The sequence below is a fragment of the Arthrobacter sp. NPDC080082 genome (assembly GCF_040686595.1).
GTDB lineage: Bacteria > Actinomycetota > Actinomycetes > Actinomycetales > Micrococcaceae > Arthrobacter.
The window spans coordinates 1-56943 of record NZ_JBFBKQ010000009.1 but is presented as its reverse complement, the minus strand read 5'-3'; the positions used below and the strand labels follow the sequence as shown (position 1 = coordinate 56943).

The window sequence follows — 56943 nt, the reverse complement described above, 5'->3', positions numbered from 1 at the left end:
CACGAGGTGGGCAACACCTCGGCCGTGTTCGACGGCGAGATCGACGACTTCATCGACGCCGGCATCCGCTGGCGGACCGACAACCGTAACGCGGAGAAGTAAACCCCCGGGAAGCGACGCCGCCCAACCGGCCCCGCGTCCGCCGCCGCCCCGCGCCCGCCGCCCAACCGGACCGGCGTCCGCCGCCCGCCCCGCCCCGGCAGGCCCAACCAGTCCAAATTCCCGCGACACGCCACCACCCTCCGGCCGGCGCGCCGGGGCCGGTGCGTATAGTCGGAGGGCCGGTGCCCTATTTCCCCCAAAAGAAAGCCCGCGCCCCGGCGGCAGAACTGGTCTGAAAGATGCCCGGCTCCTGCTGGGTACATAGGGTCATGATCCGCTTCGAAAATGTCACCAAGGTCTACGACCAGAAGGCGCGGCCGGCGCTGGATTCGATCAACCTTGAGATCGACCGGGGAGAGTTCGCCTTCCTCGTGGGGGCCTCCGGCTCCGGCAAGTCCACCTTCCTGCGCCTGGTCCTCAAGGAGGACCGGGCCTCCTCCGGCGCCGTCTACGTCGCCGGTCAGAACGTGGCCCGGATTTCCAGCTGGCGGGTGCCGCGGCTCCGGCGGGGGATCGGCGTCGTCTTCCAGGACTTCCGCCTGCTGCCGCAAAAAACCGTCTTCGCCAACGTCGCCTTTGCCATGCAGGTGATCGGCCGCAGCCGCAGCGTCATCCGCGAAACCGTTCCCGAGGTCCTCAAAACCGTTGGCCTCGAGGGCAAGGAAAACCGCCTCCCGCACGAGCTTTCCGGCGGAGAGCAGCAGCGCGTGGCAATCGCCCGCGCCGTCGTGAACCGTCCCGGCATCCTGCTGGCCGACGAACCCACCGGCAACCTGGACCCCACCACCTCCATGGGCATCATGGGTGTGCTGGACAAGATCAACCAGAACGGCACCACCGTGGTGATGGCCACCCACGACGACGACATCGTCAACGAGATGCGCAAGCGCGTCGTCGAACTCCGCAACGGCAAGGTCATCCGTGATGAGGCCCGCGCCCTCTACACCTCGATGATCCCCACGGTGGGCCAGGCCCGCCGGGCCCGCGACGCCGGCGGCCGGGAAGACAACGGCAGCAGGGACGACGCCGGAACGGCCGGCAACACCACAGCCAAGGCCGACGACGCCGGGGAGGTTCAGCTGTGAGGCTCGCCTTCATCCTCGGAGAAATCGGCAGCGGCCTGCGCCGCAACCTCTCCATGGTCGTCTCGGTCATCCTGGTCACCTTCGTCTCGCTGACTTTCGTCGGCGCGGCCGGCATGCTCCAGCTGCAGATCAACCAGATGAAGGGCTACTGGTACGACAAGGTCCAGGTGGCGATCTTCCTCTGCAGCGACGGCTCGACGGCGCCCGGTTGCGCCTCCGGTCCGGCCACCCAGGAGCAGCAGGACAACCTGCGCAAGCTCCTGCAGTCCCCGTCCGTGGCCCAGTACGTCAACGACTTCCAGTACGAATCCAAGGACGACGCGTACAAGCACTTCAAGGAGCAGTTCTCCAACTCGCCGATCGTCGACTCGGTAACCCCGGACCAGCTCCCGGCCTCCTTCCGGATCAACCTCAAGGATCCGGAGAAATACCAGGTCATCACCGAGAACTTTTCCTCCCAGGCCGGCGTGGAATCCGTCATCGACCAGCGCCAGCTGCTGGAACGGCTCTTCTCGGCCATGAACGCCGCTTCGCTCGTGGCCGTCAGCATCGCCGGCGTCATGATCATCTGCGCCATCCTGCTGATCGCCACCACCATCCGGCTCTCGGCCTTCAGCCGCCGCCGGGAAACTGGCATCATGCGGCTGGTCGGTGCCTCCAAAACCGTCATCCAGCTGCCCTTTATCCTCGAGGGCGTTATTGCCGCTGTGATCGGCGCGGCCCTGGCCTCCGGCACGCTCTGGGCCGTGGCGAACTTCTTCCTCAACGGTTTCCTGTCCAAGCAGTACCCGGACACCGCCTTCATATCTCCGGGCCAGACGCTGATCCTTGCCCCCGCCCTGATCGGTCTGGGCATCGTGCTCGCCGGAATATCATCGCTCCTTACCCTCCGCCGGTACCTTAGGGTCTAGCCGTGCGCAACGCAGAGGAACTGCCCATGACACCGAAGGCACGACGCACCGCAGCGGCCCGCAAGGCCCTCCGCCACAGCCGGCTGGTCAGCACCGCCGTCGTGCTGGCCCTCGCCGCCAGCCTCGGCGCGCCCGCGCCGCTGGCCGTGGCGGACAACCTCGAGGACCAGCAGGCCGCGCTGCGGGACCAGGCCGCCCGCGTCCAGGACTCGCTCGAATTCGTCGACGCGAAGATCTCCCAGGCCGCGGCCGACCTGGTGGTGTACCAGGGCCAGCTGCCCGGGGCCCAGCAGTCCCTCCTCGAGGCCCAGGGCCGGGTGGCCGGGGCGGTCAAGGAAGTTGACGCCCTCGCCGCGCGCGTGGACCTGGCCCAGCAGAACAAGGCCAAGATCACCCAGCAGCTCCAGAATGACCAGCAGAAGATCACCGAGACCAAGAAGCTGATCGGCCAGATCGCTACCCAGGCCTACAAGTCCGGCGGCGTCCCCTCCAACCTCTCGCTCTTCTTCGGTTCGAACCAGGGTGGAAGCCTCACGGACACCATCGACCTGGCCGACCAGGCCCTGCGCAGCCAGAACTCGGCGATGGACAAGCTCACCCAGCAGAACGCCACCAACGTGAACTCGCAGGCGCGCCTGCAGGCGGTGGAAGCCGAGATCAAGGACCTCAAGTCCAAGGCCGATGCCGCGCTGGAGCGGGAGAAGGCGGCCCGGGACGAGGCCGAGGCCAAGAAGGCCCAGGTGGACAAGCTCATCGCCGACACCACCCGTATCGACGCCGAACTCCAGGCCGCCAAGCCGGGCATCCAAAACCAGCTCGCCCAGGTCAAGGCCCAGCAGGACGCCGTGGCCGCCGAAATCGCCGAGCGGGACCGCAAGCTCCGCGAGGCGTGGCTGGCGGAGCAGCGCAGGATCGCCGAGGCCGCCGCGGCGGCAGCGGCCGCAGCGGCCAAGGCCCAGGGCCAGGCGCCGCCGCCCCAGGCACCCTACGTTCCGCCCGCACCGGGTCCCATCTCGGCGTTCGGGCTGCGGCACCCCTTCGCGGCCAACATCCCGATCACCTCCGGCTTCGGCTGGCGGGCGACGCCCCCGGGCACCATCGACTTCTACGGCCAGGGCGGCTACATGCACACCGGCATCGACTTCGGTGCCACCTGCGGCACCCCGGTCTACGCCGCGGCCGCGGGCACCGTGTTCTCCGCCGGGTGGGGCAACGACGGCGGCGGCAACCGGGTGAAAATCTCCCACGGCGTCATCCAGGGCAACTCACTGACCACCGTCTACTACCACAACACCTCCGTGGTGGTCTCCGTCGGCCAGCAGGTCAGCCAGGGACAGCTCATCGCCTACTCCGGCACCACCGGCAACTCCACCGGCTGCCACGCCCACTTCGAGACCTGGGTCAACGGCCAGGCGGTCGACCCCATGGGCCTGCTCTAAACTGGAGTGAATTGCACCATCGATTGAGGAGTTAGCACCGTGCCCAAAGAAAGTGGCCGGAAGGCAGTGGCCACCAACCGCAAGGCCCGGCACGACTACCACATCCTGGATACCTACGAGGCGGGCATCGCGCTCATGGGTACCGAGGTCAAGTCCCTGCGCGAGGGCCACGCGTCCATGGTGGACGGGTTCTGCACCTTCTACAACGGCGAGCTATGGATGGAAGCTATCCACATCCCCGAGTACCACCAGGGGAGCTGGACCAACCACGCCGCCCGCCGCCGTCGGAAGCTGCTCCTGCACCGCGAGGAACTGACCAAGATCGAGCACAAGGTCCGTGAGTCGGGCTTCACCATCGTGCCCCTGCAGCTCTACTTCGTGGACGGACGCGCCAAGGTGGAGATCGGCGTCGCGCGGGGCAAGAAGGAATACGACAAGCGCCAGACCCTGCGCGAACAGCAGGACAAGCGCGAGGCCCTGCGCGTCATGCGCGAACGCAACCGCCGCTGAGGCCGGGCGGCCACGCGCCGGCCGCGGGAATGATTCCGACTGCGGCTGCGTTATCATTGAGTGTCCGGGAGGGATCCACAGGATCCCGATCGGCGGGGTTATGGACGTTTGATAACTAAACACGGGGATGATCGGTTTCGACGATGTTAGTCGCGACAGGTGAAGCGGGCCGAGGATGCAGAATTATCTCGTAAACGCTGTCTGCAAACCAATAAGTGCCGAATCAAAACGCACTGACTTCGCTCTCGCTGCCTAAGCAGTAAGACAGTCCGTCAGCCCGAGGTTGCTATTGCCCCGGATCCTGGCGTCATTTAGATAGCCACTGCTGTTTACCCCCGTCATCGGGGTAAACGGGACTCTTAGATGACTGGGCCCGGATCAGCCACCTGTTTGCAGGATGGCTGGGGCCGAGAAAATCCGACGCAAACTGCGCCCGGAGAAGCCCTGACAACACGACATCGGACGGGGGTTCAATTCCCCCCATCTCCACCAACCCAGCGAAACGGCCGGAAGCTTCTGCTTCCGGCCGTTTCGTCGTTAACGCCGCTTGATGTGGGACACCTGGTCCGTGTGCTCATCGACGATGTGCTTGGCTTTTTTCTCGGCCCGTTTTTCCTTGATGGTCTTAACCGGCTTCTTGCTCTGGTGCCGATGCGGCGACTTATCAGGCATGGCGCACTCCCTCAACAGAAACGGGCCCGGGATGAACCCGTTCGTTTTAGGCTACGCCCCGGGTACGGCCACGTCCACGACGCCGACAAACCGGGTTCCGACGCCCTCGTACTCGCTCCGGACGTGGTTGGGAGCCAGCTCCGGCAGCTCGAAGGGGGAGTGCCGTTCGCAGCACACCCAGCTGAACTCGGGCCACCACTTCTTCGGCCGCGCGGCCTCCGAGTAGCCGCACACGGCGCAGGTGAGCTGGACCCACACCGGGCGCTTACCGGTCCGGTTGGCCTTGGACTGGCGCAGCCACGCCGGCGGGCTGTCCAGCAGTTCGGCGAGTTCGGCGTCGGAGAGCCGGGCGGGGATGCCGTGGCGGCTGGCCATTTCCAGCGGAATATCGAGGACCTGGGCTGCTTCGCGGCGGGTAATCATCCGTCAATTTTACGCGACGGCGGGAGAAGCGGCGCCGGCAGGCCCCGGCCGGCCGCCATGTGGAACGGCTGAAGGCCCCCGGAGGCACGCCCGGTGCTAGGCTCAGGGCACCGGATCAGGAAGGCACGAACCATGCCCGGCACCCCCGCCGCACCCATGACAAGCCTGCAGAAGCGCGTGCTCTACGTGGCGATCGTGGCCTCCTTCATCGCTTTCCTCGACGGTTCCGTGGTGAACCTGGCGCTGCCGGCCATCAGCCGCGAACTCGGCGGCGGTCTGGTGGTCCAGCAATGGGTGGTGGACGCGTACCTGCTGACCCTCGGCGCTTTGATCCTGGTGGCGGGATCCCTCTCCGACCAGTTCGGCCGCGTCCGGGTGCTGGAGTGGGGGCTGGCCGGGTTCACCGCCACGTCCATTCTCTGCGGCGTGGCGTGGAACGGCGAGTCGCTGATCATCTTCCGCGGTCTCCAGGGTGTGGCCGGTGCGCTGCTGGTGCCCAGCTCCCTGGCGCTGATCGTCACCGTCTTCAGCGGCCCGGCCCAGTCCGCCGCGATCGGCAAATGGTCCGCGTGGACCTCCGGCGCGATCGTCGCCGCCCCGCTGCTGGGCGGGATCTCCGTGGATGTCTTCACCTGGCGGGTGATCTTCTTCCTGAACATCGTTCCCGCCGCCGCCGTCTGGCCCGCGCTGCGCCGGCTGCGCGCCCAGGACCTGGAGCGGCCTCCCGGCAGCAGCATCGACGTCGCCGGCACGGTCCTCGCCGTCGTCGGGCTCGGTGGGATCGTCTATGCCTTCATCGAGCGCGGCAGCCAGGGCTGGGGCTCGCCGCAGGTGTGGCTGCCGCTGGCCGCGGGCATCGCCGGACTCGCCGCGTTCCTGGTGCACGAGGGCCGGACCCGCGCGCCGATGATGCCGCTGCGGCTCTACACGGTGCGGAACTTCGGCTGGGGCAACGCCGCCACCCTGGTGATCTACGGGGCGCTGAACCTGGGCTTCTTCGTCCTGGGCCTCTACCTCCAGCAGGTGGCCGGGCTCGGCGCCACCGCCGCGGGCCTGGCCCTGTTGCCCTCCACCCTGATCCTGTTGCTGCTCTCGTCCCGGATGGGGGCACTCTCCGGACGTTTTGGCCCCCGCTGGTTCATGACCGCCGGGCCGCTGCTCTGCGCGGCCGGCTTCCTGCTGATGCTCGGCATCGGCCTGCCCCTGGACTATGCGTGGCAGGTCCTTCCCGGCGTCGTAGTCTTCGGGATCGGTCTCGCCGTGACCGTGGCGCCGCTGACCTCGGCCATCCTCGGCGCGGTTCCGCCCGAGGAAGCCGGGATCGGCTCGGCCGTGAACAACGCCGTCGCCCGCATCGCCGGGCTGGTGACGATCGCCTTCGCCGGGCTGATCACCGGGCCGGTGATCACCACTGCGGGACTGCACGCGACGTCGCTGGTCACCGCCGCGCTGTTCGTCGCCGGCGCGCTGGCCTCCGCCGTCGGGATCCGGAATCCGCCAGCGCCCGCGGACGCGTCCGCCGGGCCTGCAGCAGAAGGCGGGGCTGGCGACGGCGGGGGAGCCCAAGGGGCTAGCGGAGACTAGCGGCGGGTGAGCTGCCGGGTTCTTCGTCGTCTGCTGACACAGGGTGCACCCAGAGGGCGTCGGCGACCCGGTCGGCAAGGTCGAGCTCCCGTGATCCGTCAGGTCCGGCGATCCGCACCACCAGGGGGCCGCCGAACGGCTTCCTGCCCAGCACCGCGACGGCGGCGTCCAACTCGATGCGTTCGGTCGCCAGATAGCGCAGCAGGTCCGGGTCCTCGTCGCTGATCCGCGTGATGCGGCCGCCCTGGCCGGCTGGCAATTCGCTCATCCGCACCGCCGGGGGCATCAGGACCGAGCCGTCCGCCGCGGGGATGGGATCGCCGTGCGGGTCGCGGACCGGGTGGCCCAGCTTGGCCGCCATCCGGTCGATGAAGGTGTCCGAGACCGCATGCTCCAGGGTCTCCGCCTCGTCGTGGACCTCGTCCCAGCGGTAGCCGAGCTCCTGGACCAGGAACGTCTCGATCAGCCGGTGCCGCCGGACCATGGACAGGGCCAGCCGCTCACCGTCCGCGGTCAGGGTGACGGCTCCGTAGGGCTTGTGGTCCACCAGGCCCTGCTCCTTGAGCTTGCGGACCATCTCCGAGACCGAGGAGTTCGCGACGCCGAGGCGCTGGGCCAGTTGCGTGGAGGTGATCGGCTTGTCCTGCCACTCCGTGAAGGTGTAGATGACCTTGACGTAGTCCTCGATCGAGGAAGAAGGCGGGCTGGTTTTCACAGCCCCTAGCCTACCGTCCGGCCGCACCCGTGAATGTGAACCACAGCAGCGCCAGGTTCAGGGCCACCACCAGCAGCACGCTGACCACGGACGCGATCCGCAGCGGCAACCGGTCGACGAAGCCGCCCATCAGCGGGGTGCTGCTCGTCAGCACGACCAGCGGGACCAGCACGAAGGGGATGCCGAAGCTCAGCACCACCTGGCTGAGCACCAGCGCCCAGGTCGGGTCGAAGCCGACGGCCAGCAGCACGACGGCGGGAACCAGGGTCAGGAGCCGGCGCAGCATCAGCGGGATCCTGATCTTCAGCAACCCCTCCATGATGGTTCCCCCGGCGTAGCAGCCCACGGACGTCGAGGCCAGCCCGGAGGCGAGCAGCCCGACGGCGAAGACCACGCCCACCACGGGTCCCAGGCTGGCGCTGATGGCGGCGTGGGCGCCCTCGATGCTGTCCGTGCCCTCCACCCCGCCCAGGGTTGACGCTGCCAGCAGCAGCATGCCGATGTTGACGATGCCGGCTACGGCCAGCGCCGCGATGACGTCCCAGCGGGTGGCGCGAACCAGCCGCTCCACCGCGTGCTGCGGAACGTGCCGGTGCCTGTCGGGGCGGTGCCGGTCGCGCGAGAGCGCCGAATGGACGTAGATGGCGTGCGGCATGACGGTGGCGCCCAGCATGCTGGCGGCCAGCAGCACGGTGTCCGGGCCGCGGAACCCGGGGACCAAGCCGGAGAGGACCCCTGACGGGTCCGGCGGGCTGATGAACAGCCCGGCCAGGAAGCCCACCGTGATGATGGCGAGCAGGCCCATGATCACCAGTTCGAAGGGCCGCTGCCGGTTCCGGCTTTGCATGGCCAGCAGCGCCATAGAGATGCCGCCGACGACGACGGCGCCCAGTGGGAGGGGGAGTCCGAAGAGCAGGTAGAGGGCCACGGCGCCGCCGACCACTTCGGCCAGGTCCGTGGCGGCCGCGACGATTTCGGCCTGGACCCAGAATGCGCGCCGCCAGCCGGGACGCAGGCGTTCCCCGAGCAGTTCCGGCAGGCTGCGACCGGTGACGATGCCCAGCTTGGCGGACTGGTACTGAACCAGGACGGCGACGACATTGGCCACCACCAGCACCCAGACCAGCAGGTAGCCGAACTCGGCGCCCGCGGTAAGGTTGGCCGCCACATTGCCGGGATCCACATAGGCGATAGCGGCGACGAAGGCCGGCCCCAGCAGCGCCAGCAGGGCCCGGCGGGGCCCCTTCCTGCCACGGACCGGGCTCCGGCCGCCGGCGGCGGGATCCTGTTCGGCGAGGTGCAACATTGCAGGCTCCTGCGGCTGGTGGGTCAAATGAGTTCCGTATGCCTGAACAAAAAAGTTAGGCATACCGAAATCATAGGCTCAGACCTTCATCGCGCGCCAGCTTTTGGTGAGGTAGGGCAGGGCCAGCGTCTCGCCGGGACCATGACTGAGGTGCTCGTACAGGTACCACTGGAGGTTGGCCAGCACCTTGGCCCGGGTGGCCTCGCCGGCCCGCAGGAAGTAGCTGCGGGACTTGGCTAGCTCCAGGATCTCCTCCGGCGTCACCGGGTCCTCCCACCGGGTCAGGTGGCTCTCCAGCCCGGTGAACTCCGGGCCGACCGGTGGGCGGAACGAGGGTTTGTGGACGTCCCCGGCGTGCATGATCCGGGAGAGGCGGTGCACCCACGGCACGGAGGTGTCCAGCTGGTTCCAGATTAGCCCGAGCACCCCGTGCGGACGCAGGATGCGGGCGGCCTCGGTGCTGGCCTGCAGCGGCTCGCACCAGTGCCAGGCCTGCGCCACCGTCACCAGGTCGAACGCAGACGCCGGGAGGCCTGTGTGTTCGGCGGTCCCCACCGTGGCCGGGACACCAGGGAGGGCGGCGCGCAGCTGGTCCAGCATGTCCGCCGACGGGTCGACGGCGGCCGTGGCCAGGCCGCGGGCCACGAGAAGGGCGGTGAACTTACCGGTCCCCGCCCCGACGTCGGCCGCGTCCCGGGCTCCGGCGGGAATGAGCCAGTCGGCGGAGTCGGCGGGATAGCCGGGCCGCACCCGGTCGTAGTGTTCCCCGCCGTCCTGGAAGCTCGCTCCGAGCTCCTTCCGCCGGTTCTGATGCAGTTTGGGGCCGCCGCCTGCCACGTGAACTCTCCTTCGGCAGCTCGGGAAGATACCCGTCGAATCTACCGTAAACCGGCTATTCGGGGCCGTCGAGGGTGCAGGGGGCCGCCCCGGCGGTGCCGGGGGTGTTGGGCGCCCAGTGCGGGTAGCTGCGGGTGTCGTTCGCCGGTACCCAGCGCCCGGCATCCACCAGGTAGTCCCAGCCCAGGCCGTCCCGCCGCAGCGTCCGCAGCGCGGCCAGCAGCCGCTCGGCGTCCTCGAGCCGGGAGCCCAGGCCGAAGCTGGCCCGCAGCGACCCGGCGGGCAGGCCCAGCCGCTTGAGCAGCGGATGCGCGCAGAACCTGCCGTCCCGCACACCGATCCCGTGCTCTGCGGACAGGTACGCGGCGACGAGACCGGCGTCGTACCCCGCGACCGAGAAGTTCACGACGCCGATGGTGCCGTGGCCCTCCCCGCGGTCGGTCTCCTCGAAGATGTGGTGCTCGCTCACGCCGTCGATCTCCCGCAGGCCGTCGGCAAGGAAGGACCGGATGGCATCCTCGTGGCCGTGCCAGGATGCTTCGTCCAGGGCCGCGACCGCCTGGGTGGCGCGGGCCAGGGCGGCCGCGCCGAGGACGTTGGGGGAGCCGCCCTCGTGCCGGGCAGGTCCGGTGGTCCAGCTGACGGCGTCCAGCCGGGCGTCGCGGACGGCGCCGCCGCCGGCCAGATGCGGCGTCCCGGCGTCGAGCCAGTCCGGCCGCCCCACCAGGACACCCGCGCCGAAGGGCGCGTAGAGCTTGTGCCCCGAGAAGGCGACGTAGTCGATGCCGTCGGCCGCGACGTCGATGCGGCGGTGCGGGGCCAGCTGCGCTGCGTCGACGACGATCCGCGCCCCGTGCTCGTGCGCCAGCGCAGCCAGCTCCCGGACGGGCAGGATCTCGCCGGTGACATTCGACGCGCCCGTGACCGCGAGGAGGCTGATGCCGCCGGTTGCCAGCTCGGCCCGGAGCCGCGCCAGCGTCCCGGCGAGGGTCGGCGAGGCGACGACGCTGCGGTGCGGAACCCCCTGCCAAGGCAGGAGGTTCGCGTGGTGTTCGATGTCCAGGTACAGGACCTCGCCCAGGTGCCGGCCGCCGGCGGTGGGCAGGCACCCGGCCAGGAGGTTCAGCGAATCGGTGGTGTTCCGGGTAAAGATGACCGCGTCGTCGGGCCGGCCGCCGACGAACTCCCGCACAATGGTCCGCGCGTTCTCATACACCGAGGTGCTCAGCTGGGAGGCGTAGCCGGCGCCGCGGTGGACGCTGGCGTAGTAGGGCAGGATCTCGTTGAGGTAGGCGGAAACCACGGACAGGGCGGGGGCCGAGGCGCCGTAGTCCAGATTGGCGTAGCGGACCTGGCCGCCCTGGATCAGCGGCGCCTGGATCTCGGCGCCGGTCACGGCGGCCAGCGGGGCGCGCGCGGCGGATACAGCCGTGGAGGTGGACGCTAGGGACGAAAAAATGGCAGTGGACATGGGACCTCGCTCGAAAAGGACCCCGCGTGCTGGGGATCCGCGCTTGCCGGGTCCGCTCCGGACCGGCCAGGTCGTCACCCGGGGCACCCCGCCGCGAAAGGAGGGTTGCCGGCCAGCAAACCGGGGTTTAGCGCTGGCACTCGTGACCTGGTTCGAGCCTAGGACACGAGTGCCGCGCCCCGGAAAGGGGCGCGGCAATGTGAAGCGCTGTGTTACGCGGAACCGGCCCTTAGGGAAGGCGCCGCTCTAGAGCAGGTCGTCGAGGTTCGGATTGAGCCGCTTGAGGACCTCGGAGTGCAGGATCGAGTTCGTGGCCAGGGCGTTGCCGCCAAACGGGCCGTCCTCGCCTTCAAGGGAGGTGAACCGGCCGCCGGCCTCGGTGACGATCGGGACCAGGGCGGCCATGTCGTAGAGGTTCAGCTCCGGCTCGCAGGCGATGTCGACGGCGCCCTCGGCCACCAGGCAGTAGGACCAGAAGTCGCCGTAGGCGCGGGTGCGCCAGACCTCCTCGGTCAGGCCTAGGAATTCGTCGAGGTTACCGCGCTGCTTCCAGCCGCCCAGGCTGGAGTAGGAGAGGGAGGCATCCGAGAGGTCCGAGACGTTCGAAACCCGCAGCCGGGTGGCGGCGGCCAGCGAGCGGCCCGTGTAGGCGCCGGCGCCCTTGGCGGCCCACCAGCGTTTGCCGAGGGCGGGGGCGCTGACGACGCCGACCACCGGCTCGCCCTCGTCCACCAGAGCGATCAGGGTGGCCCAGACCGGGACGCCGCGGACGAAGTTCTTGGTGCCGTCGATCGGGTCGATGATCCAGCGGCGGGAGCCGTGGCCCGAGCTGCCGAATTCCTCGCCCAGGACGGCGTCGCGGGGGCGGGAGCGGGAGAGCTGGCCGCGGATGGCCTCCTCGGCGGCCTTGTCGGCGTCGGTGACCGGCGTCAGGTCCGGCTTCGTCTCGATTTTGAGGTCAAGGGCCTTGAAGCGGCTCATGGTCTGGGAATCGACCGAGTCCGCCAGGACGTGGGCAAGGCGCAGGTCATCGTTGTAGCTCGACGCGGGTTGGCTCATGCTTCCAAACTACCGTCTAAACGCGCTCCGGCCGGGGAGGCCACGTCCCGGACGGCCGGATCGCCCGCGGGGCGAAGAGGCGACATACGGTCAGGAGACGGTGCCCAGTTCCTTGGTCTCCTGGGCCTCCTGCCGCGGGTCGGTGCCCAGCAGCCGGCGCAGCGAGGCCAGCCGGGCCGGGCCCGAGGGGCCCGCGTGGCCGGCCTGGACCCACGCGTCCACGCCGCAGTTGACGGCGGTGGCGTCGTGCTTGCAGCCGCGCTCGCAGTCCTCGGTGCCGGGGGCCAGGTCGGGGAAGGAACGCAGGATGCGGTCCGGGTCCACGTGGGCCAGCCCGAAGGACCTGATCCCGGGGGTGTCGATGATCCAGCTGCCGGCCGGGGCATCCGTGACCTTCAGCGCCAGGGCGGAGGAAGAGGTGTGGCGGCCGCGGCCCGTGACGGCGTTGACGCCACCGGTGGCCCGCTCCGCCCCCGTGAGGGCGTTGACCATGGTGGACTTGCCGACGCCGGAGTGGCCGAGCATGACGGTGACCCTGCCGTCCAGGTAGCCGTGCAGTTCGGCGACGGCCGGGCCGTCCAGCCGGGCGGAGAGGCCGTCGTCGGAGCGGGCGTCGATGCCGGAGGCGGAGGCGTCGGCGGTCTTGGAGATGATGACGGGCAGGTCGAGGTGGCGGTAGTTCGCCAGCAGCTCGGCCGGGTCCTTGATGTCGGCCTTGGTGATCAGCAGCAGTGGCTCGATCCCGGCGTCGTAGGCGGCCACCAGCGCGCGGTCGATGAAGCCGGTGCGGGGCTCCGGGTTGGCAGCGGCCACGACGACCACCAGCTGGTCCGCGTTGGCCACCACGGCCCGCTCGATCGGATCGGTGTCGTCGGCGCTGCGGCGCAGCAGGGTGCGCCGGTCCTGGATCTTCACCAGCCGGGCGAGGGTGTCCGGTTCGCCGCTGACGTTGCCGACGAGGGAGACGAAGTCGCCGGCCACCACCGGATTGCGGCGCAGTTCGCGGGCACGCGCGGCGATCACGGTGCGCTCTTCATCGGTGCCCTCGGCGACGACCGCGGTGTAGCGGCCGCGGTCCACCGTGATGATCCGGCCGGTCACGGCGTCGTCGTGGCTGGGCCGGTCCTTGGTGCGCGGCCGGGACCCCTTCTTGTTGGGGCGGATCCGGACGTCGGATTCGTCCCAGGAGTCAGTGCTGCGGGCCACCGGCGGCGTCCTTGTCTGCACGGGCCTCGTCTGAACTGGTGCCATCGGCCGGGGCCAACATGGCGGCCCAGAGCTGCGGGAAGTCCGGCATGGTCTTGGCCGTGGTGGCGATGTCCTCGACCTCGACGCCGGGGACGGCGAGGCCCAGGATGGCGCCGGCGGTGGCCATCCGGTGGTCTGCGTAGCTGCGGACCACCCCGCCGTGGAGCGGGGCGGGCCGGATGACGAGGCCGTCGGTGGTTTCCTCCGCGTCGCCGCCCAGCCGGTTGATCTCGGTGACGAGGGCGGCGAGCCGGTCCGTTTCGTGCCCGCGCAGGTGGGCGATGCCGGTCAGGGTGGAGGGGCCGTCGGCCAGGGCGCAGAGCGCGGCGACCGTGGGGGCGAGTTCGCTGGTGTCGGCGAAGGTGCCGCCGCTGATGGACCGGCCGCCGGTGACGGTCAGGGTGCCGCCCTCGAGGCTGACGGTCGCGCCCATCGCGGCGAGGATGCCTCGCCAGAGGTCGCCGACCTGCGTGGTGCCTTCCGGCCAGTCGGGGATGCGGACGGTTCCGCGGGTGGCGAGGGCCGCGGCGAGGAACGGTCCGGCGTTGGAGAGGTCCTGCTCGATCCTGCGGTCGAAGGCGCGGATGGGGCCGGGGGAGACGATCCAGTGGTTGGGGCGGGAGTCGTCGACGGTGACGCCGAGCTCCCGGAGCGTGGCGACGGTCATCGCGATGTGGTCGAGGCTTGGGACGGGCTGGCCGGGGTTGGCCGCGCTGCGGTGCTCCAGGTGCAGTCCCTCGGTGAAGCGGGCGCCGGCCAGCAGCAGGGCGGAGACGAACTGGGAGGAAGCGCTGGCATCGATGACCAGGTGGCCGCCCCGGACCTCACCGGTGCCCTCGACGGCGAAGGGGAGGGCCGTCGCGGGGCCGCCGTCGGGCGCGGCGACGTCGACGCCGAGGCCGGTGAGGGCCTCGATGATGGTGCCCATCGGCCGCAGCCGGGCGTGGGGATCGCCGTCGAACACCGTCCGGCCCTGCCGGAGGGCGGCTAGCGGCGGGACGAACCGCATCACGGTTCCTGCCAGGCCGCAGTCGATGTCTGCCGACCCCGTGGACGCCCCGGCGGCAGCCGGCAGCACCTCGAGGTCGGGGCCGAACGCGCCGTCGCCGGGGACCTCCGTGATGGTCGCCCCGAGACGGCGCAGTGCCGCGATCATCAGGGCCGAGTCCCGCGAATGCAGCGGGGCGCGGAGCCGGGACGGGCCGTCGGCCAGGGCGGCGAGCACCAGGTAGCGGTTGGTGAGCGACTTGGAGCCCGGGACCGTGACGGTGGCGTCGACCGGGTGGCCGGCACAGGGCGCGGGCCAGTGCGGGCCGCCCCCGGCGGGCACGGATTCAGCTGCGGCGGGGGCAGTACCAGACATTGACGCTCTAGGCTCCGACGGCGTTGTCGACGGCCTTGCGGACCGCCTTGTCGGCCTTCTTCAGCTTCTTGCCGGTGCTCTTGCGGGCGTCGGCGGCAAGGTGGGCGGTGGAGCGGCGGGCGTCGGCCGCGAGGTGCTCTGCGCGCCAGGCCAGGCTCGGCTTGCCGTTGGTGTCGACCGAGGCCAGGAGCACGCCGCCGGTCAGGGTGATGTTCTTGAGCAGTTGCTTGCGCCGGTTCTCGCGTCCTTCCTTGGACGAGATGTCTGCGGAGCGCCACTCGACGTAGGCGTTGAGGGCGGAGATGACGCCCAGGACCGTTGCGGAGAGGCGGGCGAACTTGCCGAGGGCGAAGCAGGCGCCGGCGCCCACCTGGGCGCCCCCGATCACGCGGGCCAGGGTCTTCTCGGAGGTCTGGAAGGGGAGCGCGTCGGCCGCGCGGCTCAACAGCGGGGAAAGCTGAGTGGCCGTGTCATCCGCGTTCCGCAGTTTGTCCATGCCTGCGAGCACGAAACTGGAGGCGAGCATGGGACGGGCGAAGAACCGGACAGGCGACATGAATTTCCTCCTGGAGGGATGAACCGCGGGTGTTCTGCGGGGAACCGGTTCTAGTCTTGCACTTTTGCGGAATATTTGCCCGCCGACGGCGGTTGTGCAGGTAGTGCCTCAATAAGCGAGGAGAGGTGGAAGTTTGACTCTGGTTCAGACCACGGAACGGACCGACACGGACGTCGCCAACCCCTGGGCCCGTGCCTTCGCGGGTCCGCCGGGAACCATCCCAACCGGTGGCAGGCCCGCGGTGACAGTAGACTTGAAGGCAATGAGCACCATGGATCCGGCCGTCGCGGCCAAGCACCAGGCAGCCGGGAACGATGCAGCCGCCACCCCGTCGGACCGGGACACCACCGCCGAGGACCTTGCGGCCGAGCGCGCCGCCAGCGAAACCGTCGCGGTGGACGGCAGCGGCACGCCGCTGGACACCGACGTCGAGAGCACGGAGGAGCGGCGCATCCGCTTCGAACGTGACGCCATGCAGTACGTCGACCAGCTGTATTCGGCGGCGATGCGGATGGCCCGGAACCCCGCGGATGCCGAGGATCTGGTGCAGGAGGCTTACACCAAAGCCTTCTCCGCCTTCCACCAGTACAAGCCGGGAACCAACCTCAAGGCCTGGCTGTACCGCATCCTGACGAACACGTACATCAACCTGTACCGCAAGCGTCAGCGCGAGCCGCTGCAGTCGAACTCGGACACCATCGAGGACTGGCAGCTGGCCCGCGCTGAATCGCACACCTCCACGGGGCTGCGGTCGGCGGAGGCGGAGGCGCTGGACCACCTGCCCGACTCCGACGTGAAGCGGGCGCTGCAGTCCATTCCCGAGGAGTTCCGGCTGGCGGTGTACTTCGCCGACGTCGAAGGCTTCGCGTACAAGGAAATTTCAGACATCATGAACACCCCGATCGGGACCGTCATGTCCCGGCTGCACCGCGGCCGGCGCATGTTGCGGGACATGCTGGCCGACTACGCGGCCGAGCGGGGATTCAGGGCCGCAGGCGAGACCGCCGCGGCCGAAGGCAACAATCAGGAGAACAGGAAATGAGCGACTGCCAGGGACTGGGCGACTGCGAAGAGACCCGGATGCAGCGCATCTACGAGTATCTCGACGGCGCCCTGACGCACGACGACATTGCAGAGATCAAGGATCACCTTGACGGGTGCCCGGAATGCCACGAGCAGTATGACCTGGAGTGCGTCATCCGGGTCATGGTGAAGCGCTCCTGCTCCGAGGCGGCCCCGGAGAACCTCAAGAACTCCATCCTCGACCGCATCCACTCGTACAAGCCGGCCGACGCCTGAGCTGGCCGCCGGCAACAACAGCCGGTCGAGACAGCAGAAGACCCCGGAACCAGATGGTTTCCGGGGTCTTCGGCTTTAAAGCTGTCTATCCAAGCCGTGGCTTAGGTGTTGGGGCGCTTACCGTGGTTCGCGCCGCCACGCTTACGGTCACGACGTTTACGTGCACGCTTGCTCATAGCTGGCCTCCTTAATTTTTGGTACTCAAAAGAGCTGCCCTCAAGTCTCCCACATTGGCGGGGCCGCCGCGAACCGGACGGGCGTTGCCGCCAGGGTTGGACGGTCACCCGTCCAGGGAGTTCCGGATGGAGATCCGGGCCTGGTCCAGAACCGTCCTGACGGTCTCCAGGGTGACCGGGCTGACGGGTTCCTGCCCGGCGTGCCGCCGCAGTTCCACCCGGATGTCGTCGCGGAAGGACTGCACCAACATTTCGGCCTCGCGCAGCCGAAGGTCGCCCTCCCGCGAGTAGCGCGTCGCCGTGCCGGCCCGGGCCGCGCCGCGGGCCGCCTCGGCGGTCGCGGCCAGGTCGGCCCGCAGGCCCTGCATGTTGCTCCGGATGTCGTCGCGCAGCTTGTCGGCGAGGCGCCGGACGGAGGCGGAGATGTCGCTTTCCACCGCGGCGAGTTCGTCCCGCCGTCGGTCCAGCTCCACCCGGCCCGCGTCGGTGATGCTGTAGTTCGTACGCCGGCCCTCGGTGCTGGTGGCCACCAGCCCCTCTTCCTCGAGTTTGCCCAGCCGGGGGTAAATCGTCCCGGCGCTGGGGGAGTAGGTGCCGCCAAAGCGGTCACTGAGGGCCTTGATCAGCTCGTAGCCATGCTTGGGGCCCGATTCGAGCAGGGCCAGCAGGTAGAGCCGGAGCGCGCCGTGGGCGAAGACGGGTGGCATCAGAGGCCCGCTTCGCTGCCCGGTTCCGGCTGGCGGTGGAAGAGCGCGGTCTTGCCGGAGACCGAGTTCGTCCGTACCAGCATCAGCTTCGCGTCCGGGCCGGCGATGGTCTGCACGCTGCCGCCGGGCTGGGTGTACTGCTGGTTGTCGATGACGACGGCGCCGCTGGCGGACTTGGCGATGATGTCCACGCCGACGTCGTGGGGGAGCCGGACCGTGACATCGCCGGAGACGGAGTTGGCGCCGAAGTCCTGGGTGAAGCCGAAGAGGTCGAAGCTGAGGTCGCCGCTGACGGTATTGGCGCGGATGTTGCTGAAGTCGCCGGAGGCGGTGACTTCGCCGGAGACGCTCTTGGCGGTGAGGACCCCGCGGTGGTTGCGGGCGATGACCTCGCCGCTGACCGTGTTGACCCCGAGCTCGCCCTCGGTACCATCGGCCAGGACGGAGCCGGAGACGGTGTTGAGCCGGGTGTGGCCGGTCAGCCCGGAGACCATGCCGTCGCCGCTGACCGTGCCCGCCTCGACGTCGACGCCGGCGGGCAGGGCGATGCTGATGACCACCGAGTTGGTGGAGCTGTTGTTGACCGTCCCCATGAGGTTCTTGAACCAGCCCTGCGGTCCGTGCAGCTGGTGCCGGATCTCCAGCCGGCCGTCTGTCAGGCTGATGGCCAGCGGGTCGCCGTCAATCGCGGAGACTTCGATCCGGGCCACGTCCTCGTCATGGCTGACGATGTCGAAGCGGCCCCGGACGATGCCGAGTTTGAGCGAACGGACGCCGTCGACGTCGATGGTCCGGGGACCGGTGACGGTCCATGAGTTCTCTTCCATGGTTTCCTCTTCGGCTGCAGGATGCGATATATCGCGTTGATGGCACCACGCTACCGCCAGGGAAGGCAGGGGTCAAGATATATCGCGTCCTATTCCGGGGTGGCGATGCCCAGCCACTGGAACCAGCCGCGGTGCAGCACCAGCCAGGCCATCAGGCCGTAACCGGCCTGCCCCGGGGTCCCGCCGTTCGCGGCCAGGTCCTGGCGCCACTGCTCGTGGTTGAGCAGCGGGGAGAAGGTGTCCACGTAGAGGTGCTTGCGGCGGGTGGTGACGTCGGCGAACGCGGTGTTCAGGTCCCCAAGCCGGCGGTTCTGGGCCGGGTCGAGGGTGGGCGGCGGCCCCACCACGAAGACTTCGATCTTGTTCTGCGAGGCCGAATCCAGGATGTTGGCGAGGTTGAGCCGGCTGCGGGCGGTGGAGAGGCCAAATTCGATGTCCCGTCCGGAGAGGCCGATGACGAGCCGGTTCTCGCTCTGCGGGGAGAAGCGGCGGCCGGCTTCCTCCAGCCAGCGCTCGGCCAGGCCTTCGGTGCCCTCCTGGGGGCAGGGCAGCGGGTAGCTTTCGAGGCTGAGGCCGTCCTGCGGCGTGCGCGCCAGGACCCGGCCCAGCCAGCCCAGGGCGCGGGGATCGCCCATGCCGGCCAGCAGTTCATCTCCCACGGCTGCGATCCGCAGCTTACGATCTTCCACGTCTACCTCTTCACTCCCTGCGCCCCGACCCGGGACGCTGCCCACGGACCCGGCTGCTGGTTTAAACGACGCTGCCCGGCCGGTTCGTGGTGGTCCACTTCCGGCCGGGCAGCCCGGTGCTACTTACGTGCGAATGCCTGCTTGAGCAAGGTGTCCTGCTCGGCGGCGTGGCGCTTCATCGACCCGGCCGCCGTGGAGGCGGAGGCGGGGCGGGAGACGAGGCGCACGCGGCGGTCGAGGGCGTCCGGCAGGTTCAGGCCGATGAACGGCCACGGACCCTGGTTCGCGGGCTCGTCCTGGGCCCAGACAACCTCGGCGTTCGGGTACTTGGCCAGTTCGGCCGCGATCTCCTCGGCGGGCAGCGGGTAGAGCTGCTCGACGCGGACGATCGCCGTCGTGGTGTCCCCGGTCTTCTGCCGCGTGGACAGCAGGTCGTAGTAGAGCCGGCCGGAGACCAGCAGCACGCGCTCGACGGCGTCCGCCTGCAGCTGCTCGTGCTCCGGGATGACCGGGCGGAAGGCGCCCGAGGTGAAGTCCTCCACCGAGGACGCCGCCGCCTTGAGGCGCAGCAGCTGCTTCGGGGTGAAGATGATCAGCGGCTTCCGCGGACGGCTGTAGGCCTGGCGGCGCAGCAGGTGGAAGTGCGAGGCCGGGGTCGTGGGGTTGGCCACGATCATGTTTTCCTCGGCGCAGAGCTGCAGGAAACGCTCGATCCGGGCCGAGGAGTGGTCCGGGCCCTGGCCCTCGTAGCCGTGCGGGAGCATCAGCACCAGCGAGGACCGCTGGCCCCACTTCTGCTCGGCGGAGGAGATGAACTCGTCGATGATGGTCTGCGCACCGTTGACGAAGTCGCCGAACTGGGCCTCCCAGAGCACGAGTGCGTCGGGGCGCTCCACCGAGTAGCCGTATTCGAAGCCCATGGCCGCGTATTCCGAGAGCAGGGAGTCGTAGATCCAGAGCTTGGCCTGGTCCTCGGTGAGGTTGGCCAGCGGCGTCCACTCGTCGCCGTTGGCGCGGTCGTGGAAGACTGCGTGGCGCTGCACGAAGGTGCCGCGGCGGGAGTCCTGGCCGGCGAGCCGGACCGGGACGCCCTCCATGGTCAGCGAGCCGAAGGCAGCCAGTTCGCCGAAGCCCCAGTCGATGCCGCCCTCACGGGACATCACTTCACGCTTCTCCAGCAGCTGCTTGAGCTTGGCGTGGACGGTGAAGCCCTCGGGGTATTCGATGTGGGCCTTGCCGATCCGGGCCAGGGTCTCCGCGGAGATCGCGGTGGACTCGGGGGCTCCGGAGCCGGTGTCGGACTGCTGGGCCGAGGGCAGCTCCAGGTCGGAGACGGCGCCGGTGTCCGCGGTGATGACCGGGATCGGCGAGGTCTGCGCGGCGTGGGTCTCGGCGAAAACCCGCTCCAGGCGTTCCTGGTAGTCGCGCAGCAGCTGCTCCGCCTCTTCCTCGGTGATGTCGCCGCGGCCGATCAGGGACTCGGTGTAGAGCTTGCGGACCGAGCGCTTGGCCTCGATCAGGTTGTACATCAGCGGCTGGGTCATCGAGGGGTCGTCGCCCTCGTTGTGGCCGCGCCGGCGGTAGCAGACCATGTCGATGACGACGTCCTTGTGGAACCGCTGGCGGAACTCGTAGGCCAGCTGGCCGATGCGGACCACGGCCTCCGGGTCGTCGCCGTTCACGTGGAACACGGGCGCCTGGATCATCTTGGCGACGTCGGTGGAGTAGGTGGAGGACCGCGAGGAGGACGGCGCGGTGGTGAAGCCGACCTGGTTGTTGACCACCACGTGGATGGTGCCGCCGGTGCGGTAGCCGCGCAGCTGGGAGAGGTTCAGGGTCTCCGCGACGACGCCCTGGCCGGCGAAGGCCGCGTCGCCGTGGACCATGATCGGCAGCACGGGGAAGGTCTCGCCCTGGTCCAGGCGGTCCTGCTTGGCGCGGACGATGCCCTCGAGCACGGAGTCCACGGCCTCGAGGTGCGAGGGGTTGGCGGCGAGGTAGACCTTGGTCTGCTTGCCGTTGTCCGAGGTGAAGGTGCCCTCGGTGCCGAGGTGGTACTTCACGTCGCCGGAGCCCTGCACGGAGCGGGGATCCTGGGTGCCCTCGAACTCGCGGAAGACCTGGGCGTAGGTCTTGCCGGCGATGTTGGTCAGCACGTTCAGGCGGCCGCGGTGGGCCATGCCGATCGCAACCTCGTCGAGGCCGTCGTCGGCGGCGTCGGAGATGATGGCGTCCAGCAGCGGGATCAGCGACTCGCCGCCCTCGAGGGAGAAGCGCTTCTGGCCGACGAACTTGGTCTGCAGGAAGGTCTCAAAGGCCTCGGCGGCGTTGAGCCGGGAGACGATGCGGAGCTGCTCGTCGCGGCTCGGCTTGGAGTACGGGTGCTCCAGCTGGTCCTGGAACCACTTGCGCTCGGCCGGGTCCTGGATGTGCATGTACTCGATGCCGGTGGTGCGGCAGTAGGCGTCACGGAGCACGCCTAGGATGTCCCGGAACTTCAGCATCGGTTTGCCGCCGAAGCCGCCGGTGGGCCACTCGCGGTCCAGGTCCCAGAGGGTCAGGCCGTAGGTCAGGACGTCGAGGTCCGGGTGCTTGCGCTGGACGTACTCGAGCGGGTCGGTGTCTGCCATCAGGTGGCCGCGGACGCGGTAGGAGTGGATCAGCTGCTGGATCCGGGCGACCTTGTTGATCTCGTCGGCCGGGTCCACCTGCAGGTCCGGGCTCCACCGCACGGGCTCGTAGGGGATGCGGAGGGATTCGAAGATCTCGTCGTAGAAGCCCTGCGCGCCGAGGAGCAGCTGGTGGACCAGCTTCAGGAACTCGCCGCTGCCGGCACCCTGGATGACGCGGTGGTCATAGGTGGAGGTCAGGGTCAGGACCTTGCTGATGGCGTTCTGGGCGATGATCTTCTCGCTGGCGCCCTGGAATTCGGCCGGGTAATCCAGCGCGCCGACGCCGATGATCGCGGCCTGGCCCTTGGAGAGGCGGGGGACCGAATGCACGGTGCCGATGCCGCCCGGGTTGGTGAGCGAAACGGTGGTGCCTGCGTGGTCGTCGGCGGTCAGCTTGCCGTTGCGGGCGCGCTTGATCAGGTCCTCGTAGGTGTGCCAGAACTCGGAGAAGTTGAGCGTCTCCGCCTTCTTGATGTTCGGGACCATGAGAAGGCGGGTGCCGTCCGGCTTGGGCATGTCGATCGCGATGCCGAAGTTCACGTGCGCCGGCTGCACCGCGGAGGGCTTGCCGTCGACGACGTCGTAGTAGACGTTCATGGAGGGGAACTGGGCGAGGGCCCGGATGACGGCGTAGCCGATCAGGTGGGTGAAGGAAACCTTGCCGCCGCGGGCTCGGGCCAGGTTGGAGTTGATCACGACGCGGTTGTCGATCAGCAGCTTGGCGGGGATGGCGCGGACGCTGGTGGCGGTGGGAATCTCGAGGCTGGTGACCATGTTGGCGGCGATGGCCTTCGCCGGGCCGCGGAGGACGGAGACGACGTCCTCTTCGGGGGCGGTCGGTGCCTTGACGTTCTTGGGGAGCTGGGCCGGGATGGGCTGGGTGCCGGCACCGGGCTCGGCCGTCTTCGCGCCGTCGCGGGCCACGGTGGCAGGAGCCTTCGGGGCGGCGGGGGCCGGGGCGGCAGCGGCGGGTGCTGCAGCCGGGGCGGCGGGAGCCGCGGGGGCCTGGGCGGCAGGGGCTGCCTGGGCCGGGGCGGCGGGCGCCACGACAGGGAGTTCGCGGGTGGTGGGGTGGGCTGCGGCCGGAGCCGTCGCGCCGTTGGTCGAGGAACCGTCGCTGGCTTCGAAGGACTCGAACAGGGGCCACCACTTGGCGTCTACCGTGTTCTTGTCCTGCTGGTACCGCTCGTACAGTTCGTCAACGAGCCACTCGTTTCCGCCAAATTCCTCGGGTAGACGGTGGCTTGGCTGCTCTGGCACTTGAAATACGCCTCTTCCATGAGTTTGATTCCCGCTGGTTTCCACGGTGCCGCAGCACGTCAATCGAACCAGTTCTCCGCGTCCAGTGAACCCAGACCTTTGCCAGTCTAGTGACGACCCGCGCGAATCCGCCAATAAGCGTGACTCAAATCATTGCCTGGCCGTAGCGGGCCGGGAATAGCGGGTTCGGGGCGGCCGCCGGAGTGTCGCAGGGCTCGCCTAGAATCGTTCGGAGAACCCCTTTTCCGGCAAGGAGCAACCGTGCGTTTCCTCAGTGAGCCCAGCACCGACCTGACCTACTCGGACCTCTTCCTGGTCCCGTCCCGGTCGGAGGTCACGTCCCGGCTGGATGTCGATCTCGCCGCGGACGACGGCACCGGCTCGACGATTCCGCTGGTGGTGGCCAACATGACGGCCGTGACCGGCAAGCGGATGGCCGAGACCATGGCCCGTCGCGGCGGCCTGGCCGTCCTGCCGCAGGACGTCCCGCTGGAGGTGCTGCGGGACGTTGCTTCCTGGGTCAAGTCCCGGCACGCGGTCTTCGAGACTCCGGTGCGGCTGAGCACCACGGACACCGTGATCGATGCCCTGCACCTGATCGGGAAGCGTCCGCACGGCGCCGCCGTCGTGGTGGACGACGCCGGTGCTGTCGCCGGCGTTGTCCGCGCCGCGGACTTCGAGGGCCAGGACCGCTTCGCGTCGTTGGGCTCCGTGATGCGCCACCAGCCGCTGGTGTTCGACGCCGCCGACCTCGACGCCGCCGGGGAGGATTCGGGCCAGGCGCTGCGCCGGGCCTTCGAGGCGATGGATGCCGCGGGCACGGACTTCGCCCCGGTCCAGCGCGACGGCGTGCTGGCCGGCGTCCTGACCCGCAAGGGTGCGCTGCGTTCCACGCTGTACCGTCCCTCGCTGGACGCCGGGGGATCCCTCAAGGTGGCTGCCGCCGTCGGCATCAACGGGGACGTGGCCGGCCGTGCCGCCGAACTGCTCGCCGCCGGCGTCGACGTCCTGGTCCTGGACACCGCCCACGGCCACCAGCAGAAGATGTTCGACGCACTGGCCGCCGTCAAGGGCCTCAACCCCGGCGTCCCCGTCGTGGCCGGCAACGTGGTCACCGCCGAGGCGACCCGCGAACTGATCGCCGCCGGCGCGGACATCGTGAAGGTGGGCGTCGGCCCCGGGGCCATGTGCACCACCCGCATGATGACCGCCGTCGGGCGCCCGCAGTTCTCCGCCGTCCTCGAATGCTCCGCTGCGGCCCGGGCCGCGGGCGGCCGCGTCTGGGCCGACGGCGGCATCCGCTACCCGCGCGACGTGGCCCTGGCGCTGGCCGCCGGGGCCAGCCAGGTGATGATCGGTTCCTGGTTCGCCGGCACCCATGAGAGCCCGGGCGACCTGCAGCTGGACGCCAACGGCCGCCAGTACAAGGAAAGCTTCGGCATGGCCTCGGCGCGGGCGGTGCAGAACCGCAACCAGCGCGAGGGCGCCTTCGACAAGGACCGCAAGGCGCTCTTCGAGGAGGGCATCTCCACCTCGCGGATGTACCTGGACGCGGCGCGCCCGGGCGTGGAAGACCTGCTGGACATGATCACCGCCGGCCTGCGCAGCTCCATGACCTACGCCGGCGCCACGGACCTGGCCGCCTTCCGCGAGCGGGCGGTGGTGGGCCTGCAGTCCGCCGCCGGATACGAGGAAGGCCGCCCGGTCCCGCAGAGCTGGTAGCGGCGCCCGGGCGGCGGGAAACACCCCGGTGGCGGGGAATGGTGCTCCTGTAGACTGAAAGTCTTATGGACAGTAAATCTAGGTGCCGGCCTGGGGGCTGTCAGCGCGGAACGCACGCCGTTCCCGCCCAGTCCACCCACAGAGCCGGCAAACCCCGTTCACGCGCCCATCACACTCCCGCCGCCCGGCACGCGTCCTTCGCCGGCCGGAGTGTCTTCCAGGAAACAGGGTCGGCGTCCGCTGACCATCCTCCGCCGGGACGTTTCCCCCGGCCCGGCCTCCAGCCCCGCGAAGCGGGCCGCTAAATGGAATGGCTACTGCTTGGAGCAGGTTTCCTGCTCATCCTCGGCACCGGTTTCTTCGTGGCTGTCGAGTTCTCCCTGGTCGCGCTCGACCAGGCGACGGTGCAACGCGCCGTGGACAACGGCGACACGGCGGCCGCGCCGCTGCTCAAATGCCTGAAGTCCCTCTCCACCCAGCTCTCCAGCTGCCAGCTGGGCATCACCCTGACCACGCTGCTGACCGGCTACGTCATGGAGCCCTCGGTGGGCCGCCTGCTGGAGGGCCCGCTCGCTGCCCTCGGCCTGGCGGAGGCTGCCGCGACGTCGGTGTCCCTGATCGTGGCGATGATCCTGGCGACCCTGCTCTCGATGCTGATCGGCGAGCTGGTGCCCAAGAACGCGGCCATCGCGTTGTCCTTCCAGGTCGGCAAGGCTCTCGCCCGGCCGCAGCTGGTGTTCACCGCCATCTTCAAGCCGGCCATCGTGCTGCTCAACGGCTTCTCCAACAAGGTCCTGCACCTCTTCGGCCTGGAGGCCAAGGAGGAGATCTCCGGGGCCCGGACGCCCGCCGAGCTCGCCTCGCTGGTCCGCCGCTCCGCCGCCATGGGCACCCTGGACGAGGGGACCGCGAACTTCGTGTCGCGGACGCTGAACTTCTCCGGACGCACCGCGGCCGACGTGATGACCCCGCGCATCCGGGTCGAAACCATCGACAGCCACCAGCCGGTCTCCGACATTGTCGAGGCCGCCAAGCGCACCGGTTACTCCCGGTTCCCGGTGATCGGTGAATCCTCCGACGACATCCGCGGCGTGGTGCACATCAAGAAGGCGATCGCCGTCCCGGCGGACCGCCGCGCCAACCTCGAGGCCGGAGCCATCATGACCGAGGTCCTCCGGGTGCCGGAGACCATCCACCTGGACGGGCTGCTGGCCGAACTGCGCGAGGGCAACCTCCAACTGGCCGTCGTGCTGGACGAATACGGCGGAACCGCCGGCATCGCCACCCTCGAGGACCTCGTGGAGGAAATCGTGGGCGAGGTGGCGGACGAGCACGACAAGGTCCGTCCCGGCCTGCTGCAGAGCGCCTCCGGTGACTGGTACTTCCCCGGGCTCCTGCGCCCGGACGAACTCTCCGAGCAGATTCCCGGACTCACCGTCCCGGACGAGTCAACGTACGAGACCGTGGGCGGCTACGTCATGAGCCAGCTGGGCCGGATCGCGGCGGTGGGTGACACGGTCGACGTCGTCGGCGGCACCCTCAGCGTCACGCGCATGGACGGACGCCGGATCGACCGGATCTGCTTCAAGCCTGCACCGCCTGATCACGGCGGCGGCCCGGACAATGGGCGCATCGATGCCGGGAAGGCAGGTGCGGCATGAGCGACTGGGTAGGAATCCTGTGGCTGGCCGTGCTGCTGCTCGGCAACGCCTTCTTTGTCGCCGCGGAATTCGCCATCATGTCGGCCCGGCGCAGCCAGATCGAACCGCTCGCCGAGGCCGGATCCAAGCGTGCGCAGACCACGCTGCGGGCCATGGAGAACGTCTCCCTCATGCTGGCCTGCGCGCAGCTCGGCATCACCGTCTGCTCCCTGCTGATCCTGCAGGTGGCCGAGCCGGCCATCCACCACCTCCTGGCGGTTCCGCTGGAGGGCGTGGGTATCCCGGTGGAGATGGCCGACGTCGTCGCGTTCGCGATCGCACTGCTGGCGGTGACGTTCCTGCACGTGACGTTCGGCGAGATGGTTCCCAAGAACATCTCCGTCTCCGTGGCGGACAAGGCGGCCCTGCTGCTGGCGCCGCCGCTGATGCTGATCGCCCGCGGCGTGAAGCCGGCGATCGTGGCGCTGAACTGGTCCGCCAACCACATCCTGAAGCTCATGCGGATTGAGCCCAAGGATGAGGTGAGCTCCTCCTTCACCCTGGAGGAGGTCCAGTCGATCGTCCAGGAATCCACCCGGCACGGGCTGGTAGTGGACGACGCCGGGCTGATCACCGGTGCGCTGGAGTTCTCCGAGCACACCGCGGCCGAGGTGATGGTGCCGCTGGAGCGGCTGGTGATGCTCAAGGACGCCACCACCCCGGAGGAGTTCGAGAAGGCAGTGAGCCGGACCGGGTTCTCCCGCTTTCCGATGCTGGATGACGAGGGGATGCTCTCCGGCTACCTACACATCAAGGACGTGCTTTCCATCCCGGAGTCCCGCTACCACCACCCGATCGCCGAGAGCCGGATCCGGTCCCTCGCGAACCTGGCCGTGGGGGACGAGATCGAGAAGGCCATGTCCGTCATGCAGCGCACGGGCTCGCACCTGGCCCGCGTCATCGGCGCGGATGGCCACACCCAGGGTGTGCTGTTCCTCGAGGACGTCATCGAACTGCTGGTCGGCGAGATCCGGGACGCCACCCAGGCCACCGGCTACCGGAGGCTCGGACAGGAGTAGCGGCGCGCGGGTCTGACCCTAAATAGGAATGATTCCTATTTAGGTTTAGACTCGTTTTATTGCTAACGCTTCTCAATAAACGATTCGAGGCTTCCCGTGCGCCGTTCCGCCACCGTCCTTCTCCTCGCAGGCATCAGCAGCCTGCTGCTGACCGCCTGCGGCACCGGTTCCGGTGCAGACCGTGCGGGTGCCGGCGACGGCGTGGTCGACGTCGTCGCCTCCACCAGCGTGTACGGGGATCTGGTCAAGTCTGTGGGCGGAGACAAGGTCCGCGTCACCTCGATCATCAACCGGACCAGCCAGGACCCGCACTCCTATGAGGCGACGACCCAGGACAAGCTGACCGTCTCGAAGGCCGAGCTGGTGGTCGAAAACGGCGGCGGCTACGACGACTTCTTGCACAAGCTGGCCGGGGACGCCGGCCTGGGGGAGAAGAATCTGCTGAACGCCTCGGACGCCTCGGGCCTCAAGACCGGGGATGCCTCGTCCTTCAACGAGCACGTCTGGTACAGCATGTCAGGCATGAGCACCTTCGCCGACGCCCTTGCCGACAAGCTGGCGGCCCTGGAACCCTCCTCCGCGGATGCCTTCAAGGCGAACGCGGCGGCCCTGAAGAAGGACCTCGCCGGCCTGGACACGCGGCTGGCCGCGCTCAAGGCCACCGAGGGGAACGCCGGCGTCGCCGTCACCGAGCCTGTGCCGCTCTACCTGCTTGAGGCCGCCGGCCTGCAGAACCGGACGCCGGAGGAGTACACCGCGGCGATCGAGGACGGCGCCGACGTGCCCCCGGCCGTGCTGCGCTCCGCCGTTGACCTCGTGAAATCGGGTTCCATCCGCCTGCTGGCGTACAACCCGCAAACCGAGGGGCCGCAGACTATCGCGCTCAAGGACGCCGCCACCGCGGCCGGTGTTCCGGTGGTGGACTTCGGCGAGACGCTGCCCGAGGGCAAAACGTACCTCCAGTGGATGTCCGGCAACATCGACTCGCTCGCCAAGGCCCTCGGCCGGGGCTAGCGGACCTAGAATCATCCCATCAGACGCGGCCGTTCGGCCCGACAGAAATTGAGGATCCCCGAGTTGACACCCGTCGTAAGCCTGCGTGGCGCCTCCCTGCGGTTCGGGAACCGCGTCCTCTGGGAGAACCTGGACCTGGACATCATGCCGGGGGAGTTCTTCGCCGTCCTGGGGCCCAACGGCAGCGGCAAGACGAGTTTCCTCAAGGTGCTGCTGGGCCTGCAGGAACTGAGCGCCGGCACCGGCACCCTCGACGGGCAGCCGATCGCGCGGGGGAACCGGCGGATCGGCTACGTCCCGCAGCAGGAGTCCTTCGACCCGGACACCCCGCTGCGGGCCCGCGACCTGGTGGGCCTCGGCGTCGACGGCCACCGCTGGGGCATCCGCGTCGGCGGCGGCAAGGTCAACCGCCGGATCGATGACCTGCTGGCCGAGGTGGGCGCGCAGGAGTATGCCAAGGTGCCCGTCGGCCAGCTTTCCGGCGGCGAGCAGCAGCGGCTGCGGGTGGCCCAGGCCCTCGCCACCGATCCGGGCGTGCTGCTCTGCGACGAGCCGCTGCTGTCCCTGGACCTGAACCACCAGCAGGCGGTCAGCTCCCTGATCAACCGGCAATGCCACGAGCAAAACAGCGCCGTAGTGTTCGTGACCCACGAAATCAACCCGATCATGGACTACGTGGACCGGGTGCTCTACCTGGCCGGCGGCCGCTTCCGGGTGGGAACGCCCGAGGAAGTGATGACCACCGAGGTGCTCTCCGACCTCTACGGCAGCCATGTCGAGGTGATCCGCGCCAACGGCCGGCTGATTGTGGTGGGCCTGCCGGACGCCACCACCCACCACCACGAGGACGCGCACGCCGTGGCCGGAGAGGTGGGTTAAGTGGACTTCGACGCCGTACTGCACGCCATCTTCAACTTCGAGAACTACGGCGAGCTTCTGGCCCTGGTGCAGAACTCGCTCTGGGCCGGGGCGGTCCTCGGCCTGCTGGGCGGCCTGGTGGGCACGTTCGTGATGAAGCGGGACCTCGCTTTCGCCGTGCACGGCATCTCCGAACTCTCCTTCGCCGGCGCCGCCTTCGCGCTGCTGGTTGGCGCGGACGTGGTGGCCGGCTCGCTCGCCGGCTCGGTGGTGGCGGCCCTGATCCTCGGCGTGATGGGGGTCCGGGCGCGGGACAAGAACTCGACCATCGGCGTGCTCATGCCCTTCGGCCTGGGCTTGGGCATCCTGTTCCTTTCCCTGTACGAGGGCCGCGCCGCGAACAAGTTCGGCCTCCTCACCGGGCAGATCGTTTCGGTGGGAACGGTCCAACTACAGGTCCTCGCCGGCGCCGCCGTCGTGGTGATGCTGGCGCTCATCGCCATCTGGCGGCCGCTCACCTTCGCCAGCGTCGATCCCAAGGTGGCAGCCGCCCGCGGTGTCCCGGTGCGCGGGCTGGCCCTGGGGTTCATAGTGCTCCTGGGCGTCAGCGTGGCCCTGTCCATCCAGATCGTGGGGGCGCTGCTGGTGCTGGCACTGCTGATCACGCCGGCGGCCGCGGCCTTGCGGGTCACATCCTCGCCTCGCCTGGTGGTGCTGCTGAGCGTGCTCTTCGCCGTGTCCGCCACGGTCGGCGGGATCCTGCTGGCACTGGGCGGCCGGCTTCCCATCAGCCCGTACGTGACCACGCTGTCCTTCCTGATCTATGTGGTCTGCCGGATCATCGGCGGCGTCCGCACCCGGCGCGGCCTCAACGGCCGGACCAGTCCCGTGGCCGCGTAGGCGGATAGTCACTAAAAAAGCCGCCCGGCCGTCATCCAATCCGCGGTTGAGGGCCTTAGAGTTCTGGAATGGGGGATCTGAGGTCGGGACAGCGTTTGCGTTTCGTTGGTGTGCTGGCGCTGGTGTTATCGGTCCTTGGCTCTGCCGCGGCCTGCGGCGCCGAGCCGAGGCAACCGGATCTGTCCACCCGGGAGGCATTCGCCCGAAGTGTTATGGACGCGGCCGTGTCCGGATCCGCGGAGCGCGTGGCGGCGCTGGCCAGCCCGGCGGTCAGCAATGCCGCTCCCGAGGCGCAGCAGCTCGTTGACTCCACCCGGGGGTGGGCTGCCGGCTCCTGGCAGCTGGGAATCAGCAACGATTTCCCGGAAGTAGCCAACGTCACCGCCCGGCATGTCGGCGACTCCGCGTCGGTCCGCTACATGATCTCGTGGAGCGACGAGCGTTGGACCCTGGCCATAGGAGAGCCGAAGAACCGGCCCAGCGGCGGGGCCAATCCCATCGGACCCGGAACAAACCCAAAGTTCACGCCGAGCGGCACCGTTCGGCCGTCACTGACGCCAACACCGCCCGCCGCGTGTACCGCCGCCTCGCTTGCCTGCCACTCCTACACCTCGACAGCGGGCTATGCGCGCGGCAAGAACATGTCGTGGCTGGCATCCTCCCCGCTGCGGATGAGCTTTGACCAGGTGGGCGCGGCCACCACCCTGGTGATCCGGATGCCCTGCGGCGTGCTCAACGTTCCGGTCTCGGTAGACGACTTCGGACTGGTCCCTGATCCTGCCAGCATGGCGGAATCGGCGGATGGCTGCGCCGGACCAGAGGGAGAACACCGGAGCTGGACCAGCGACTACTTTCAGCATCCGGCCGTCTACCGGCTGGATGCAGGGGAACTGGTACTCACCAACGACCTGGGCCAGATCCGGTTCAAACAGGACTGAGCGAACGGCCCGGCTAGGCGCTGGCCTGCAGGGCGGTGCACTCCGGGCAGAGGCCGAAGATCTCGACCGTGTGCTCCACCGCGGTAAAACCGTGCTCGGCGGCGATCCGGGCGGCCCAGGCCTCCACGGCGGGCGCCTCGACTTCCACGGCTTTGCCGCAGTTCCGGCAGAGCAGGTGGTGGTGGTGTCCGGTGACGGCGCAGCGGCGGTACACCACCTCGCCGTCGGCGTTCCGCAGCACATCCACCAGGCCCTCGTCGGCGAGCGACTGCAGGATCCGGTAGGAGGTGGCGAGTGAGACGGAGGTGCCGCGTTCCTGAAGGATGCGGTGCAGTTCCTGGGTGCTGACGAAGTCGGCGAGTTCATCCAGCGCGGCGCTGACCGCGAGACGCTGCTTGGTCACCCGCTGCTCCCTGCCCGCGGGCTGGTCCTTGCCGCCGGACGGCGCGGCGGCCGGCCGTCCGTCGGTGGTGGCGCCGTGGGACATGGGAACTCGCTTCGCTGCTCGGGGGTGCTGCCGGATGAGAGGGGTTCCAGATTACCAGCCGGGCCGTGGACACCGCTCCGACGGGGGTCCTAGGCTGGCCGGATGAAGCTGAAGAAATTCACCCACGCCTGTGTCCGGCTCGAGAAGGACGGCAAGGTCCTGGTGCTGGACCCCGGCACCTTTTCCGAGACAGACGTCGCGCTCGCCGGTGCCGACGCGGTGCTGATCACCCATGAGCACGGCGACCACATCGACGTCGACGCCGTCACCGCGGCGCTGCTGGTCGACGATGAGCTGCAGCTCTACGCGCCGGAGGGGGTGGCCGCCACGCTGCGGGACAAGGCGCCGGCGGCCTCCGGCCGGATCCACACCGCCGCCGAGGGTGATGAGCTTGAGGTGGCGGGCTTCGCGGTGCGCTGCTTCGGCGGCCAGCACGCCCTGATTCATCCCCAGATTCCGGTGGTGGCCAACATCGGCTACCTGATCGACGCGAACGTGTACCACCCGGGGGATTCCTTCGCAGTGCCGGACGGGATTGAGGTCGGCACGCTGCTGGTGCCTATCCATGCGCCGTGGAACAAGATCGGCGAGGTGGTGGACTTCGTGATCAGTGTGCGGGCGCCCCGGGCCTTCCCGGTCCACGACGGGCTGCTCAACGAGTTGGGCGTGGGTCTGGTCGAGGCGCACGTGACCCGGATCGGCGCCCGCTACGGCACCGAGTACCGGCACCTGTCCAGCGGCGATTCCGTGGAGGTTTAGGCGGGCCAGGTCCCGGTCTCGAAGAAGGACCGGAGCGTGGTCTCGTGCGGCGCGGGGTCCAGGCCCTGCGCCTGGAGCCATCCGTCGTCGTAGTAGTTGCCGGAGTAGCGGTCGCCGCCGTCGCACATGAGGGACACGATGCTGCCCGTCTCGCCGTCGGCGATCATCTGCGCCACCAGCTGCCACACGCCCCAGAGGTTGGTGCCGGTGGACGGGCCGGCGTGCAGTCCGGCGACGTCGCGGAGGTGGCGCATGGCGGCCACCGAGGCGGCGTCCGGGACTGTGATCATGTGGTCGATGACGGCGGGGACGAAGCTGGGTTCCAGCCGCGGCCGGCCGATGCCCTCGATCCGGGAGGGCAGGCCGGTGACGTCCGCGCAGTTGCCGCCGTCGCGGTGTTCCTGCCAGCCCGTGAAGAAGGCGGAGTTCTCAGGGTCGACGACGGCGAGCCGGGTCGCGTGCCGCTGGTAGCGCAGGTAACGGCCGATCGTGGCGCTGGTGCCACCCGTGCCGGCGCCCACGACGATCCAGCGGGGGACCGGGTGCTCCTCGAGGGCCAGTTGGCCGAAGATCGATTCGGCGATGTTGTTGTTGCCGCGCCAGTCGGTGGCCCGCTCCGCGTAGGTGAACTGGTCCATGTAGTGGCCGCCGGTGCTGGCCGCCAGTTCCTCGGCCGCGGCGTAGACCTCCGACGCGTGGTCCACGAGGTGGCAGGTGCCGCCGAACTGTTCGATCAGGGCGATCTTTTCCCGGCTGGTGGTCCGGGTCATGACCGCGATGAAGGGCAGGCCCAGCAGCTGCGCGAAGTAGGCCTCGGAGACGGCGGTGCTGCCGCTGGAAGCCTCGACGATGGTGGTGCCCTCCCGGATCCAGCCGTTGACCAGGCCGAAGAGGAACAGGGACCGCGCCAGCCGGTGCTTGAGGCTGCCGGTGCGGTGCGTGGATTCGTCCTTCAAATACAATTTGACGCCCCAGTGCTCGGGCAGGGGCACCGAGTAGAGGTGGGTGTCGGCGGACCGGTTGTTTTCCGCGTTGATTCGGCGGATGGCCTCGTCGGCCCAGTCCCGGTCTTGATGGCGCGCGGTGATCACCGCTACAGCCTACCCGGGGTCGTGTGCCGGATAGGGTGGCGGGATGGAGACTCTGATGACTGTTGCCGAACTCAAGGACCGGTTGGATGCGGGCACGCGGACGGTGCTGCTGGACGTGCGCTGGGCCCTGGGGGACCCGCACGGACGGGATCATTACTTGGAATCGCACCTGCCCGGCGCCGTCTTCGTCGACCTCGCTACCGAGCTGGCGGCCCCCCACGAGGACCCCACCCGGGGACGGCACCCGCTGCCCCCGCTGGAGCAGTTCCAGGCCTCCGCCCGCGCGTGGGGAATCCGCGAGGGTGACACCGTGGTCGCGTACGACAATAGTGGCAACATGGCCGCCGCCCGGGTCTGGTGGATGCTGCGCAATGCGGGCGTTTCCTCGGTCCGACTGCTCGACGGCGGCCTGGCCGTCTGGCTGGAGGCGGGGTTCGACGTCGAGAGCGGGGACGTGACTGCGGAGCCGGGCGACGTCGTGCTGACCGAGGGGGGAATGCCCGTCGTCGATGCCGCCGGCGCCGGCGCCTGGTCCGGCTCGGGGCTGCTGCTGGATGCGCGGGCCGGCGAGCGGTACCGGGGCGAAATCGAGCCGGTGGATCCGCGGGCCGGACACATCCCCGGAGCCGTCAGCGCTCCGACCTCGAACAACCTCGGCCCCGACGGTCGGTTCCTTCCGGCGGATGCCCTGCGCCGGCGGTTCTCGGAGCTCGGCGTCAACGAGGGCGTCCAGACCGCAGTGTATTGCGGCTCCGGCGTGACGGCAGCCCACGAGGTCGCGGCGCTGGAGATCGCAGGGTACCGGGCGGCGCTGTATCCGGGGTCGTTCTCCGAATGGTCCAACAACCCCGGAAACCTCGTGGTCACCGGCGCCGAGCCGGACGGTACGCACCAGGGCGCCAAGGACTGACCGGTTTACCCCGACAGCACTGAAAGTCCGGGCGGCCATCGCGGCGCAGGAGTACGACGGCCACGTTTGCTTGCACATGGGGCGCCCGGCCGACGCCCCAACTTCAGGCGACGAGCTGCTCATTGGGCTGACCCCTCGTGGCGACTCCCCGCCGGTGGCGCAATCGCTGCCGGTGCCTGAGCTTCCTGGTAGTCCTCCTCGAGTTCGACTCTTTGGGCTGTGAAACATCCGTCCCCGGACCACATCCGGGTAGCGGTGGCGCTGTGGACGTGTATGTATGGCCGGTGGGGGTGCTGAGTTCGAGGGTGTGGCGGATCGTCCCGCGTGGGCTGTCGATGGGCTGGGCGGTCCAGCCGGGGGCTTCTTTGGTGTGATTGCAGGCCTCGCAGAGTCCGGCGCCGTTGGCTGCTGTGGTTTCTCCGTCCCGGTGCCAGGGGAGGACGTGGTCCAGGTGCCGGATGGGGGCGTCGCAGTACGGGGTCCGGCAGGTGGTGTCCCGGGCCTCGATGAACCGGCGCAGCCCGGCCGGGAAGAGCCGGGCCCGGGCGTCCATGCCGATCAGTTCGCCGGTGCCGGGCGCGGTGTACAGCCGGCGGACCCAGGTTGTGAATTCTGTGTCGTCACGCTTGCCGGCCACGAGTTTCCTGGCCCACCCGGCCGGGACGACACCGTAGCCGGCGAGCCTCGCGGGTTCACTGTCCCCGGCGAGGAGGGTCCGGTCGGTCATGACGAGCTGAACTTCAATGCCGGTGATCCCGCCCGGCGTGCCGGTGACCCGTTCGACCACGGCATCGGCCATTGACTGGGCGCGGGAGCGTGGGTCTCCGGTGGCGCGGGCGGTGTCGGCGTGCCGGGTCAGGGCCGCGTAGGCGGCGACTCCTGCGGCGACGGGGAGCAGGGCGGTGAGGTAGCACATGGTGTCCGGTGCCGGGCGGAGGCTGACACTGCGTTCGGTTTCGGCGTGCGCTGCGCGTTGGGTGACGGAGCGTGGGTCGTGCCGGTAGGCGGCGGCTTTGGCTGCGGAGATGATGGCCCGGTCTCCGGCGCCGTCGAAGGTGCCGGTGTCGGCGGCGAGTTCCTCGTCCACGGCGGCCCTATCGGAGGCGTCCAGGCAGGCCGTTTCGCGGACCAGGAGCGTGGCGCGCCATTCGTTCAGGCGCCCGGTGTCGAGGGCGGCGAGGGTGTGCGGCATCTCCGTCACCAGTGCCCGCGCCAGGCCCAGGAGGCGGGAGCCTTTGGCCGGGGATTCCCGCCGCGCCAACGCGACCTCCGCCCCGACGCCTGCGCCAAGCTGGTCCGCGGGCATGCCGAGAGCGGCTTGTTCCCGCCGCCGGACCAAGTCCAGCGCCACGGCCAGCCTGGCCTGCCTGGCCGCGATCGCCGATTTCCGGTCCTCCAGCGCCCGGAGCTCATCGACGATCGCCGCCGCGTCGCCCACCACCGGGTCCGCACCGACCACATTCTCGAAAAGCTTCCGACTGCCTTCCATGACTCCATTCAATCGGAGGGGTCTGACATTAAAGGATGGAAGGGACGGCGGCCCAAGAATGTGGCGCGTCGGGATGGGGAAACCAAGGAAGAATCAGCCGACGCCCACCCGGCTTGGTCCGTGCACACCCCAAGTGGCCGCCGGGAGAGTCTGGCATCAAACCGGCACGCCTGTGACGTAGTCTCGTCAGCGGACGCCGTCGCGCGCAGCGGCAGTGACGCCCACCCCACCAACGCGAAGGGACACGGCCGTGCCAGATCGACCGGAGATCGTTTGCCTCTGCGGCTCGGCCCGCTTCGTGGCGGAGATGCGCGCGGCCAACCTCAAGTTAACCCTCGCGGGTGCCATTGTCCTCGCGCCGGCCGAGGCACGAGAAGAGCTCACCAACGAACAGAAATCAACCCTCGGCGCAGTGCACCGCCGCAAGATCGACGTCGCCGACCGCATCCTGGTGGTGAACCCCGGCGGTTACATCGGCGAATCCACGGCCGGCGAAATCGCCTACGCCCGTGCAGCCGGAAAGCCGGTCGGCTTCACGGACTGAACGGTCAGCGGCGAGACGGGCAAGGACCCCCAAGTGGCACGGAAACCAACCCCGGGGGTAGCGTCGAACCATGACTCCAGGACGCCCCGTACCGCCGCCCCTCGCCAAGCCCCTTCCCGACCTCACCGACGCCGCCGGCCCCACCCTCGCTGCCGCCTACGGTGCCACCGCCCCGGACAGCGGCCTGGTGCCGCTGACCGTCGCCCGGCGCGCCCCCAAGGCCGACGACGTCGAGATCGCCGTCGAGTTCTGCGGCCTCTGCCACTCCGACGTCCACGCCAGCCGCGGGGAATGGGGCGGAAACACCTACCCGCTGATTCCGGGCCACGAGATCGTCGGCCGGGTCACCCGCGTGGGCTCCGCCGTCGACGACTTCACCGTCGGTGAGCGCGTGGGCGTGGGCTGCATGGTCGACTCCTGCCGCGAATGCGAGAGCTGCCTCGACGGCCTCGAGCAGTACTGCGAAAAGGGCATGACCGGCACCTATGGCGCCAAGGATGCCCGCAACGACGGCGCCGTCACCCAGGGCGGCTACGCCACCTCGATCGTGGTGGACCGCAACTACGTGCTGCGCATCCCCGAAGGCCTCGACCCGGCCGCTGCCGCGCCCCTGCTGTGCGCCGGCATCACCACGTTCTCCCCGCTGAACCACTTCGAGGTCGAGGAGGGCGACGCCGTCGGCGTCGTGGGCCTCGGCGGCCTCGGCCACATGGCCGTCAAGATCGCCAAGGCGATGGGCGCCGAGGTGACCGTCTTTACGACGTCGGAGCGGAAGTTCGCCGCCGCGCGTGAACTCGGCGCCGACCACGTGGTCCTCTCCACCGATCCGGCCGCCATGGAAGCCGCTGACCGCAGCCTCGACGTCATCATCGACACCGTCGCCGCCCCGCACGACCTCAACCCGTACTTCCGCACGCTGCGCGTTGACGGCGCACTCTTCCAACTCGGCCTGCCGTCCGAGGCGATGCCGCCGGTTAATCCAGGCTCGCTGATCCGCCGCCGGATCGCCTACGCCGGATCGTTGATCGGCGGGATCGAGGAGACCCAGGAAATGCTGGACTTCTGCGCCGAGCACGGCGTGGTCTCCGACATCGAACTCGTCGGCGCGGACCAGCTCAATGAGGCCTATGACCGGATGGTTGCCGGCGACGTGAAGTACCGCTTCGTCCTTGACGCCTCCACCCTCGGAACCCCGGCAGAGAAGGCGGACGCATGAGCACCCTGTTCACCAAGATCATCAACGGCGAGATTCCCGGCCGCTTCGTCTGGCGCGAGGACGACGTCGTCGCCTTCCTAACCGTGGGCCCGCTTGCCGACGGGCACACCCTGGTGGTGCCGGTCGAGGAGGTGGACCGCTGGACCGAAGCGTCGCCCGAGACGCTGGCCCGCGTCATGGAGGTGGCGCGGAAAATCGGCGCCGCCCAGGTGGACGTCTTCGGGTCCGCCCGCGCCGGCCTGACCATCGCCGGGTACGAAATCAACCACCTGCACGTCCACGTCTGGCCGTCCAACTCCATGGCCGACTACGACTTCGGCGCCGTGGACCAGAACCCGGATCCGGAGCGCCTCGACGCTAACGCGGAGAAGCTGCGGGAAGGGCTGCGCGCGGCGGGCTACGGGGAGTTCGTCCCCGGGGCCTGACCCCAACCCGGCCCCAGCGTGCCCAGTCCCCGCTGGCCCCGGCGTTACGCCGGGGCCAGCGCCTTGTTAAGCACCGTCCGGATCCGCTTTTCGGAGACCGAATAGGCCGTCCCGAGTTCGACGGCGAACAGGCTCACCCGCAACTCCTCGATCATCCAGCGGACCTGGGTTAACTCCGGCCCGATCCGCCTGCCCGGGAGTAGCGCCGAGACGGCGTCGTCGTAGTCGTCCTCGAGCCCCTGGATGACGGCCATGTGCTGGGCGTCGCGCTGGACGGTGGTGGGCAGCTTCTCCAGCCGCTTCTCGATCGCCGCGAGGTAGCGCGGCAGCTGGCTCAACTGGGCGTAGCCCGTGCGTGCCACGAAGCCGGGGAAGACCAGCTGCTCCAGCTGGGCCTTGACGTCGTTCAGGGCGCTGATCAGTGCCAGGCTGGTGGTGCCGCGAAGCTGTTTCTCGATCCGCCGGGTGCTGGCCAGGATGCGTTCGACGACGGCGGTGACGGTGAAGACCGTGTCGATAAGCTCGGCGCGGACCTGCTCGTACAGTGCCTTGAAGGACGGCTCGTCCCACGGGAGGGCTGCCGGGGTGAGCTTGTCGATCGCGGCCAGGGCGCAGTCCGCGATCAGGGCAGAGACCGACCCGTGCGGGTTCTGGCTGAAGGTCAGCTTCTCCGTGTTGTTCAGGTGCTCCAGGACGTAGCGGTCCGGCGGCGGGACCTTGAGGGCCAGCAGGCGGATCACGCCACCGCGCATCGCCTGTTCCTGTTCGCCCGCGGTCTGGAAGAGCCGCAACGCCGCGGAGGTGCCCTCGTCCACCAGGGCCGGGTAGCCGGTGACGGTGTGGCCCTTGACCATACCCTGGACCTGGCGCTGCACACTGCCGAAGGTCCAGTCCTTGAGGCCGGTCAGCTCGGTGAAGCCGCCGGGGGAGCCGGCCTGCTGTGCACTGCCGGCTCTGCCTTTGCCGGCAGGGCCGTTCTCCGCGGCGGCCGGGGCGGTGCCCTTCTTCGGAGCCGTTGTCGAAGGAGTTGCGCCCAGGGACTCTGCGATGGCGCGTCGGGTGGCCGGCGCCAGTTTCTCCTGAAGCGCGGCGAGGTCCTTACCCTCGTCGAGGAGCTTGCCGCGGGCGTCCACCACGCGGAAGCTGACGCGCAGGTGCGGCGGCACGGCGTCCCAGTTCCAGGATCCCGGCGGGATGACCTGGCCGCGGAGCCTGCGCAGCACCAGTTCCAGGGACGGCTCGAGGTCGTCCGTGGCGGGATCGAAGTCGGCCTCCAACGCAGCCACCGCCTGGCGGGCGACGTCGGGTGCCGGGACGAAGTTCTTGCGCACCTGCTTGGGCAGGGACTTGATCAGTGCGGTGACCAGTTCCACCCGCTGGCCCGGGATCAGCCAGCGGAACGCGGCGTCGTCGAGCTGGTTGAGGAACAGCACGGGCACCTCGGCGGTGACGCCATCGGAGGGGTTCGGGGCCGCCCCCGGGGCCACGGGGCTGAACTCGTAGCTCAGCGGCAGCTCGAAGCCCTTGTGCAGCCAGGTTTTGGGGTAGGCCGAATCGTCGAGCTCGTCCGCGTCCTCGCTGATCAGCAGCGACTTCTCGAAGTCCAGCAGTCCCGGATCCTGCTGCCGGGCCTCCTTCCACCACTTGTCGAAGTGGCGCTCGGAGACCACGTCCTTGCCCACCCTGGCGTCGTAGAACTCGAACAGGGTCTGGTCGTCCACCAGGATGTCCCGGCGGCGCATGCGGGCCTCGAGCTCCTCGATCTCCTGCAGCAGGGCCCGGTTGCGGTGGAAGAACTTGTGGTGGGTCTGCCAGTCGCCCTCCACCAGCGCGTGCCGGATGAAGAGTTCGCGGGAGAGCTCCGGGTCCACCCGGCCGTAGTTGACCCGCCGGTTGGGGATGATGGGCACGCCGTACAGGGTGACCTTCTCATGGGCCATCACCGAGCCCATTTTCTTGGACCAGTGCGGCTCGCTGTAGCTGCGCTTGACTAGGTCCGGGGCTACCTGCTCGGCCCAGAGCGGATCGAATTTGGCGGCCACCCGTGCCCAGAGCCGGCTGGTCTCCACCAGCTCGGCGGCCATCACGAAGGTGGGCGACTTCTTGAACAGGGCGGAGCCGGGGAAGATCGCGAAGCGGGTACCGCGGGCGCCGGCGTATTCGCGCTTGCGTTCGTCCAGGATGCCGATGTGGCTCAGCAGGCCCGAGAGCAGGCTGATGTGGATACCCTCGTGGTTGCCGACCGGGTCGGTCAGGCGCTTGTTGTCCAGGCTGATCCCGAGCGGCCGGGCCATATGCCGCAGCTGCGCGAACAGGTCCTGCCATTCGCGCACCCGCAGGTAGTTGATGAACTCGGCGCGGCACAGCCGGCGGAACGCGGTGGAGGAGAGTTCCTGCTGCTTCTCCTGCAGGTAGTTCCAGAGGTTGAGGTAGCCGGTGAAGTCCGAGTTCTCATCCCGGAACCGCGCGTGCTTCTCCGCGGCGAGCTGCTGCTTGTCCGTCGGGCGCTCGCGCGGGTCCTGGATGGTTAGCGCCGCGGCGAGGATCATCACCTCACGGACGCAGTCGCGCTTGCCGGACTCCACGATCATCCGTCCCAGCCGCGGGTCCACCGGGAGCTGGGCCAGTTGCTGGCCGACGGCGGTGAGGCCGCTGCCGTTGCGGCCGGACCCCGCCGGGCGGCGGCCACCGCGGCGCTGGCCACCTTCCGGCTGCCCGGGTTGCTGTTGCCCGTCGTGCCGGCCGCCGTCTGGAGCGTCCGTGGCCTTGGCCGCGCTCAGGGCGCCGAGCTCGCGGAGCAGGGTAACGCCGTCGTTGATCGCGCGGGATTCCGGCGGTTCGACGAACGGGAAATTCTCCACGTCCTTGGGCCCGCGTGCGACGCCCATGGCGGTCATCTGCAGGATGACGGCGGCGAGGTTGGTGCGGAGGATCTCCGGGTCGGTGAACTGCGGGCGGGACTCGAAGTCCTCCTCCGAGTACAGCCTGATGGCGATGCCGTCGGAGACACGCCCGCAACGGCCCGAACGCTGGTTCGCCGAGGCCTGGGAGACCCGCTCGATCGGCAGGCGCTGAACCTTGGTGCGGTGCGAGTAGCGCGAGATGCGGGCGGTGCCGGTGTCGATGACGTACTTGATGCCGGGCACCGTCAGCGAGGTCTCTGCGACGTTGGTGGCCAGGACGATCCGGCGCTTGCTGCCCGGGTGGAAAACCTTGTGCTGTTCCTGCAGGCTCAACCGCGCGAAGAGGGGGAGCACCTCGGTGCCGGCCAGGCGCCGGTTCGCCTGGATCCTGGCGTTCAGTGCCTCGGCGGCGTCGCGGATCTCGCGCTCGCCGGAGAAGAAGATCAGGATGTCCCCGGGCGCCTCGAGGGCCAGTTCGTCGACGGCGTCGCAGACGGCGTCCAGCGGATCCCGGTCCTCCTCCAGCTCGTCGTCGGAGGCGGTGCCCTCGCCGTCTCCGTCATCCGCGCCGGGACCGCCGGCGGGGGCGGACAGCGGACGGTAGCGGATCTCCACCGGGAAGGTGCGGCCCGAGACCTCGACGATCGGGGCGGGCTCCTCCTCGCTGCCGAAGTGCTTGGCGAAGCGCTCAGGGTCGATGGTGGCCGAGGTGATGATGACCTTCAGGTCCGGCCGCTGCGGCAGGATGCGCTTCAGGTAGCCGAGGATGAAGTCGATGTTGAGGCTGCGCTCGTGTGCCTCATCGATGATGATCACGCTGTACTTTCGCAGCAGCTTGTCGCGCTGGATCTCCGCCAGCAGGATGCCGTCGGTCATCAGCTTGATCTTCGTGGACCGGCTGACCTCCCCGGTGAAGCGGACCTGGAAGCCCACCTCCTGGCCGATCTCGACGCCGAGCTCCTCGGCGATGCGTTCGGCCACCGTCCGCGCGGCGAGCCGCCGCGGCTGGGTGTGGCCGATCAGTCCCTTCTCGGCCAGGCCCAGTTCCAGGCACATCTTCGGAATCTGGGTGGTCTTACCGGAGCCGGTCTCGCCGGCGATGATCGTCACCTGGTTGGCGGCGATCGCGGCCATCAGGTCCTCGCGGCGCTCGGAAACCGGCAGCTCGGCGGGGTAGGAGATATGGAGTGTCATGGCTGGCTCCAGTCTACTGGCCGGTTTCCGCGGCAGGGGCTCAAAAGCTAAGCCTACTGAGGAATATTTGGCCGGGCCGCGGACTTGGACCCGTCATGACTACTATCGCAATCATTGGAGCAGGATCGGGGCTCGGCGTTGCCGTCGCCCGCCGTTTCGGCGCGGAAGGCTTTTCCGTCGCCCTCCTTTCCCGGAACCAGGGCCGGGTGGACGCCCTGGCGGAGACCCTCTCGGCCGAGGGAATCGAGGCCAAGGGCTTCGCGGCCGACGTCCGGGACCCCGACTCCATCACCCGGGCGCTGGAGGCCGCTACCGAAACCCTCGGCCCCATCGAGGTGCTGCAGTACAGCCCGTTGCCGCAGAAGGACTTCATGCGTCCCGTCCTGGAGACCACCCCCGCCGACCTGGTGGGACCCGTGGAGTTCTCCATCTATGGCCCGGTGGCGGCGGTCCACCAGGTCCTTCCCGGCATGCGGTTCCTGGGCAAGGACAAGGGCACCATCCTCTTCGTCAACGGCGGCTCGGCGGTAAAGCCCGGCCGCAACGTCACCGGCACCTCGGTGGCGTTCGCCGGCCAGGCCGCCTACGCCCAGCTGTTGAACGAGGTGCTCGGCGAGGAGGGCATCCAGGTGTCCCAGCTGATCATCGGCGGCCGCATCATCGACGGCGACCCGGAGAAGGATCCGGCCGTCCTCGCCGGACACCTCTGGGACCTGCACGCCAAGCGCGACCGGTTCCGGCTGCAGATCAGCTCCGACTAAGCATCCCCGAAACATCATCGACAGTTCACCGACACTGGACAGGAGTAAGAGTATGGCTGGGAAGACATGGTTTATCACCGGAACCTCGCGTGGTTTCGGCCGGGAATGGGCCCTCGCGGCGCTGGGCCGCGGAGACAACGTCGCCGCCACGGCGCGTGACGCGAAGAGTCTCGACGCGTTGGTTGAGGAGTTCGGCGACAGGATCCTTCCCATCGAACTCGATGTCACGGACCGCGAAGCCGCCTTCGCCGCCGTGGCCCGGGCGCGCGGGCATTTCGGCCGGCTGGACGTGGTGGTCAACAACGCCGGCTACGGCCAGTTCGGCACGGTGGAGGAGCTGAGCGAGGCCGACGCCCGCGACCAGATCGAGACGAACCTCTTTGGTGCGCTGTGGGTCACCCAGGCCGCGCTGCCCTTCCTGCGGGAGCAGGGGAGCGGGCACATCATTCAGGTCTCGTCCGTGGGCGGCGTCTCGGCCTTCCCCACCGTGGGCATCTACCACGCGTCCAAGTGGGCGCTCGAGGGCCTGAGCCAGTCCCTGGCCCAGGAGGTCGCGGAGTTCGGCATCAAGGTGACCCTGGTGGAGCCGGGCGGCTTCGCCACCGACTGGGGCGGCAGTTCCGCCCGTCACGCCGAACAGATGCCGGAGTACGACGGCGTCCGCGAGCGGGCGGCCAACCGGCCCAGCCGGCGCGGCACCCCGGGCGATCCGACGGCAACCCGGGAGCCGATTCTGACCCTGGTGGACGCGGACGAACCCCCGCTGCGGGTCTTCTTCGGCGAGGCGCCCCTGGGCATCGTCACCGCCGACTACGAGTCCCGGCTGGCCACCTGGAATGAGTGGCAGCCGCTCTCCGTGGCCGCTCACGGCGGCTGAGTCTTGCAGGGAAAGCGGGGGGCCGGCCGGGCGCACTGCCCGGCCGGCCCGCCGCTGTGTGAAGCCGGCGGCCGCGGTTAGAAATTCCGCAGCGTGTAGCCGGTGCTTGGCAGGTCGTGGGCCATCCAGTAGTCCTCCGAGCGGACGGGCGGGTTGTGGCCCAGTCCATCCTTGCGGAGGGCGCGGAGGGTGGCCGCGGCGACGGCAATAACCAGGATGATGACGGCGATTCCGAGGATTTCCATAGCTCTATGGTTCGCCGGTGACGGGTCAAAAATAAGTGGCAGAAAAGCCCAAAAAGCTAAAATTTCTGCCACACTTGAACCATGATCCGTTCGGTGGCAATGATCGTGGTTCCCAACTTTTCCATCTTCGAATTCGGCACCGCCTTCGAGGTGTTCGGCGTCGACCGTTCCGGCCGCGGCGCGGGCCTGCCGGCCTTTGATTTCCGGATCGTCACCCCCATCCCCGGGGACGTCCCGATGCAGTCCGGCCCCACCCTGCACGTGGGACTCGGGCTGGACGCGGCGGCGGACGCGGACCTGGTGATCATGACCCCGTTCGGCAAGGACTCTGATGTTCCCGACGCCGTGATCGAGGCCCTGCGCGCCGCCCACGAGCGCGGCGCGTGGGTGATGTCCATCTGCTCGGGGGCTTTCGCCCTGGCCCGGGCCGGGCTGCTGGACGGCCGGCGCTGCACTACCCACTGGCACTACTCCCGCGAACTGGCCGAGCGGTACCCCGAGGCGGTGGTGGACGAGAACGTGCTTTACGTCCAGGACGGCCGGATCATCACCAGCGCCGGGACCGCCGCGGGGATCGACGCGAGCCTGCACCTGGTGCGGCTGGAATTCGGCGCGGCGGTTGCCGCCAGCATTGCCCGCGACATGGTGGTGCCGCCGCACCGCGACGGCGGACAGGCCCAGTTCATCGACCGGCCGGTTCCCCGGTGCGGGTCCCAGCCGATGGAGGAGCTGCTGCGCTGGATGGTCGGCAACCTGGGGGAGGAGCACCCGGTCAACGAGCTGGCGCGGCGGGTTCACATGTCGCCGCGGACCTTTGCCCGGCGCTTCCGGGCCGAAACCGGGGCGACGCCGGCGGCGTGGCTGAACTCCCAGCGCGTGCTCCGCGCCCAGGAGTTGCTGGAGACGACGGACCTGACCATTGATGAGGTTGCACGGGAGTCCGGGTTCGGCCACCCCGTCCTGCTCCGCCACCACTTCGCCAAGGTGCTCGACACCAGCCCGCAGTCATACCGGAGGGCCTTCCGCGGCCACCTCGCTGCGGTTTAGGGAGGGCTACTCCCGGGGCGCGTCCCCGGCGTCGGCGCGCACGCACTCGACCAGCTCGCGCCACGGGCCTGTGATGTGCCGTTCGGGCAGGGTCGCGCGGCGCCGGCCGGCGCGGATGTTGTAGACGAACCGGTCCGGCTGCGGGGCCTCGTCCGCGTCCCCGGGGAGGTCATCCCATGGGCAGGCCTCGATCAGGCCCTGCCAGCGGTCCACGGCGTCCGGCGTCGCGGGTTCGGTACTCCAGACGCGCTGGAATCCCGCGACGCCGCCGCTGCGCTGCACGGTGATCTTCATGGGTTCGTCTCCAGCCACCAGGATTACGGCCGGCTGCCGCCTTACAGCCTGACTTTGACAGTTTCCCACGCCGAGCGCACCGCGTCATGCTCCGGTGAATCCGCTCCGAACAGCTCCTGGGCGGAGGCCGCCGTGGCCTTGGCGAAGGCGCTGAACGTCGACGCCGGCTTCAGCGATCCTCCGGTCAGGGTCTCGTACCAGATCCGTCCCGGGGCCTCCCATGCGTTCCCGCCGAGGGTGGTGGCCGTGAGGTAGAACGCCCGGTTGGGAATGCCGGAGTTCAAGTGCACCCCGCCGTTGTCCGAGCTGGTGTGAACGTAGCCATCCATCGAGTCGGGCTGCGGGTCCTTGCCCAGGACGTCGTCGTCGTACGCCGTGCCCGGCGCCTTCATCGAGCGCAGCGCCACGCCCTGGACCTGGTCGGTGAAGAGGCCCTCGCCGATCAGCCAGCTGGCCTGCGCCGCGTCCTGCTGCCGGACGAACTGTTCCACCAACGCACCGAAGACGTCCGAGACGGACTCGTTCAGCGCACCGGGCTGGTTCCGGTAGGTCAGCCCCGCCGAGAACTGGGTCACGCCGTGGGTGAGCTCGTGGCCGATCACGCTGAGCGCCACCGTGAACCGGTTGAACACCTGGCCGTCGCCGTCGCCGAAGACCATCTGGTGGCCGTCCCAGAACGCGTTGTCGTAGCGCTGCCCGTAGTGCACCGTGGCGTCCAGGGGCAGGCCGTTGCCGTCCACCGAGTTGCGCCCGAAAGCGTCCGCGTAGAGCCGGTGCGTGTGGCCGAGCCCGTCATACGCCTCATCGGCGGCCGGATCCGAGGTGGCCGGCTCACCCTCCTTGCGGACCAGGGCGCCGGGCAGGTTCTCCGAGCCCTTCGCGTCATAGATGGTGCGCTGCGGCGGACCGGGCGCCACCTGGCGAATTCCCGGCGGGGCCGTCGGAGCGGCCGCGGCCCGTGCGGCCTGGAAGCTCTTGACGTGCAGCAACGCCTCCCGGGCGGCGCGCGCGGCCGCTTCCAGCCGGGGTTCCGACGTCTGTGCCGCCAGCCGGCGCAACAGGTAGGGCGGGATGATGGAGCAGTACATGTGAGACCCCTTTGCTCTAGCCGATGCGACCAGCCTACGAGCGGGGTGCGACATTTGGCAGGGGTGCCGCCGGATCCGCCGGGCGGCCGTCCCGGCGGGTACGGTAAGCCCATGGCACACTCCGGTAAAGAGAAGAAGAAGTCCGGCTCCACGCTGCTGACCGTGATCATCGCGTTCGCGATGAATGTGCTGGTGGCGGCCGCCAAGTCGGTCGCGGCGGTCCTCTCCGGTTCGGCGTCGATGACCGCGGAGGCCGCGCACTCGTGGGCGGACACGGGCAACCAGGTCTTCCTCTTCTTTGCGGAGCGGCGTTCGGCCCGGCCGCGGGACAAGAGCCATCCCATGGGCTACGGCCGGGAGGCCTACGTCTGGTCCATGTTCGCGGCGTTCGGACTCTTCACCGCCGGCGCCGTGGTCTCGATCATGCACGGCATCCAGGAGATCATCGCGCCGGAGCCCGCGGCGGACTTCATGGTGGCCTACATCGTCCTGGCAGCGGCATTTGTCTTCGAGGGGATTTCCTTCGTCCAGGCGTTCCGGCAGACCCGTAAGGCAGCGCACGAACTGGACCGCCACACCCTGGAGCAGGTGCTGATCAGTTCCGATCCGACGCTGCGGGCCGTCTTCGCCGAGGACGCCGCGGCGCTGATCGGCCTGGTGGTCGCCTTCGTCGGTGTCTTCCTGCACCAGGTCACCGGTTCCCCGTTGCCCGATGCGATCGGCTCGATCATCGTGGGCGTCCTGCTGGCCGTCGTCGCCGTCGTGCTGATCGACCGGAACCGCCGCTTCCTGGTGGGCCAGGGCGTCACCAGCGACATCGAACAGTCCATGGCCCGCCGCGTGCTGGAGCACCGGGATATCGCCCGACTCACCTACCTGCACCTCGAATTTGTCGGCCCGCGGAAGCTCTATCTGGTCGCGGCCGTGGACCTGGAGGGTGACCACCCCGAGCACGAGGTGGCCGTGGCGCTGCGCCGGATCGAACGCGAGCTCGAGGACCACGAGACGGTCGAGGAGGCGGTGTTGACCCTGGCGACGCCGGACGAGCAGCCCCTGCACATCAGCGCGGACAAGGAAGGCGCGACCCCCTAGCCGGAGAACCCGGGCGCAACGCAAAGAACCCCTCCACTTCAGCTGAAGCGGAGGGGTTCTCACTGTGCCCTCGGTAGGATTCGAACCTACGGCCTTCTGCTCCGGAGGCAGACGCTCTATCCCCTGAGCTACGAGGGCAATCAGGGATTCCTGCCGTCACCGGCGGGACGTCCTAGAGCTTAGCAGGAAGGTGGGCCGCAAACGAAAACGACGCAGCGGGTGCCGGAATTCCGCGCAGATGCGGGCCCCCGGTAGGCTTGAACCGTGACCCCAGAAGAACTTTCCCTTGCCATATCCGCCTGCCTCCAGGACGCCGTCGCCGCCGGTGAGATCGCCCTCGCCGCCACCGATATTCCGGAGGCTGTCCGCGTGGAGCGGCCGAAGAACAGGGACCACGGGGACTGGGCCACCAACATCGCCCTGCAGCTGGCAAAGCCGGCCGGGACCAACCCCCGCCAGCTGGCCGGGCTCCTGAGCGAGCGTCTGGCCGGAATCGCCGGGGTGGCCGCCGTGGACATCGCCGGGCCCGGGTTCCTGAACATCACGGTCGACGCCGCCGCCGCGGGCGCGCTGGCCAAGGCCATCGTCCAGGCGGGGGCCGGCTACGGCACCAACACCGCGCTCGCTGGCCGTACCGTGAACATGGAGTTCGTCTCCGCCAACCCCACCGGGCCGCTGCACATCGGCCACACCCGCTGGGCCGCCCTGGGCGATTCGATCGCGCGCGTGCTCCGGGCCTCCGGCGCGGACGTCACGGCGGAGTACTACATCAACGACGCCGGTTCGCAGATGGACGTCTTCGCCAACTCCGTGCTGTCCCGCCTGCACGGCCGCGACGTCCCCGAGGGCGGCTACCCGGGCGAATACATTGCCGACCTGGGCCACGAGGTCCTCGCCGAGCACCCGGCCATCCGGGAGCTGACGGATGTGGCCGCGCTGCCGGTCATCCGGGCCTCCGCCTACCAGGCGCAGCTGAAGGACATCCAGCAGACCCTCGCAGACTTCGGCGTCGCCTTCGACGTCTACTTCTCCGAGCAGGAACTGCACGACGCCGGGGCGATCGCCAGTGCCGTGGCCCGGTTGCGCGAACAGGGCCACGTCTACGACGACGGCGGCGCCGTCTGGCTGCGGACCACGGACTTCGGCGACGACAAGGACCGCGTGATGATCCGCGCGAACGGCGAGCCGACCTACTTCGCCGCCGACGCCGCCTATTACCTGTCCAAGAAGGACCGCGGCTTCACCGAGAAGATCTACCTCCTCGGCGCCGACCACCACGGCTACATCAACCGGCTTAAGGCCATCGCGGCCGCCGCAGGCGACGACCCCGAGGTCAACATCGAGGTCCTGATCGGCCAGCTCGTCTCCGTCAACGGTGCCAAGCTGTCCAAGCGGGCCGGCAACATCATCGAGCTCAAGGACCTGATCTCCTGGCTGGGCAAGGACGCCGTGCGCTACTCCCTGGCCCGGTTCCCCGCCGATTCGCCGCTCACCCTGGACCCGGAACTGCTGAAGAAGCACAGCAACGAGAACCCCGTCTTCTACGTCCAGTACGCCCACGCCCGCTCCCGCGGTGCCTCCCGCAACGCCGCCGCCGCCGGCGTCGAGCGCACCGTGGACGGCCGGGAGGCCTTTGACGCGGCCCTGCTGGACCACGCCACGGAGAACGAACTGCTCTCGCACCTGGGCAGCTACCCCTCGATCGTGGCCAAGGCCGCCGAGCTGCGCGAACCGCACCGCGTGGCCCGCCACCTCGAGGTCATCGCCGGCGCCTACCACCGCTGGTACGACGCCTGCCGGGTGGCTCCCCTCGGCGAGGAAGCTGTCACCGACCTCAACCGCACCCGTCTGTGGCTCAACGACGCCACCAGCCAGGTGCTCGCCAACGGACTTGACCTGCTGGGCGTCTCGGCGCCGGAACGGATGTGACCATCATGACCGCAAGCCCCGCCAACAACGCCGCGTCCCCGCTCGCCCCGGACTGGCTGGACGTCCCGGCCGACCTGAATGCCCTGTACGCGCCGATGTGGGCCGCCGGCGTCGCCCGCACCGACGGCGGCGAGCTCGCCATCGACGGGGTTCCGGTCAGCGAGCTGCAGCGGCAGTTCGGCACCCCGCTCTTCGTCATGAGCGAGACCGACTTCCGGGCCCGGGCGCGCGCCTTCCAGGACGCCTTCAACGAGGCCTTCGCCGACATCTGCGGGGGAGTGGACGTCTACTACGCCGGTAAGTCCTTCCTCTGCACCGCCGTCGTCCGCTGGGTCGAAGAGGAAGGCCTCCGGCTGGACACGGCCTCCGGCGGCGAGCTGGCCGTCGCGGCCCGCGCCGGCATCCCCGGGGCGGCCGTCGCGCTGCACGGCAACAACAAGTCCGACGCCGAGATCCACCGCGCCTTGGACATGGGCCTGGGCCGGATCGTGGTGGACAGCCTCCCCGAGCTCGAGCGCGTCGCGGCGATTGCTGCCAACCGGGGCGAGACCGCCAAGGTCATGCTGCGGCTGACCCCGGGTGTGCACGCCCACACGCACGAATTCATTGCCACCGCCCACGAGGACCAGAAGTTCGGCCTCTCCATGGCCGGCGACTCCACCGAGGAGGCCGGGCTCTCCGCCGCGGAGGAGGCCGTGGCCGCCGCCGCCGGCCACGCCAGCATCGAGCTGCTGGGCCTGCACTGCCACATCGGCTCGCAGATCTTCGAACCCGACGGCTTCGCCGTGGCCGCGGAGAAGCTTCTGGACTTCCTCGCCGCGATGCGCTCGAAGTACTCCGTGGAACTGCCCGAGCTGGACCTCGGCGGCGGCTACGGCATCGCCTACACCCCGGTGGACACCCCGCGCCCGCCCGCGGAGATTGCCCGGGCGATGGCCGCCGTCGTCCGCGCCAAGGTGGCCGAGCTGGGCATCACCGCACCGCGGATTTCGATCGAGCCCGGACGCGCGATCGTGGGCACCAGCACCTTCACGCTCTACGAGGTCGGCACCCTGAAAACCGTGCGGGTGGACGCGGCGGCGCCCGCCGGCGGCGCCGAAGGCTTGGATAACGTTACGTACCCCCGCCGCTATGTGTCGGTGGACGGCGGCATGAGCGATAACGCCCGCCCGGTGCTGTACGACGCGGATTATTCGGCGGTCCTGGCTTCGCGCAGCTCCACCGCGGCCCCGCAGCTGTCCCGCGTGGTGGGCAAACATTGCGAGAGCGGCGACATAGTTGTTAGAGATGTATACCTGCCCGAGGACGTGGCAGCCGGTGATCTGCTCGCTGTACCGGGGACCGGCGCCTACTGCTGGGTCCTCTCAAGCAATTACAACTATCTGGCCCGTCCGGGCGTTGTTGCCCTGCGCGACGGAGCAGCCCGGCTGATTGTCCGCGGGGAGACCGAAGCCGATCTGTTGAACCGCGACATGGGAGTCTGAATGACGCAAATGCGTACCTTGAAAATGGCCCTGCTGGGCTGTGGCAACGTCGGGGCCCAGGTAGCGCGGATTCTCATTGACGACGCCGACGCCCTGGCCTCCCGCACCGGTGCCCGCCTGGAGCTCAGCGGCATCGCTGTGCGCACCCCAGGCGCCCGCCGCGACGTCGAACTGCCGGCGGACCTGTTCACCACCGACGCCGAGTCCCTGGTCAAGGACGCGGACCTGGTGATCGAACTGATGGGCGGCATCGAGCCGGCGCGCAGCCTGATCCTCACCGCCATCCGGCACGGCGCCTCCGTGGTCACCGGAAACAAGGCCCTGCTGGCCCAGGACGGCCCCACCCTCTACGAGGAGGCGGACAAGGCCGGCGTACAGCTCTCCTACGAGGCCGCCGTCGCCGGCGCGATCCCCATCCTGCGTCCCATCCGGGACAGCCTCTCCGGGGACCGGATCACCCGCGTCCTGGGAATCGTCAACGGCACCACCAACTTCATCCTCGACCAGATGGACAGTACGGGCGCGCAGTTCGCCGATGCCCTCGCCGAGGCCCAGCGGCTCGGCTACGCGGAGGCGGATCCCACGGCCGACGTCGAGGGCCTCGACGCCGCGGCGAAGGCCGCCATCCTGGCCTCCCTGTCCTTCCACACCCGCTTCGCCCTGGAAGACGTGTACTGCGAGGGCATCACCGGCGTCACCGCGGCCGACATCGCCGCGGCCAAGGACGCCGGGTTCGTCATCAAGCTCCTCGCCATCGCCGAGAAGCTGGGCGGCTCCGGCACGGAAACTGAAGGCACCGAGGGAGTCTCGGTGCGCGTGCACCCCACCCTGCTGCCCCGCGAACACCCGCTGGCCGCCGTCCGCGGCGCCTTCAACGCGGTATTCATCGAGGCCGAGAACGCCGGCGAGCTGATGTTCTACGGCCAGGGCGCCGGCGGCACCCCCACCGCGTCCGCCGTGCTCGGTGACCTGGTGTCCGCGGCCCGGCGGATCGTCCTGGGCGGCCCCGGCCGCACCGAGACCACCACCGGACACGTGCCCGCGCTGCCCATCGACGCCGCCGTCACCAGCTACTACATCGGCCTGGACGTGGCGGACCAGCCCGGCGTGCTTGCGCGGATCGCGCAGCTGTTCGCCGAACACGGCGTCTCGATCGAAACCATGCGGCAGACAGTGCACCGCGAACCGTCCTCTCCGGCCACCTCGGCGGAGCTGCGGATCGTCACGCACCGCGCCAGCGAGGCCGCCCTCGCGGCCACCGTCCAGGCCGTCAAGGGCCTGGACGTCATCAATTCAGTCACATCCGTACTGCGGGTAGAAGGGGTCTAAGTGGCTCACCAATGGCGCGGAGTCATCCGCGAATACGCCGAACGCCTGCCGGTCACCGAGGCCACGAAGGTCATCACCCTGGGTGAGGGCGGCACCCCGCTGGTCCACGCGCAGAAGCTCTCCGCGCTCACCGGCTGTACGGTCTACCTTAAGGTCGAGGGCATGAACCCCACCGGTTCCTTCAAGGACCGCGGCATGACTATGGCCATGACGGCCGCCGTCGCCGCCGGAGCCAAGGCCGTGGTGTGTGCCTCCACCGGCAACACCTCCGCCTCCGCGGCGGCTTACGCCACCTCCGCCGGCCTGCGCTGCGCCGTGCTGGTGCCCGAGGGCAAGATCTCCATGGGCAAGCTCAGCCAGGCGATCGCCCACGGCGCCACCCTGCTGCAGGTGGACGGCAATTTCGACGACTGCCTTGAGATCGCCCGGAAGCTGGGGGAGTCCTACCCGGTGTTCCTGGTGAACTCGGTCAACCCGGCCCGGATCGAGGGCCAGAAGACCGGTGCGTTCGAGGTGGTCGATTCCCTCGGTGACGCCCCGGACATCCACATCCTCCCGGTCGGCAACGCCGGCAACATCAGCGCGTACTGGAAGGGCTACAAGGAATACTCGGCGCCCTACGAGTCCGCCACCGCCGGGTCGCTGCCCGCCGTCGCCACCCGCACCCCGGTGATGTGGGGCTTCCAGGCCGCGGGTGCCGCGCCGTTCGTCGCCGGCCACCCGATCACCGAACCGGACACCATCGCCACGGCCATCCGGATCGGCAACCCCGCCTCCTGGGAGACTGCCGTCGCCGCCCGGGACGAATCCGGCGGCGTGATCGAGGCCGTGACCGACGACGAAATCCTCGCCGCGCACCGCTGGCTGTCCGCCCGCGAGGGCGTCTTCGTCGAGCCCGGCTCCGCGGCCGGCGTCGCGGGCCTGATCAAGAAGCACGAGGCAGGCGAGGTCCCGGCCGGCAAGACGATCGTCATCACCGTCACCGGCCACGGCCTGAAGGACCCGCAGTGGGCACTCCGCACCGAGGATGGCGGCGACGTCCAGCCGGTGAAGGTCGCCAACGACGTCGTCACCGTCGCCGCGGAACTGGGACTGGAAGAGCACTAGCAGTGGAGACCACCCTCACCGTCCCGGCGGAGTCCGCCGCCGACACGCCCACGGTGGCGGCCGGACAGTCCGTCACCGTCCGGGTCCCGGCCACCAGTGCCAACCTGGGCCCCGGCTACGACAGCCTGGGCCTGGCCCTGTCGCTCCACGACACCCTGACGGTGGAGACCCTCGACAGCGGGGAACTGGAATTCGACCTCAGCGGCGAGGGGGCGGACACGTTGCCGCGCGACGCCAGCCACCTGGTGGCCCGGGCGCTGACTGAGGCACTGCACCGGCTCGGATACCGGCACGCCGGCCTCCGGATCACCGCGGACAACGTCAACCCGCACGGGCGGGGGCTCGGGTCCTCGGCCGCCGCGGTGGTGGCGGCAGCCTCGGCGGCCAACGCCCTGGTCCCGGCCGCGGACCGTCGCGGCAAGGACTGGATCCTGCAGTTCACCTCCACCCTGGAGGGGCACCCGGACAACGTCGCACCCGCCATTTTCGGCGGACTAGCGCTGTCATGGCAGGACAGTGACCAGTACAGCAGCACCTGCGCCGTCGTGCACGCGGACATCGTTCCCGTGGTGGCCGTTCCTGACTACGAACTGTCCACCGAGGCGGCCCGGGCGCTGCTGCCGGCGTCCGTGGGGCACCATGCCGCGGCCATGAACTCCGGCCGCGCCGCGCTCCTGATCCACGCCCTGACCCAGAGCCCCGCCTTCCTGCTGCCCGGCACCGAGGACTACCTGCACCAGAGCTACCGGGCCCAGGCCATGCGCCCCAGCGCGGACCTGATTGCCGCCCTGCGCCGCGCCGGCCACGCCGCCGTCGTCTCCGGTGCCGGACCCACGGTCCTGGTGCTCGCCGACGGTGCGGAGCGGGCGGCAGAGGCGCAGGCCTTCATCGCCGAGTACACCGCGGCCAACACGCCGGGCGTGTCCTGGCGCGTGATGACGCTGGCCGTGGACAGTGAAGGTGCTAAAGTGGAAGTGCACCGGCGGTAATCACGCTAGCTTTTTCAAAAAGACCGCGATGTCGGCCACGTTGCCCACTCTCATCTTTCACTGCGCAATATTTTCCGGTGCCACCTGCTTCCGTCTGGCGCAGGACGATACAGAAGCACTCTGTACCCCTGAAAAGTCAGCCGGCCGTTCCTCCATTTCGGAACGTGTCCTGGTGTAGCAGTATCCGGCCCTGCCGGCCGGTTTGAGTCCGGCAAGGCCGCAAATCCCGGCTGCAGATCTGAACTGCAGCCCAGATCAATCACCGCGTCCAGCTCCTAGCCTGGACGCCGTCGAGGGGGAAGGATCCTTCGTGACCGAAACCACCGAGCTGTCTCCAGCTGTGGACTCATCATCTTCTGCTGCTTCGGCAGCACCCGCCAAGAGCAGCGGCCTCGCCGGCCTGAAGCTCGCCCAGCTGCAGGCCTTGGCCAGCCAGCTGGGAATCTCCGGGGGTTCCCGGATGCGTAAGGGCGATCTGGTGACCGCCATCTCCGCCCACCGCGCCGGCACCCCGGTCGGCAAGGCCCCCGCCGCTGCCGACAAGGCCAGCGACAACGGAATCATCTCCAACGCCGCTGTTGCGTCGAACGGCGCTTCTTCCAACGGCGCTGCTTCTTCCAACGTTGCCGAGGCCCCGGCGCAGGAGAACCCGCGTGCCCGCCGCGGCCGCAGCCGCCGCGCCGGCAGCGACGGCATCATCAGCACCGCCACCGAGTCTCCCGCCGCCGTGGAAGCCCAGCCGGCCGTCGAGGCCGCCCCGGCCGAACAGCCCGCCGAGACCAACGACCGCGCCCGCCAGCCGCGGACCCGCAACCGCCGCCGCGGCGAAGCCGCCGCCCAGGCTGCCGGCCAGGCCGAGACCGCAGAGGCTCCGGCCGAGCAGCCCGCCGCCGAGCAGCGCCAGCAGCCCGAGCAGCGTCAGGCCGAGCAGGGCAACGACGACGCCCAGCGCCGCGAGAACACCCGCGGCCGCGGCAACCGTGACGAGAACGCCGGACGCGAGAACGCCCGCGATAACAACCGGGACAACCGCGACAACAACGACGACAACGACGGCGGCAGCCGTCGGAACCGCCGCAACCGCCGTGACCGTAACGATCGCAACGACCGTAACGACCGCCAGGACAACAACCGTAACGACCGCTTCCGCGACCGCAACGAACGCCGCCGCGGCCGCAACCAGGGTCCCGACGTCGACGACGTCGAGGTCACCGAGGACGATGTCCTGCTGCCGGTCGCCGGCATCCTGGACGTGCTGGAGAACTACGCGTTTATCCGCACCTCCGGCTACCTGCCGGGCCCGAACGACGTCTACGTCTCGCTCGCCCAGGTCAAGAAGTACAACCTGCGCAAGGGCGACGCCGTCGTCGGCGCCATCCGCGCCCCGCGCGAAGGCGAAGACCGCAGCAACCAGCAGTCCGCCCGCCAGAAGTTCAACGCGCTGGTCCGCGTCACCTCGGTGAACGGCAAGACCGCCGAGGAACTCAAGGACCGCGTGGAGTTCGCCAAGCTGGTGCCTCTCTACCCGTCCGAGCGGCTGCGCCTCGAAACCGACCCCAAGAAGATCGGCCCCCGCGTTATCGACCTGGTGGCCCCGATCGGCAAGGGCCAGCGCGGCCTGATCGTCTCCCCGCCGAAGGCCGGCAAGACCCTGATCCTGCAGTCCATCGCGAACGCCATCACCACGAACAACCCTGAGGTCCACCTCATGATGGTTCTGGTCGACGAGCGTCCCGAAGAAGTCACGGACATGCAGCGCACCGTCAAGGGCGAGGTCATCGCCTCCACCTTCGACCGTCCGGCCGACGACCACACCACCGTGGCCGAACTCTCCATCGAACGCGCCAAGCGCCTCGTCGAGATGGGCATGGACGTGGTGGTCCTGCTGGACTCCATGACCCGCCTGGGCCGTGCCTACAACCTGGCCGCGCCGGCCTCCGGCCGCATCCTCTCCGGTGGCGTGGACTCGGCGGCGCTCTACCCGCCGAAGCGCTTCTTCGGTGCCGCCCGCAACATCGAAAACGGCGGCTCGCTCACCATCCTGGCCACCGCTCTCGTCGAGACCGGCTCCAAGATGGACGAGGTCATCTTCGAAGAGTTCAAGGGCACCGGCAACATGGAGCTCCGCCTGTCCCGCCAGCTGGCGGACAAGCGCATCTTCCCGGCCGTGGACGTCAACGCCTCCGGCACCCGTCGTGAGGAAAACCTGCTTTCGCCCGAGGAAGTCAAGATCATGTGGAAGCTGCGCCGCGTCCTCTCCGGTCTCGAAACGCAGCAGAGCCTTGAGCTGCTGACCAACAAGATCCGGGAGACCCAGAGCAACGTCGAGTTCCTCATGCAGGTGCAGAAGACGACGCTTGGTGCGAAGTCCGATAACGACAAGTAGCTGAGTACAAGGCGGGGTGCCGGAACTCCCGCGCGGTGAGCCGCGTGGGTTTCCGCCCCCGCCTTCGCCGTTCGGTTTTGCCGCCCCCGCCCCCCCCCCCGGGGGGGGGGGGGGGGGGGGGGCGCGCCCCCCCCCCCCCCCCGCGGCCGCCGTCGTCTTCGCAGTCCTGATCCTGCTCGGCCGATGAGCGCCGCGGCCGACGGCGGAACGGTCCCGGGCCGGGACCCCGGCCTCC

At 69.2% G+C, this 56943-nt stretch carries 51 protein-coding genes, 1 tRNA gene, 1 other RNA gene and 1 riboswitch (1 of these 54 only partly in view); of the genes, 31 read left to right on the top strand and 22 right to left on the bottom strand.

What is annotated here, in order from left to right; genetic code table 11:
- The 6 genes from prfB to ssrA form a co-directional block, all read left to right on the top strand.
- On the top strand, positions 1-102 hold the 3' portion of the coding sequence (gene prfB / locus AB0O44_RS16100) for a peptide chain release factor 2 (RefSeq protein WP_290257335.1). It extends 1014 nt beyond the left edge of the window; the window shows 102 of its 1116 coding nt (coding positions 1015-1116); its start codon lies beyond the left edge, outside the window; the stop codon is at positions 100-102.
- A gap of 269 nt (positions 103-371) precedes the next feature.
- Complete coding sequence (gene ftsE, locus AB0O44_RS16095) at positions 372-1187, top strand: cell division ATP-binding protein FtsE (protein ID WP_364139062.1); 816 nt, start codon at positions 372-374, stop codon at positions 1185-1187.
- Entirely contained in the window at positions 1184-2098 is a 915-nt protein-coding gene (gene ftsX / locus AB0O44_RS16090; RefSeq protein WP_364139061.1) for a permease-like cell division protein FtsX, read from the top strand. The genes ftsE and ftsX overlap by 4 nt, the downstream gene beginning before the upstream one ends.
- Before the next feature lie 26 nt (positions 2099-2124).
- Positions 2125-3537 carry a peptidoglycan DD-metalloendopeptidase family protein gene (locus AB0O44_RS16085; RefSeq protein WP_364139070.1) on the top strand — a complete coding sequence of 471 codons (1413 nt, stop codon included), beginning with the start codon at positions 2125-2127 and terminating at the stop codon, positions 3535-3537.
- A 39-nt stretch (positions 3538-3576) separates the two neighbouring features.
- Positions 3577-4047 carry an SsrA-binding protein SmpB gene (gene smpB / locus AB0O44_RS16080; protein WP_364139060.1) on the top strand — a complete coding sequence of 157 codons (471 nt, stop codon included), beginning with the start codon at positions 3577-3579 and terminating at the stop codon, positions 4045-4047.
- A gap of 123 nt (positions 4048-4170) precedes the next feature.
- Positions 4171-4539, top strand: a transfer-messenger RNA (tmRNA) gene (gene ssrA, locus AB0O44_RS16075).
- A gap of 45 nt (positions 4540-4584) precedes the next feature.
- On the opposite strand, the gene AB0O44_RS16070 is transcribed toward ssrA, so the two are convergent.
- Together AB0O44_RS16070 and AB0O44_RS16065 are read right to left on the bottom strand one after the other, a co-directional pair.
- Complete coding sequence (locus AB0O44_RS16070; protein ID WP_290257339.1) at positions 4585-4719, bottom strand: hypothetical protein; 135 nt, start codon at positions 4717-4719, stop codon at positions 4585-4587.
- Between the two features lie 51 nt (positions 4720-4770).
- Complete coding sequence (locus AB0O44_RS16065) at positions 4771-5142, bottom strand: hypothetical protein (protein WP_364139059.1); 372 nt, start codon at positions 5140-5142, stop codon at positions 4771-4773.
- A 132-nt stretch (positions 5143-5274) separates the two neighbouring features.
- Between AB0O44_RS16065 and AB0O44_RS16060 the strand changes: the two genes are divergently transcribed.
- Complete coding sequence (locus tag AB0O44_RS16060) at positions 5275-6726, top strand: MFS transporter (protein ID WP_364139058.1); 1452 nt, start codon at positions 5275-5277, stop codon at positions 6724-6726.
- Here the strand turns inward: AB0O44_RS16060 and AB0O44_RS16055 are convergent.
- The 8 genes from AB0O44_RS16055 to AB0O44_RS16020 form a co-directional block, all read right to left on the bottom strand.
- Complete coding sequence (locus AB0O44_RS16055) at positions 6713-7441, bottom strand: metal-dependent transcriptional regulator (protein WP_364139056.1); 729 nt, start codon at positions 7439-7441, stop codon at positions 6713-6715. The two genes, AB0O44_RS16060 and AB0O44_RS16055, sit on opposite strands and share 14 nt — an antisense overlap.
- Positions 7442-7451: 10 nt before the next feature.
- Positions 7452-8747, bottom strand: a complete 1296-nt coding sequence (locus tag AB0O44_RS16050) for an Nramp family divalent metal transporter (protein WP_364139054.1) — start codon at positions 8745-8747, stop codon at positions 7452-7454.
- Between the two features lie 78 nt (positions 8748-8825).
- Positions 8826-9584 (bottom strand): class I SAM-dependent methyltransferase, encoded by a 759-nt coding sequence (locus AB0O44_RS16045; RefSeq protein ID WP_364139052.1) that lies wholly within the window; start codon positions 9582-9584, stop codon positions 8826-8828.
- Between the two features lie 55 nt (positions 9585-9639).
- Positions 9640-11055, bottom strand: coding sequence for an aminotransferase class V-fold PLP-dependent enzyme (locus AB0O44_RS16040; protein ID WP_364139050.1), 1416 nt, complete (start codon positions 11053-11055; stop codon positions 9640-9642).
- A gap of 34 nt (positions 11056-11089) precedes the next feature.
- A riboswitch (SAM riboswitch) is annotated at positions 11090-11203 on the bottom strand.
- 98 nt (positions 11204-11301) lie between these two features.
- On the bottom strand, positions 11302-12114 hold the full coding sequence (gene hisN / locus AB0O44_RS16035) for a histidinol-phosphatase (protein WP_364139048.1): 813 nt from the start codon (positions 12112-12114) through the stop codon (positions 11302-11304).
- Between the two features lie 90 nt (positions 12115-12204).
- Complete coding sequence (locus tag AB0O44_RS16030; RefSeq protein ID WP_290257347.1) at positions 12205-13320, bottom strand: ribosome small subunit-dependent GTPase A; 1116 nt, start codon at positions 13318-13320, stop codon at positions 12205-12207.
- The gene (gene aroA / locus AB0O44_RS16025) at positions 13304-14725 is read right to left on the bottom strand and encodes a 3-phosphoshikimate 1-carboxyvinyltransferase (RefSeq protein ID WP_364139046.1); all 1422 of its coding nucleotides are present in this window, start codon (positions 14723-14725) and stop codon (positions 13304-13306) included. The genes AB0O44_RS16030 and aroA overlap by 17 nt, the downstream gene beginning before the upstream one ends.
- A 7-nt stretch (positions 14726-14732) precedes the next feature.
- On the bottom strand, positions 14733-15281 hold the full coding sequence (locus tag AB0O44_RS16020) for a DoxX family protein (RefSeq protein WP_290257349.1): 549 nt from the start codon (positions 15279-15281) through the stop codon (positions 14733-14735).
- A gap of 217 nt (positions 15282-15498) precedes the next feature.
- Here AB0O44_RS16020 and AB0O44_RS16015 point away from each other — a divergent pair, with 217 nt between their 5' ends.
- The gene (locus tag AB0O44_RS16015) at positions 15499-16323 is read left to right on the top strand and encodes a sigma-70 family RNA polymerase sigma factor (RefSeq protein ID WP_364139069.1); all 825 of its coding nucleotides are present in this window, start codon (positions 15499-15501) and stop codon (positions 16321-16323) included.
- On the top strand, positions 16320-16580 hold the full coding sequence (gene rsrA, locus AB0O44_RS16010; RefSeq protein WP_364139044.1) for a mycothiol system anti-sigma-R factor: 261 nt from the start codon (positions 16320-16322) through the stop codon (positions 16578-16580). The genes AB0O44_RS16015 and rsrA overlap by 4 nt, the downstream gene beginning before the upstream one ends.
- Before the next feature lie 280 nt (positions 16581-16860).
- Here rsrA and AB0O44_RS16005 read toward each other — a convergent pair whose 3' ends face one another.
- From AB0O44_RS16005 to AB0O44_RS15990, 4 genes are all read right to left on the bottom strand, one after another.
- Positions 16861-17463 carry a PadR family transcriptional regulator gene (locus tag AB0O44_RS16005; protein WP_364139043.1) on the bottom strand — a complete coding sequence of 201 codons (603 nt, stop codon included), beginning with the start codon at positions 17461-17463 and terminating at the stop codon, positions 16861-16863.
- Complete coding sequence (locus tag AB0O44_RS16000) at positions 17463-18290, bottom strand: DUF4097 family beta strand repeat-containing protein (protein WP_364139041.1); 828 nt, start codon at positions 18288-18290, stop codon at positions 17463-17465. Before AB0O44_RS16000 ends, AB0O44_RS16005 begins: the two co-directional genes overlap by 1 nt.
- Positions 18291-18379: 89 nt before the next feature.
- Positions 18380-18979 carry a GDSL-type esterase/lipase family protein gene (locus AB0O44_RS15995; protein WP_364139039.1) on the bottom strand — a complete coding sequence of 200 codons (600 nt, stop codon included), beginning with the start codon at positions 18977-18979 and terminating at the stop codon, positions 18380-18382.
- A 119-nt stretch (positions 18980-19098) separates the two neighbouring features.
- Positions 19099-22911: a multifunctional oxoglutarate decarboxylase/oxoglutarate dehydrogenase thiamine pyrophosphate-binding subunit/dihydrolipoyllysine-residue succinyltransferase subunit gene (locus AB0O44_RS15990; protein WP_364139038.1), complete on the bottom strand. Its 3813-nt coding sequence runs from the start codon at positions 22909-22911 to the stop codon at positions 19099-19101.
- A gap of 261 nt (positions 22912-23172) precedes the next feature.
- Here AB0O44_RS15990 and AB0O44_RS15985 point away from each other — a divergent pair, with 261 nt between their 5' ends.
- The 7 genes from AB0O44_RS15985 to AB0O44_RS15955 all read left to right on the top strand — a co-directional run bounded on the left by AB0O44_RS15985 (position 23173) and on the right by AB0O44_RS15955 (position 31062).
- A complete protein-coding gene (locus AB0O44_RS15985; protein WP_290257355.1) occupies positions 23173-24633 on the top strand; it encodes a GuaB1 family IMP dehydrogenase-related protein in 1461 nt (486 codons plus the stop codon).
- 305 nt (positions 24634-24938) lie between these two features.
- Positions 24939-26294, top strand: a complete 1356-nt coding sequence (locus AB0O44_RS15980) for a hemolysin family protein (protein ID WP_290257356.1) — start codon at positions 24939-24941, stop codon at positions 26292-26294.
- Positions 26291-27352 (top strand): hemolysin family protein, encoded by a 1062-nt coding sequence (locus tag AB0O44_RS15975; RefSeq protein ID WP_364139036.1) that lies wholly within the window; start codon positions 26291-26293, stop codon positions 27350-27352. The genes AB0O44_RS15980 and AB0O44_RS15975 overlap by 4 nt, the downstream gene beginning before the upstream one ends.
- A gap of 96 nt (positions 27353-27448) precedes the next feature.
- Positions 27449-28366, top strand: coding sequence for a zinc ABC transporter substrate-binding protein (locus AB0O44_RS15970; RefSeq protein ID WP_364139034.1), 918 nt, complete (start codon positions 27449-27451; stop codon positions 28364-28366).
- A gap of 63 nt (positions 28367-28429) precedes the next feature.
- The gene (locus AB0O44_RS15965; protein WP_364139033.1) at positions 28430-29245 is read left to right on the top strand and encodes a metal ABC transporter ATP-binding protein; all 816 of its coding nucleotides are present in this window, start codon (positions 28430-28432) and stop codon (positions 29243-29245) included.
- The gene (locus AB0O44_RS15960; protein WP_364139032.1) at positions 29246-30124 is read left to right on the top strand and encodes a metal ABC transporter permease; all 879 of its coding nucleotides are present in this window, start codon (positions 29246-29248) and stop codon (positions 30122-30124) included.
- A gap of 68 nt (positions 30125-30192) precedes the next feature.
- On the top strand, positions 30193-31062 hold the full coding sequence (locus AB0O44_RS15955) for a hypothetical protein (protein ID WP_364139031.1): 870 nt from the start codon (positions 30193-30195) through the stop codon (positions 31060-31062).
- A 13-nt stretch (positions 31063-31075) separates the two neighbouring features.
- Here the strand turns inward: AB0O44_RS15955 and AB0O44_RS15950 are convergent, their stop codons facing one another.
- A complete protein-coding gene (locus AB0O44_RS15950; RefSeq protein ID WP_364139029.1) occupies positions 31076-31549 on the bottom strand; it encodes a Fur family transcriptional regulator in 474 nt (157 codons plus the stop codon).
- 102 nt (positions 31550-31651) lie between these two features.
- On the opposite strand from AB0O44_RS15950, the gene AB0O44_RS15945 reads away from it, so the two are divergent.
- Positions 31652-32308 (top strand): MBL fold metallo-hydrolase, encoded by a 657-nt coding sequence (locus AB0O44_RS15945; protein WP_364139027.1) that lies wholly within the window; start codon positions 31652-31654, stop codon positions 32306-32308.
- Here the strand turns inward: AB0O44_RS15945 and AB0O44_RS15940 are convergent.
- Positions 32305-33399 (bottom strand): PLP-dependent cysteine synthase family protein, encoded by a 1095-nt coding sequence (locus AB0O44_RS15940; protein WP_364139026.1) that lies wholly within the window; start codon positions 33397-33399, stop codon positions 32305-32307. The genes AB0O44_RS15945 and AB0O44_RS15940 overlap by 4 nt on opposite strands.
- A 43-nt stretch (positions 33400-33442) precedes the next feature.
- Between AB0O44_RS15940 and AB0O44_RS15935 the strand changes: the two genes are divergently transcribed.
- Positions 33443-34309, top strand: a complete 867-nt coding sequence (locus AB0O44_RS15935) for a sulfurtransferase (RefSeq protein ID WP_364139024.1) — start codon at positions 33443-33445, stop codon at positions 34307-34309.
- Between the two features lie 103 nt (positions 34310-34412).
- On the opposite strand, the gene AB0O44_RS15930 is transcribed toward AB0O44_RS15935, so the two are convergent.
- Positions 34413-35798: a DUF222 domain-containing protein gene (locus AB0O44_RS15930; protein WP_364139022.1), complete on the bottom strand. Its 1386-nt coding sequence runs from the start codon at positions 35796-35798 to the stop codon at positions 34413-34415.
- Positions 35799-36048: 250 nt separating this feature from the next.
- Between AB0O44_RS15930 and AB0O44_RS15925 the strand changes: the two genes are divergently transcribed.
- From AB0O44_RS15925 to AB0O44_RS15915, 3 genes are all read left to right on the top strand, one after another.
- Complete coding sequence (locus tag AB0O44_RS15925) at positions 36049-36342, top strand: hypothetical protein (protein ID WP_290257368.1); 294 nt, start codon at positions 36049-36051, stop codon at positions 36340-36342.
- 70 nt (positions 36343-36412) lie between these two features.
- Positions 36413-37558 carry an NAD(P)-dependent alcohol dehydrogenase gene (locus AB0O44_RS15920; RefSeq protein ID WP_290257369.1) on the top strand — a complete coding sequence of 382 codons (1146 nt, stop codon included), beginning with the start codon at positions 36413-36415 and terminating at the stop codon, positions 37556-37558.
- Complete coding sequence (locus tag AB0O44_RS15915; protein ID WP_364139020.1) at positions 37555-37983, top strand: HIT family protein; 429 nt, start codon at positions 37555-37557, stop codon at positions 37981-37983. The genes AB0O44_RS15920 and AB0O44_RS15915 overlap by 4 nt, the downstream gene beginning before the upstream one ends.
- A gap of 44 nt (positions 37984-38027) precedes the next feature.
- Here AB0O44_RS15915 and hrpA read toward each other — a convergent pair whose 3' ends face one another.
- Positions 38028-42080 carry an ATP-dependent RNA helicase HrpA gene (gene hrpA / locus AB0O44_RS15910; protein ID WP_364139019.1) on the bottom strand — a complete coding sequence of 1351 codons (4053 nt, stop codon included), beginning with the start codon at positions 42078-42080 and terminating at the stop codon, positions 38028-38030.
- 95 nt (positions 42081-42175) lie between these two features.
- Between hrpA and AB0O44_RS15905 the strand changes: the two genes are divergently transcribed.
- Together AB0O44_RS15905 and AB0O44_RS15900 are read left to right on the top strand one after the other, a co-directional pair.
- Positions 42176-42841: an SDR family NAD(P)-dependent oxidoreductase gene (locus tag AB0O44_RS15905; RefSeq protein ID WP_364139017.1), complete on the top strand. Its 666-nt coding sequence runs from the start codon at positions 42176-42178 to the stop codon at positions 42839-42841.
- A 52-nt stretch (positions 42842-42893) separates the two neighbouring features.
- Positions 42894-43718, top strand: coding sequence for an SDR family oxidoreductase (locus tag AB0O44_RS15900; protein WP_364139015.1), 825 nt, complete (start codon positions 42894-42896; stop codon positions 43716-43718).
- Positions 43719-43795: 77 nt separating this feature from the next.
- Here AB0O44_RS15900 and AB0O44_RS15895 read toward each other — a convergent pair whose 3' ends face one another.
- The gene (locus AB0O44_RS15895) at positions 43796-43963 is read right to left on the bottom strand and encodes a hypothetical protein (RefSeq protein WP_290257377.1); all 168 of its coding nucleotides are present in this window, start codon (positions 43961-43963) and stop codon (positions 43796-43798) included.
- Between the two features lie 81 nt (positions 43964-44044).
- Here AB0O44_RS15895 and AB0O44_RS15890 point away from each other — a divergent pair, with 81 nt between their 5' ends.
- Entirely contained in the window at positions 44045-45010 is a 966-nt protein-coding gene (locus AB0O44_RS15890; protein WP_290257378.1) for a helix-turn-helix domain-containing protein, read from the top strand.
- Between the two features lie 6 nt (positions 45011-45016).
- Here AB0O44_RS15890 and AB0O44_RS15885 read toward each other — a convergent pair whose 3' ends face one another.
- Both AB0O44_RS15885 and AB0O44_RS15880 read right to left on the bottom strand, forming a co-directional pair.
- Positions 45017-45304, bottom strand: coding sequence for a protealysin inhibitor emfourin (locus AB0O44_RS15885; protein ID WP_364139013.1), 288 nt, complete (start codon positions 45302-45304; stop codon positions 45017-45019).
- A gap of 41 nt (positions 45305-45345) precedes the next feature.
- Positions 45346-46392 carry a M4 family metallopeptidase gene (locus AB0O44_RS15880; protein ID WP_364139012.1) on the bottom strand — a complete coding sequence of 349 codons (1047 nt, stop codon included), beginning with the start codon at positions 46390-46392 and terminating at the stop codon, positions 45346-45348.
- A 111-nt stretch (positions 46393-46503) separates the two neighbouring features.
- On the opposite strand from AB0O44_RS15880, the gene AB0O44_RS15875 reads away from it, so the two are divergent.
- Positions 46504-47484, top strand: a complete 981-nt coding sequence (locus tag AB0O44_RS15875; protein ID WP_364139011.1) for a cation transporter — start codon at positions 46504-46506, stop codon at positions 47482-47484.
- Positions 47485-47549: 65 nt separating this feature from the next.
- Here the strand turns inward: AB0O44_RS15875 and AB0O44_RS15870 are convergent.
- Positions 47550-47622: transfer RNA gene (locus tag AB0O44_RS15870), tRNA-Arg, on the bottom strand.
- A 126-nt stretch (positions 47623-47748) separates the two neighbouring features.
- Between AB0O44_RS15870 and argS the strand changes: the two genes are divergently transcribed.
- The 6 genes from argS to rho all read left to right on the top strand — a co-directional run bounded on the left by argS (position 47749) and on the right by rho (position 56708).
- Positions 47749-49413, top strand: coding sequence for an arginine--tRNA ligase (argS, locus tag AB0O44_RS15865; RefSeq protein ID WP_364139009.1), 1665 nt, complete (start codon positions 47749-47751; stop codon positions 49411-49413).
- Positions 49414-49418: 5 nt separating this feature from the next.
- Complete coding sequence (gene lysA, locus AB0O44_RS15860) at positions 49419-50897, top strand: diaminopimelate decarboxylase (RefSeq protein ID WP_364139008.1); 1479 nt, start codon at positions 49419-49421, stop codon at positions 50895-50897.
- On the top strand, positions 50898-52226 hold the full coding sequence (locus tag AB0O44_RS15855) for a homoserine dehydrogenase (protein ID WP_364139006.1): 1329 nt from the start codon (positions 50898-50900) through the stop codon (positions 52224-52226).
- A complete protein-coding gene (gene thrC, locus AB0O44_RS15850) occupies positions 52227-53333 on the top strand; it encodes a threonine synthase (protein ID WP_364139005.1) in 1107 nt (368 codons plus the stop codon).
- Between the two features lie 2 nt (positions 53334-53335).
- Positions 53336-54322, top strand: a complete 987-nt coding sequence (thrB, locus tag AB0O44_RS15845; protein ID WP_290257387.1) for a homoserine kinase — start codon at positions 53336-53338, stop codon at positions 54320-54322.
- A gap of 310 nt (positions 54323-54632) precedes the next feature.
- Entirely contained in the window at positions 54633-56708 is a 2076-nt protein-coding gene (rho, locus tag AB0O44_RS15840; RefSeq protein WP_364139003.1) for a transcription termination factor Rho, read from the top strand.
- Positions 56709-56943: the final 235 nt, after the last annotated feature.

Bases quoted from the DNA above. Each gene is read 5' to 3' on its own strand.
- ftsE (WP_364139062.1), top strand. From the start codon at position 372: ATGATCCGCTTCGAAAATGTCACCAAGGTCTACGACCAGAAGGCGCGG.
- AB0O44_RS16085 (WP_364139070.1), top strand. From the start codon at position 2,125: ATGACACCGAAGGCACGACGCACCGCAGCGGCCCGCAAGGCCCTCCGC.
- AB0O44_RS16070 (WP_290257339.1), bottom strand. From the start codon at position 4,719: ATGCCTGATAAGTCGCCGCATCGGCACCAGAGCAAGAAGCCGGTTAAG.
- AB0O44_RS16065 (WP_364139059.1), bottom strand. From the start codon at position 5,142: ATGATTACCCGCCGCGAAGCAGCCCAGGTCCTCGATATTCCGCTGGAA.
- AB0O44_RS16060 (WP_364139058.1), top strand. From the start codon at position 5,275: ATGCCCGGCACCCCCGCCGCACCCATGACAAGCCTGCAGAAGCGCGTG.
- AB0O44_RS16050 (WP_364139054.1), bottom strand. From the start codon at position 8,747: ATGTTGCACCTCGCCGAACAGGATCCCGCCGCCGGCGGCCGGAGCCCG.
- AB0O44_RS16040 (WP_364139050.1), bottom strand. From the start codon at position 11,055: ATGTCCACTGCCATTTTTTCGTCCCTAGCGTCCACCTCCACGGCTGTA.
- hisN (WP_364139048.1), bottom strand. From the start codon at position 12,114: ATGAGCCAACCCGCGTCGAGCTACAACGATGACCTGCGCCTTGCCCAC.
- aroA (WP_364139046.1), bottom strand. From the start codon at position 14,725: ATGTCTGGTACTGCCCCCGCCGCAGCTGAATCCGTGCCCGCCGGGGGC.
- AB0O44_RS16020 (WP_290257349.1), bottom strand. From the start codon at position 15,281: ATGTCGCCTGTCCGGTTCTTCGCCCGTCCCATGCTCGCCTCCAGTTTC.
- rsrA (WP_364139044.1), top strand. From the start codon at position 16,320: ATGAGCGACTGCCAGGGACTGGGCGACTGCGAAGAGACCCGGATGCAG.
- AB0O44_RS16005 (WP_364139043.1), bottom strand. From the start codon at position 17,463: ATGCCACCCGTCTTCGCCCACGGCGCGCTCCGGCTCTACCTGCTGGCC.
- AB0O44_RS16000 (WP_364139041.1), bottom strand. From the start codon at position 18,290: ATGGAAGAGAACTCATGGACCGTCACCGGTCCCCGGACCATCGACGTC.
- AB0O44_RS15980 (WP_290257356.1), top strand. From the start codon at position 24,939: ATGGAATGGCTACTGCTTGGAGCAGGTTTCCTGCTCATCCTCGGCACC.
- AB0O44_RS15975 (WP_364139036.1), top strand. From the start codon at position 26,291: ATGAGCGACTGGGTAGGAATCCTGTGGCTGGCCGTGCTGCTGCTCGGC.
- AB0O44_RS15955 (WP_364139031.1), top strand. From the start codon at position 30,193: ATGGGGGATCTGAGGTCGGGACAGCGTTTGCGTTTCGTTGGTGTGCTG.
- AB0O44_RS15950 (WP_364139029.1), bottom strand. From the start codon at position 31,549: ATGTCCCACGGCGCCACCACCGACGGACGGCCGGCCGCCGCGCCGTCC.
- AB0O44_RS15945 (WP_364139027.1), top strand. From the start codon at position 31,652: ATGAAGCTGAAGAAATTCACCCACGCCTGTGTCCGGCTCGAGAAGGAC.
- AB0O44_RS15935 (WP_364139024.1), top strand. From the start codon at position 33,443: ATGGAGACTCTGATGACTGTTGCCGAACTCAAGGACCGGTTGGATGCG.
- AB0O44_RS15930 (WP_364139022.1), bottom strand. From the start codon at position 35,798: ATGGAAGGCAGTCGGAAGCTTTTCGAGAATGTGGTCGGTGCGGACCCG.
- AB0O44_RS15920 (WP_290257369.1), top strand. From the start codon at position 36,413: ATGACTCCAGGACGCCCCGTACCGCCGCCCCTCGCCAAGCCCCTTCCC.
- AB0O44_RS15915 (WP_364139020.1), top strand. From the start codon at position 37,555: ATGAGCACCCTGTTCACCAAGATCATCAACGGCGAGATTCCCGGCCGC.
- hrpA (WP_364139019.1), bottom strand. From the start codon at position 42,080: ATGACACTCCATATCTCCTACCCCGCCGAGCTGCCGGTTTCCGAGCGC.
- AB0O44_RS15905 (WP_364139017.1), top strand. From the start codon at position 42,176: ATGACTACTATCGCAATCATTGGAGCAGGATCGGGGCTCGGCGTTGCC.
- AB0O44_RS15900 (WP_364139015.1), top strand. From the start codon at position 42,894: ATGGCTGGGAAGACATGGTTTATCACCGGAACCTCGCGTGGTTTCGGC.
- AB0O44_RS15895 (WP_290257377.1), bottom strand. From the start codon at position 43,963: ATGGAAATCCTCGGAATCGCCGTCATCATCCTGGTTATTGCCGTCGCC.
- AB0O44_RS15890 (WP_290257378.1), top strand. From the start codon at position 44,045: ATGATCCGTTCGGTGGCAATGATCGTGGTTCCCAACTTTTCCATCTTC.
- AB0O44_RS15885 (WP_364139013.1), bottom strand. From the start codon at position 45,304: ATGAAGATCACCGTGCAGCGCAGCGGCGGCGTCGCGGGATTCCAGCGC.
- AB0O44_RS15880 (WP_364139012.1), bottom strand. From the start codon at position 46,392: ATGTACTGCTCCATCATCCCGCCCTACCTGTTGCGCCGGCTGGCGGCA.
- AB0O44_RS15875 (WP_364139011.1), top strand. From the start codon at position 46,504: ATGGCACACTCCGGTAAAGAGAAGAAGAAGTCCGGCTCCACGCTGCTG.
- lysA (WP_364139008.1), top strand. From the start codon at position 49,419: ATGACCGCAAGCCCCGCCAACAACGCCGCGTCCCCGCTCGCCCCGGAC.
- AB0O44_RS15855 (WP_364139006.1), top strand. From the start codon at position 50,898: ATGACGCAAATGCGTACCTTGAAAATGGCCCTGCTGGGCTGTGGCAAC.